The sequence below is a fragment of the Phaeodactylibacter sp. genome, assembly GCF_022763345.1.
Taxonomy (GTDB): domain Bacteria; phylum Bacteroidota; class Bacteroidia; order Chitinophagales; family Saprospiraceae; genus Phaeodactylibacter.
Genome location: NZ_JALEGS010000035.1, coordinates 57672 through 115342 on the forward strand (window position 1 = coordinate 57672; position 57671 = coordinate 115342).

Below are 57671 nucleotides of genomic sequence, written 5' to 3' on the forward strand. Positions count from 1 at the left end.
TTCCTCATCATAGATTTGCTTGGTTTTTTTAGATTAGCCATATTTCACCTCCGCTTCTTCAAGTTTTTGAATTCTGTCATATATATTTTGTATGAGCTTATCTACGACTGCGTTTATTGAATCATATTTAGTCTCATTTGCAGCCAAGCCTGTATCAGAACATTGTCCGATAGAAGTCTTTTCCATAATCATTCCTAGGAATGTATAGCCTGTTGCTTCAATATATTCCTGAGCAGCTTCCAGTTCATTTTTACTACTCCCTACTCTACTCAAACATATTCCTATTCTTTCCCTGGCTATACCTTTCTTTTTTAGTTCGTGTGCAAGTTTAACTTGCGGCTCAAGATCATCAGCGGTAACTCCGGTAGGCAAAATTATGTAATCGCAGACCTTTGCTATTTCGAGCGTTTGAATATCTGCCTGCCCTGCCCCATCAAAAATTATCAGGTCATAGCTCTCTTGATTTTTTAGTGCATCTTGAACAGAAGAAAATGGTTCAACTGAGATTTTTGGTCTAAAATTATTATCCATTCTTTTTCTGTTCCATGTGGTTGAAGTGGATTGCTTAAGATCCATGTCCGCTATCTTCACTTCCCACTTGTTTCTTGCGTATTCTACTGCCAATGCTCTGGTGAGAGTTGATTTTCCGACACCTCCCTTTTGCGAAAGAATTCCTATTTTCATTTCTTCTCCGATTAGTTCACCTTATTCTAAGGTTCAGAGAGGGGAGAAAGAAAGAAAAAACGCAACCAAGATATATGGAAAACAAGTTATCGTGCTAGACCGATGTAAATAAATCACGTTAGCAAGTTATCGTGCTATATATTTTTCTACTTAGCACGAAATAGCGATATAAAGAAAACTGGTTTTCTCTTTTTCTTGCTAAACACCAATCTTTAAATCGTTAAAAAAAGAAATCTTGCTATCTGCTTAAAAAGAGAGAAAGAAAGCACGATATATTCCCATAGTGCACTAGCTCGAAAAATCTCTCTTTTTTACTTTCAATAGCAATAGTATAATTTATTCGCGTTAGCGAATTCAATATTGTCTAGTGTTAAATAGTGTTATTTATTAAGTTAGTGTAGTGTTATGTAGCTTGTAAACCTCCTGAAATTTTGGAAATCTGTACTTTTGAGAGAAGAGGGCATTCCTGAAGTTCCGTACGTCTATTCCTAATATTCCGAACGTGTATTCCTGAAGTTCCGTACGTCTATTCCTAATATTCCGAACGTGTATTCCTGAAGTTCCGTACGTCTTTTAGTTATTAAAAAGCAGTAGTAAATAGTATTTGTATAGTAATTAGACAGCCATTTTCAGAAAGAATTCCTGAAGTTCCGAAAAAACTCCTTGCTAATAGGTTAGATAATGGCTAGGTTCATTCCTGAAGTTCCGAAGATATAGAATGACTAATAAAGTGCTACAAACTCCTGAAAACCTATCTCTACTGCCAGATAGACACCCGACTAAAGATTTTTTCATAGCGGATATATTCGATAATCTACCTTTCAAAGACGACTTAGCTTCTATGGAACATCCCTTATTCTCATTATCTAAAAAAATAGACCTAAGAAAGCTAGAGTATAAGAAGGACAATGTAAGCGTGACCATAGCTCCAAGTACATATGGGTTGCCTACAATATTCGACAAAGATGTATTGCTGTATTGTGGTTCTCTTTTGATGGATCAGATCAACCAAGGGAATATACCTCCAAAGACATTGAGGATATCTAGTCACGATTTACTGGTAGCTACTAACAGACCAACAAATGGGAAAGGGTATGAGCTGTTGAGGAATGCTCTGGATAGGCTTAGAGGAGCAAGTATCAAGACTAATATTAAGACAAACAAGAGAGAAGTTACCAGGGCTTTTGGTTTAATAGAAAGCTATGAAATTATTGAGAGTAGCAAGGTAAAGAACAGAATGATCAGGTTGGAAATCACTCTTTCTGACTGGTTCTATAATTCAATATTAGGAAAAGAAGTCCTGACAATAAACAGAGACTATTTTCGACTTGCTAAACCCTTAGAACGCAGGGTTTATGAGATTGCCAGAAAGCATTGTGGGAAAAGTGAAGAATGGAAGATAAGCTTAGATAAGCTAAAAGACAAAACTGGCTCAACTTCTTCTTTGCCAAAATTCCGATATTTCATTAAACAGATAGAAAAGACGAATCATCTGCCGGATTATACAATATTCCTTAGTAACAATGATATAGTAAACTTCTCATTGAGGCAGGATTTCGTAAACATTGAAGAGGTTCCGGCAATCAGCAGAAAGACAATAGAGCAGGGGAGGCGAATAACTGAAGTAGCTGGAACAGGATGGAGCTTTGATGAATTGCATTCTCAGTTCTCAATGCAGCTTCTGAAAGGATTTAAACCTGATAACGCCAATGGAGCTTTCATCAATTTTATTAAAAAGAAGGTTGCTGAAAGGCCTAAGTAGGTATGAGGTAATGAAAAAAGTTATTATAGTAATTACAGTTATCGCGCTTCTCTGGACATTACACCCGTTTTATCAGTCTTATCAGGCTAAACAAAATATTGAGGAGAGGAAAGAATTAGAAGCTGAACACAGAGAAAGAGGTGGCTACAAGGCTACCACGGTTGAAGAGTGTATTAATGAGGAGGCTTGCGTTTGGTATGCTTTTAAAGGGATTGCTTTGGGGGCTGAAATTTATGGAGACGGAAATAACTTGAAAAACGCCGGTGAAACTATAAAAAAACGAACAGAAGACACTGAATTTTTGATTGATGCTGATTTGACAAAGGAGCAACTAGAATATCTAAAAGATCACCTTACAAAAATAAACAATCTTACTCAATTTAAAGTATCAGCCATCTATCAAGGGAAAGGTGACTATATTATATATTCTTCACATGACCCATTTAAGGATATACATGGGTATCTTAAAAACGAATTGCACGAAATTTATGACAACGACTATCTCTACAATAAAATAATATCTACTCTAAAGGATAGGGAGGGAATATGCTTTGCAAACAGCTTTTTTAATGAGGATACAAGTGTTATTAGTGCAGGATTAATATTCTTGAATTATAATTTCTTCAAAGAATGTACTGAAGAAGAGATCACCCAATCACTGGGACTAATGAATGACATAAACGGCTTTCAATTTTCCGCATTCAATGATGGAGCAATCATCAAAATGACAAAACTAGACTGGCTTTTATTCGAGATACTATACGACGATAGAATCAAAGCTGGAATGAATATTAACGAAGTTCAAGAAATATTCCCACAAATTTATCAAGATAAACTAACCAACTATGGAGGCTTAGAAACTTAATGAAGAAAGCCATAATAGCATTAATTATAATTGGACTGGCATGGGCATTATATCCATTTTACCAGTCTTATCAGGCTAAAAAAAATCTTGAAGAGAGGAAAGTATTAGAAGCTGAACACAGAGAAAAAGGTGGCTACAAGGCTACCACGGTTGAAGAGTGCATTAATGAAGAGGCTTGCGTTTGGTATGCTTTTGAAGGGATTGCTTTTGGAACTGAATTGGAAGAGGATAAAGTCTTTCATTCTAAATTGATAAACAAAAGAGAAGAAAATTTAGAGATACTTCTAATGACAGATATTTCAGAATATCATTATAGATTAGTTAAAACCTTTCTAAATAAGATTGAGGATTTGGTGCCTTTCAAAATTCTTTTCGCAAATGAGCCTTCAAATCCTGAATTTTATTTATTCGTATCAAGCCAACCAAATAAAGATGTAAAATTTTTATTCTCTAAAGATTTGTTGTCAATTGATGAAACGGGTACGATATGGAATAAATTAGTGAACACCTTCTACAATACAAATGCACAATGTTTTGGTAAAGTCTTTTTATTTGATAAAAACCAAATCGGGTACGGTTTCATCTTCCTAAATACAAATATTTTTGAAGCTTGCCTTGAAGAAGAGTTAGTTCAATCACTAGGGCTAATGAATGACATAAATGGCTTTCAATTTTCAGCATTCAATGATGGAGCAATCATCAAAATGACAAAACTAGACTGGCTTTTATTCGAGGTACTATACGACGATAGAATCAAAGCTGGAATGAATATTAACGAAGTTCAAGAAATATTCCCACAAATTTATCAAGATAAACTAACCAACTATGGAGACTCTCAATGACCAATCAAAACATAACAGAAGAAATTAAGGCAGTTTTAGGAACAGGATATGAAAATGCTGAGAGCTTTTCACAAGAGCAAAGTTATTTAAATGCAATTCAGCAGTTTGGCATAGAAAATATAAGCATTGAGAATAAGGGTTCAGTGACTAATGACACATATGTCGTAACTCTAAGAAGCAACTGGAATGAGGCAGAATTGTGGTCAGAAATTGATCAGGCATATGTTGATGCAAGTTTTTCTTATAACTCTGAGACAGGCTTTAATGTTACAACAGTTTTTAAATTTTCAAATGATATTTCAGAAGTTCAATTCAATGCTTCTACAGGGGAATATCAGTTAGTTTCAAAAGCTAATCAAAAAGTAATCTCCGCAGGAGCTATACTAGACCAAGACGGTAATGTATCAACATCATTTAAAATTGGTGATCTATTGAGTTTTACGGGAACTACAGGGTTAAACAATGAAAACATCAAGCTTTCTGGCAAAATAGATTTAAATAAAATTGCTGGTGAGTTGAATTTTGCTCAAAATGAAGATGGCTCTTCATCAGCAGGCCTATTAGGAGTTATTGACAATAATACTGACTTAGACGGGATTGGATTTAAGATAGAAAAGGTTGCTACTAATATTGATGTTATTGGTCTTGCAGCTGAATATTTTGATGCTTTACCAGGGCAAATACCAAGTAATTTTGCCACATGGACTTACGATACCTTCACTGCTCTTAGCTCTGACCCAACGCTGAGTGATATGGTTTCTGGTCAGTATGCCATTACAATGCAGGAATATAGAACTGCTATTGAATCAGGTATGGAGGATTTTGGTTGGTCAATGGCAAGAGCTCATCAAGAGGTTATAGAAGGGTGGGATGACTTTTTAGCTGAACAGCCGAATCTTGCCCCCTCTGTTACTTCCGCTGACTATATAAATGATAGTATAGTTTTAAGACCTGCCCCGGTGGGAGCGCAATTAAATACCTATACAGAACCTACTGGAACGTCACTTCTTGAAGTGATTCAAGGAGGGATTGTTGATGAGAATGGAAATGAAATTCCGGCATCTAGTGGAACAAAGATTTTAATGCCAGATGAAAATGGGAATCTAGTTGAGCAAGTATTGGTATCGTCAGAAACTCTTGAAGCCGTTGCTGAAGATTTAGGTATTTCATCAGCAGATTTAATTAACAGAGCTGCGAATAACTATATAGCTGGCAAACAAACTGCTGTCGATGCTGGCAACGGTTTCTATATGTACACCTTCTACGATGGAGAACAATGGGATATAACGCCAGCTGATAATGACGCGACCTATTCTCTAAAGATTAACCTTGATGCTGACAACCCATCTTATGTAGCTCCTAATGCATATACAAGCTTGATGGACTTAGATATTGATATATCTGGGAGCAGTCAGACAGCAGGGGTTGCACTTTCTGAAGTTCCTTTAAAGCCTGAATATTTGCCTGAGAAGGCAACTGTTATAGATGGAGCAAACGAGCAAACCTTTTATGGTTTTGCATTAGATGAGGAAGATGCGATTGGAGAACTAAAAGGTGGCGCGCATTATTCCAGCGGGGCTGTGATAAGAGAGGGAGGTGGTTCTTTCAGCTATGTACCGGAAGGAGAAACTACTTCCATCGATGGAAATACTTACCTCATAAGCGATGTCCTTCAATCTATAACTTCGGCAGGTGAAACGGTCACTACCTTTATCAACAATCAGGTTGGTAACTATTTACAGAATACTTTTGATACGTATAACATTTTTGATTCCATGACCAATTTCTTTGAGAAATATGGTCTAGATATAGCAAATGGAAATTTAGATGCTGATGATGCATTAAAATATTTTACGATTGAAGTTGCAATTGGCGGCTTGGGTCAAACAGTTGCTGAGGGGATTTTATCTACTGAGATGAATACTCTAAATAATTTGCTACAAGACCCTAATGCTACCCAGCAGCAAATTAATGACGCTCTCCAAAATATAACTGACAATGATGATTTTGTTGGTGTGTTACAAGAGCTTGGGCTTGCGGATGATTTATCGGAAAGCATTCAGTTAGCTAATCAAATGGCTAGCGTCTTTGGTGCTATGGCTGCACAATTCGCGCTCGATTCATCAGGCTGGGATAGTACGGATTATGTGAACTCTGGTTCAAGTATTATTCTTGGAGCGGTTGTTCAAAATTTTGTTGCCAGCAACTGGGAAACTTCTCTGGGAGCTTCTGGTAGTTTAGGTGTTGCGAGTGCTCTTTCTGTGCTGGGAACCTCTCTAATAAATGATGGTTTTGACCAAGACTGGGGAGCTACAGCGACCTCTGTCGGTATGGCTTTTGGTACTGCGTACGCAACAGCTTCTATTGGTACAGCGATTGCTGCTAGTGGAGGACTTGGATTTGCTTCAAGTTCAGCATTGGCTGGAGCTGTTGGTGCGAGCTTAGGTTTTGGAGGTGGGAGTACTGTTGCAACCTCTGCAATAATTGCTGGTGGTGCTGCATTAGCAGGAATTGGAATTGTTGTGGCGTTAGCTGCTAATGAGATATTTTCATCCATCTACAGTGGCAAGAAGTTTTATGCTGGAGAGTTTGGAGATAAAGGGCAGCTGCTTAATAGCATTTACCAAGTACAAGATATAGAAGTTGATGATGGGATGGGTGGCACAACAACTGTGGAGGCTCTTGTGGCTACAAACTCTAGCGGTTCGACCATATTAATGCAAAGTAACGGCAGTCAGTTTGATTATGTAATCGGTGGCTCTGGCGCAGATATCCTAGTAGGAGATAATACAGGCGATATAATGTCTGGTGGGGATGGGAATGATTATATTGAAGGTAAGGAAGGGGATGAGCAGATTTCCGGTGATGCGGGGAATGATCATTTAATCGGCGCTGAGGGTGATGATGTTATCCAAGGCGGTGATGGTGATGACATAATCTTCGGTGATGCGGGGGAAGATACTATCCTTGGTGGAGACGGTCAGGACTTTATCCATGGTGGTTCGGGTGCGGATGCTATTTTAGGCGGTTTGGAGAGAGACACTATACTCGCATCTGGCGGGGATGATGTTGTGCAGGGTGATGCCGGTGATGATATGATTGACGGTGGATATGGTGACGATCTGCTGGATGGCGGTGATGGTGATGATCTAATTCTTGGTAATCTGGGCAATGATTCTATCACGGCTGGCGCAGGCAATGATAAGCTGTTTGGTGATTCTGGCAATGACACGATGATGGGTGATGCTGGTGACGATTATATCAACGGTGGTGAAGGTATTGACATATTGCAGGGCGGCAATGGGGCTGATCTGATTTATGGTGATAGTGGCGATGATTATTTGCAGGGTGATTTAGGTGATGATGATCTCGGCGGCGGAACAGGCAATGACGTGATCTTGGGTGGTTTGGATAATGACTATCTGTGGGGTCAGGAAGGTGACGATGATCTGGATGGTGGTGAAGGCGATGATATATTGATCGGCGGGCTCGGCACGGACACTCTGACTGGGGCTGCGGGAAGTGATGTTTACGTTTTGCAGGCGGATGATAGTGGGGTTTTAGGTAATGACACGATTACGGATGTGGAAGGTGTTAATGATAGGGTTTATATTGAAGGGTTGGACTCTACGAATGAATCAAACCTTGGCCTTACAAAGGATGGTGATAATCTGCTAATATCTTTCAATGCGGTGACTATAGCGACTATCGCGGGGCATTTTGCTACTGGGGCGGATAGTATAGAGAGGATTGAGTTTGATACGGATAAGTTTATTGATCTATCAGCGGTCACATATGATGGCGGCACGGGAGTTGGAACGTTTACTAGCAGTACGGATGCAAACCAAACAACAAAAGCTGATATAGACCTAAGAGAAACAGATATTGATGTGAATCTACAGGTGCAAGAGCAGTTCTGGAATAATGCATTCTTACGAAATCTTTCCGAAACAGCATATGAGGAGGCTCTTAGGGATGAGTTTGAAACTGAATATTATAATGGCAGTGAGATAACTGAATTTAAGCGTTCCAGAGGGAAATTTGGCGGACATTATAAGGTTTATAGGTTACAGCAAAGCGATACACTTGATCCAAGCAATCCAGATATAATTAGCTACACCCTTTTGGATGGGATTTATACTAGTACTACTGCAAGCAGTTTTGATCCTACTGAATATGATGAAATAGTAGATGGTGAGGTTGGATCTATGGATGCTCAAGTTTGGACATATTTTGGTTTAAGAAGTACTTATAACAATTTTGAGATTAAAGACTTTTTTATTGATAATCAGTTTGTTGGTGGAGTTTTAGTTGATGACTCTCAAGGTAGTAATCATGGAACTGAGGAATATTATAGCGATCCATTCATTCCTGTGAATTACGTTCAGCTCTCTGATGGAAGTACTAGCGAGCACTATATATATGCATATGATCCGTATGCCCGTAAAGCTGAAGCCACAGTAACAAATGTTCAGTTTGGCAAAGACTATATACAGCAAAGTGGCTCTGACCACCTAGTAGGCTCATGGTGGAATGAAACTATCAATGGTCAATCTGGAGATGATGCGTTGTTTGGTGGTGACGGTGACGATACTATTAATGGTGGCGCAGGTGATGATTGGCTATTTGGCGGCGGTGATAATGACATTGTTGATGGAGGCGATGATGATGACATCATCTTCGGCGGAGATGGAAATGACGAACTAATAGGAGGTTCTGGAGATGACGCTATTTTCGGTGGTGACGGTGATGACTATATAGATGGTGGTGACGGTGCGGACTGGATAGATGCTGGAGATGGGGCTGACTTAATAATCGGTGGCGCAGGTGACGATATTATCTATGCTGGTGGAGGCGATGATGATGCTTATGGCGGTGAAGGCATGGATGTTATTTACGGCCAAGGTGGTAATGACACTCTATACGGTAATGAAGGTATTGATTGGCTCTATGGTGAATCAGGCAATGACAAGCTTTATGGTGTAGAAGATGAAGATCATCTTTATGGTGGTGTAGGCGATGATGTTATTGATGGTAATGCTGGTAATGACTTCATCTATGGAGGAGCGGGCTACGATTATATCTCTGGTGGTGAGGGTGCTGATGTTATAGATGGTGGGGATGGTCTATCTGATGCCGTGCGCTATCAAGATTCAACAGCGGGTGTAAATGTTAATTTAACCACTGGGCTTGGCTTTGGTGGTGAAGCTGAAGGTGATGTTATTACTAATATTGAGCGTATATATGGTTCTGCATTTGATGATGTCCTAACCGGCGATGCTGGTGATAACAGGCTTTATGCAAATTCTGGTAATGACATATTAAACGGTGAAGCAGGGAATGATTTATTATACGGTCATTATACGGGTGCTGATATATTAAATGGCGGTGATGGTATTGATACTATGTATGGAGGGCTTGACGGTGATATACTCAATGGCGGTGATGGAGATGATAGAATCTCTTATTACTACATTTCTAGTGGTGTTAATATAGATATGGTTAATGGAACTGTTGATGGCATAACAGGAACTTGGGTACAAGATATTTTCACTAGTATTGAAAGGGTTTACGCCTCAAATGGAGGTGATATAATTACTGGAAATTCCGACAATAACAGAATTTATACATATGCTGGTGACGACCTTGTAAATACTGGTGCCGGTCATGATACCATCTATTCTCATTATGCTGGGGCTAGTATTATTAACTCAGGTGATGATGATGATTTTATCTATAGTAACTTGACAGGTAATAACATCGATGGTGGCGATGGTTTTGACAGGCTTTCTTATTGGTACTCTTCCGTTGCTGTAATTGTTAATATGGTAACAGGAGTTGCTTCAAACAATAATGGAGATCAAGACACATTCAGTAACATAGAGCAAATTTATGCGAGTAATCATGGTGATCAAATAACCGGAGATGATCAGGATAGTAGATTTTATGGTTATGATGGTGATGACATAATAAATGCCGGTGGTGGTATTGATAAATTGCATGGCCAGGATGGTAATGATTCACTTTATGGAGGTGCTGGAGATGATTTAATTTATAGTGGCAATGGAAGTGATTACATTTTCGGTGAAGATGGTGACGACCTTATCTATGGTGATTTGGGTAATGATGTTATTGATGGAGGTGCTGGTGAAGATACTGTCAGCTATTATTCATCGACAGATAATCTGACTATAGATCTATCAAATAATATTGCAAATGGCTCTTCTATAGGGTTAGATTTTATCACAAACGTTGAAAGAGTTCTAGGTGGCGAAGGAGATGATGATATTATTGGCTCAGATGGAGCAGACATCATCGATGGTTATATAGGTAATGATGAAATTGAAGGCGGCTCTGGCAATGACATCATTTACGGCGGTGCAGGAAGTAATGTTTTAAATGGTGGCTCTGGGGATGATCAGATAACTGGCGGAAGCGGCTATGATTATATTTCTGGCGGTGAGGGTGCTGATGTTATAGATGGAGGTGACGGTCTATCGGATGCTGCGCGCTATCAAGATTCAACAGCGGGTGTAAATGTTAATTTAACCACTGGTCTTGGCTTTGGTGGTGAAGCTGAAGGTGATATAATCACTAACATTGAGCGTATATATGGTTCTGCTTATGATGATGTTCTAACCGGCGATGCTGGTGATAACAGGCTTTATGCAAATTCCGGCGCTGATATATTGAATGGCGGTGCGGGGAATGACCTTCTCTACGCTCATTACGCTGGCGCTGATATATTGAATGGCGGTGCGGGGGATGACACTTTATACGGAGGGCTTGACGGTGATACGCTTAACGGTGATGACGGCGATGACAGAATCTCTTATTATTACACTTCTGGTGGTGTTAATATAGATATGGTTAATGGAACTGTTGATGGCATAGCTGGAACTTGGACTCAAGATACTTTCACTAGTATTGAAAGGGTCTATGCTTCAGATGACGGAGATATAATTACTGGAAATTCCGACAATAACAGAATTTATACCTATGCTGGTGACGATCTTGTAAATTCAGGTGCTGGCCATGATACTATTTATTCTCATTATGCTGGCTCTAATACCATCAACTCTGGTGATGATAATGATCTAATCTATAGCAACTTAACAGGTAATAACATCGATGGTGGTAATGGTATTGATAGGCTTTCTTATCATTATTCATCTGTTGCAGTAGATATAGATATGACAACTGGAATTGCTTCAAACAATAATGGAGATCAAGACGCATTCACTAATATTGAAAGCGTTTACGGGTCGGGGCATGATGATGTAATTCAAGGTGATTCCTTAAGTAATGTTATTTATGGCCTTGATGGTGATGATGAAATTAGAGGGGGCGGGGGAGATGATACAATATATGGCGCTGAGGGTAATGATATAATAAATGGTGAAGCTGGAAGAGATTACCTATTTGGAGATATTGGCAATGATATATTTGTATTTAGTGATTTAACTCATTCAACAGGTGTAGAACAAGACAGGATTGAAGACTTCGAGCAAGGAAATGATCTTATAGACCTATCAGCTTTTACATTTACCAGCATATCTGACCTGACAATTACTCAAGACACATTAAACACTTATTTTGCAGATGCAGGCTCTGACTTCATCTTCAGAGTAGATGGTCTTCATTCTTTAAATGATAACGACTTCATTTTTAGTTAGGATCAATGGTTAAGCAAACACAGAATGTTCATGAGGGAGTGCTAAACAAACTTCCTCCTGAAAAGCTAAACTTGCTTATTGGGGAAGTAACCTCATTGCTTATGCTCTCCAAAGTTCATCGTAAAATGCAAATAAGGGACATTTCAGATATAGTTCTGCCACCTGTTCATCTAAACCAATTCCGCATATATAGAAACTCTAAAGAAGAACCGATAGGCTTAGTCACATGGGGTTGGTTCAGTGATGAAATTGAGAAGAAATATCTATCGGGTGATGTTGTTCTAACCTTTGGGGAATGGAATAGTGGTAAAAACCTATTTTTTACTGACTTTATCGCCCCATTTGGTCACGCTAAGAAAATCTTCAAAGACCTAACCCACAATATCTTCCCAGACGAAACGGCAAAAACCCTCCGCTTTGACGATCATGGTAAACATAGAAAGAATGTAATTCACCTCTATGGAAAGAATGTTCGGAATTAAAGATCGATCTCAAACCCTTTATCAGGACTATCCTTACCTTTTTGAGTAGGTCGGGGAATTTGTCTGACAGTATCTCGGAGTTTACTGATAGTCTTTGATTGAGTGCGCTCCTTAGCATACTGCTCGCTCCCAGCTACTAAGCCTTGAAAGAATTCGTCCTGCTTGTCTTTGACAGCCTCGGTAAGGCTATCGGCTATTTCAGGACGGTGCTTCTGTATAATATATCCGGCGTTAAAGCCTCTTGCTAGTTCTTGTTCATTCATGGCATATTGGCTTTGTCTTCAATAAACTTCAGTAAAGAGGATTTGCTATAGAGAATGTGCTTTGAACCAATCGGCGCACTGTATTTGATGTCGTTCTGGTCTCTATACTTCTTTAGCGTTGTTTTCGAGCTGATCTTCAGAATGGACATGGCTTCCTCGGTGGTAATCCAGTCGTCCTCCTCGTTCTGGTTGGTACTGAGTTCTTCAGCCAGTGCCTTAACCAGATTCTTAAGTAAAGGATTTTCCAAACAGATTTCCAGAAGTTTTGCCGATTGTTCTGCCATTCTTTTATAAGTGTATTAAATCGCTACTAAAGATAGCAAAAAGCCTCATATGATTGAAGGCAAGTCAGGTTTTCAGAGAGCAGGCAAGAGACATTGCTAGTAAAAGAGGTGTAAAATCCTTATCTTGTACTGTGTACAAACAAAAAAGCAGCCAAGACTTAACTTGACTGCTTTTCCTTGAAATCTTTACTTAACGACTGCCAAAACGACTGCTGAAGTTTTTTTCTCTTCGTAACTCGTTGGTTAGCAGTTATTCCGTATAAGCTTTTGTAGACCCACTAGGACTCGAACCTAGAACGACAGAACCAAAATCTGCTGTGTTGCCAATTACACCATGGGTCTTTAAAAACCAGCTTGAGAAGCGTTTTTCTCATTTGCGATTGCAAAGATAAACGGCTTCAAATTGATGTGCAAGAAAAAGGATAAAATTTTTTCAGCAAATCATTCTAAGCCGCTTCACGCTGTGATCCATATAACTACGGAGGGCCAAAGGAAGTTCCCCGGGAAATGAGAAAATCGTGACAGGGTGAAACCTGCTTGGTGGTGATGCCGTATATCTGATGGATGCCGTCCAGGCTGTATCCTGCTATCCCTGACAGGGTATAATGTGCACGGAACGCCCGAATTGTCGCGAATGAGCTTCCTTAGGTGCTTTTTTTCCTGAACAGGCTTGCAAAATTTATCAATCTGGTATAGCTTAATAGAACGGTTGAAAGGCTACTTTCGCTTGTGACGCAGTTCCGGTGGACAGGCCTGAAAACCTACTTAACCTAAACAAAGCAAAACATGCACAAAATCTCCCTTACCCTTTGCTGGGCATTGCTCAGCGCGCTATTGACGTATACCTCTGTTGTTGCGCAAAACCACAACCATCCTATTGCTGATGAGGTAGCCCGCCGCGAGGCCGCATTTACGGTTGCACCGGAAAGGTCACTGCTGTTGCCAAAGGTCCCCGGCGGCCCCTGGGCAGCAAAGGTCAAAGCGCAGGTCGAAGAAGCTGCTTACTTTTCGCTCCACCGGAAAAACCTGCATCAGGTCAGACAGGACGAGCCGCAGGAGCTGAAAATCCGGCTGGAAGACCACAACGGGCAGCCCCTGTTACTTGAGTTGTATCAGGCGGAATACCTGTCTCCCGATTTCAAATTGCGGAAAGCTTCTGACCCCAACCGGGCCATTCCTTTTGATCCGGGCCTGCATTACCGGGGCATCGTCAATGGGGAAACCCACTCCCTGGCCATGCTGCTGATCTTGCCGGACGAAATCCTGGGAGTTATCGAGTTTCGGGGGCAACAGTACAACCTTGGACAGGTGGAAAATGCAGCGGACGTACACATCCTTTACCCTTCGGAGGCACTGGCAGAGCCGCCTTTAAAAGGTTGCTATGCTGAAGAATTGCCCAATTACCGTCCCGGTGGGGGACAGCCCGGGGGCACCCGTTCGCCCAATCCGAATAACTGCGTGAAGATGTACGTGGAGGTGGACAAGGATATCCACGATGGCAAGGGCGGGGTCACGCAGGCGGCGAACTACGTCGCCGGAGTCTTTAGCCAGGTGAGTACCCTGTATGCTGATGAAAGCATTAACCTCGTCGTTAATGAAATTTTTGTCTGGGATACCACAGACCCCTATACCGGTCCTGGCACCCTCGACTACCTGGTGCAGTTCCGGCAGCACCTAAATGGCGATTACAATGGCGCTGATATGGCTCACCTTGTGGGCTACAAAGGCGGGGGCGGAATTGCTTACCTTGATGTAATCTGCAGCTCCACATTCGGTGTAGCCTATAGCGACATTCACCCCACTTACAGCACCGTACCTACCTATAGCTGGACTGTCAGTGTGGTAACCCACGAGATCGGGCACAACCTGGGCTCTCCTCATACGCACGACTGTGCCTGGAATGGGGATGATACGCCTATTGATAACTGTGGACCGCAGGCAGGGTACACCCCTAATGGCTGTTTCGACAATGGGCAATCCCCCGCTAATGGGACTATAATGAGCTATTGTCACCTTACAAGTGTGGGCATCTCCTTTACAGAAAACTTTGGGGCACAGCCAGGCGACCTGATCAGAAGCGAGGTCTATAATGCTTCTTGTCTGGACCCCTGCAGCGCAGTTAGTACCACCGACGCAGGGATTGCCTCTGTGGAAACGCCCAAAGGAGTGGTTTGTGGCAATTCGGTAAGCCCGGTCGTTTCGCTTTACAATTATGGTTCTGAAACCTTAACTTCGGTATCGATCAGCTACTCGCTGGATGGTAACCCTGCCCAAAATTACAATTGGACCGGGAGCCTGAGTAGTAATCAGGCGGTAGAAGTCACCCTTCCTGCTGTAAACTTCTCCAATGGCAGCCACACCTTTACCGCGTCTACCAGCGCCCCCAACGGAGGAGCGGATGATGAGCCTGCCAATGACGAGGCTACTTCCAGTTTCTCGACGGGCGACAATACCCTTACACTTTCAATCACGCTGGATGGCTATCCGGCTGAAACCACCTGGACAGTAACGGATAACAGCAATAATGTCCTGGCATCGGGAGGCAGTTATACCGGTCAGGAAAATACCACCGTGAACGAGCAAATTTGCCTGACGGATGGATGCTTCAGCTTCAATATATTCGATTCCTATGGCGACGGTATTTGCTGCGGGCATGGTAACGGCAGCTACGTGCTCACCGACAACGCCACAAATACCGTGTTGGCCAGCGGGGGGAGCTTCGATAGCCAGGAGACTACCGCTTTTTGCCTGCCTGCCACACCGCCCTGTACAGCCCCAACCAACCTTCAGGCCACCAACCTAACCGCCAATACCGCATTGCTAAGCTGGAGCCCGGTGGCTGGCGCTAATGAATATGAGTTGCAGTACCTCCAGCAGGGTATGCCTATGAATAGCATTATAACCCTCTACATCAATAGCAACAGTGAGCTGCTGACTACACTGAGTTCAAATACTACCTACCTTTGGAGGGTGAGAGCGCTGTGTGTCAATGACAATTCTCCGTATTCATCGGTTGAAAACTTTACCACCACAGATGATGCTTGCCCGGATTCAGATAATGATGGAGTCTGCGACGGCGATGATCAGTGCCCGGGCATGGATGACGACCTTATTGGCACACCTTGTGATGATGGGGATGTTTGTACCGAGAATGATGTGTTTGGTGCGGATTGCAATTGTGCCGGTACGCTGATTGACGCCAACAATAACGACATCTGCGACTTGGATGAAGTTGACGATTGTGTAGCCCCAGCCAACCTTCAGGCGGCCAACCTTACCGCCAATACTGCATTGCTGAGCTGGAACCCGGTGGCAGGCGCTAATGAATACGAGTTGCAGTACCTGCAGCAGGGCATGCCTATGAATAACGTCGTCACCCTCTCTGTCAGTGGCAATAGCGAACAGCTGACTGCACTGAGCCCAAACACCACCTACCTGTGGAGGGTGAAGGCGCTTTGCAGCAGTGAAGATTCTCCCTATTCATCTGTAGAAAACTTTACTACCACGGATGACGCCTGCCCGGATTCGGACAACGATGGGGTCTGTGATGGCGACGATCAGTGCCCCGGAATGGATGATGCCCTCATTGGCACGCCTTGTGATGATGGGGATGATTGTACCGAAAATGATGTCTTTGGTGCGGATTGCAACTGTGCCGGTACGCTGATTGATGCTAACAACAACGACATTTGCGATCTGGACGAAGGCTGTTCTGACCCGACGGGCCTCAATGCATTTGCAAACTCCGCAACGAGCGCCACCTTCGAATGGGACCCTGTCCCTAATGCCAATACCTACCGCCTGCAATACCGGCCAATCGGATTTAACCCGATTTCCATTGATATTTCGGCGGCCACCTACACCGATAATAACCTGCCGGCTGGGAGTACAGTACAATGGCGGGTAAGAGCGCTTTGCAACAACGAAAACTCCGGCTTTACCAATGGCTCTTCCGTTACGCTTGCGGGCAGCCTTCCGATGGGCGCTCCCGGTGCCACAGTTTCCGGTTCAGCGATTCAGTTTAGCTTGTTCCCTAACCCTGCCCGGGACCAGGTGACCATTTCTCTAAATCACCCGACTGTTGCGTCCACCGTAGTCGTGCGCAATGTGGTGGGCCAAACGCTTGGTACTTATAGAATGCGCGATGCCGGTCAACTTACCCTGGATACCAATGAATGGGGCAACAATCAGGTGTTGTTGGTGACCATGTATGCGGAAGGGGAGGAACCCGTTAGTCAAAGATTAGTGATCAGCCGTTAATTACTGCGGCCCGGTCCTTGCACGTTTGTTTGGAATGCACTCGTTCTTCGTGAGCGAGTGCGTTTTCATTCTTTGTGATTGGCCAGCTGGGCATATCGGTCCTCATCGTGGAGGATTTCGTAAAGGGCCTCATGGTATTCCGGGAAGTCTGGCAGGTTATTGTGCCCACCGCCCTCAAGGGCAATGAGTTCGCTGTTGGGCGCACCTTCGTGGAGCATTTTGCCTTGCCGGAAATGGATCAGCCGGTCGCTTGTTCCGTGCAGGATGAAAATAGGGCAGGTGACCTTTTTGATGAAAAAGTCGGTTCGGATTTGATACCGCAGTACCCACTTCAGGGGCAACCAGAACCCATACTGCCGCACCTGGTACAAAAATGAATAGTAAGGCGAGTCCAGAATGAGGAGGTGAGGTTTGTTCCACGCGGCAATCCGCGCCGCAATGCCACTGCCCAGAGACCTGCCGTAGAGCACAATTTGTGTTTCCGGGTACTGCTCGGTGAGCCATTTGTAAACCGTCTGTGCATCGTTGTACAGGGTCGCTTCTGTCCGCTTGCCGGCACTCTTGCCAAACCCCCGGTAGTCAATCATGAAAAAGTCATAGCCTTTGCCCAGAAAATCTTTGGCAAACTTGCCCCAGCCTTTCAAACTCCGGGAATTTCCCTTGAGGTAAAAGACGACGCCCTTGGCATTGGGCACCCGGAAGTGCAGCCCGTTGATGTAGCCGCCATCCTCCATCTCAAAGTGCACTTCGTCAAATGGGAAGGGATACTCATACTTAAAGTTTCCGGGCAGAATCTCAGGCCGAAAAAAGAAGTAGTCCTGCATGGTGTAAAAGACAATGCAAATCAAAAAGTAAATCCCGGCACCGTAAAGCAGGTATATCAGCATACTTCCTGGGGCGATTGAGTCGTCAATACTTTAAAAGTCAAGATTCAGCGGCTTAACAGACGGATACAAAATAAGTTAGACCGTTTGAGCTTGATTCTGTCAAACAACTAAGGTTCTGCCTCGAAAGGTAAGAAATTTTGTATTTTTCCCTCTATGGACCGAAAACCACTCAAACGCCACACCGCTCTAATCCCTTTGTCCCGGCAGCACCACAAAGGGCTGATACTGGCTCAGTTGCTCAAGAGCGATGTGCCCGACTACAAGGGGCTGCCCACGGACATTTCCGGCAAGGTGGCTTTCGCCAAAAAAGAGCTGGAAGAACGATTGAGCCGGCATTTTGACTGGGAAGCCACGGTGCTGATCCCCGCCACCCGCGCCTACCACGAACAGCTGCAGGCTATGAGCGATCAGGTGCAGGCAGAACACCGGCAAATTTCAGCGCAAATCCAACAGCTCTCTGATACATCCACGCCCGATGATTTAGATGAAGTCGGCCGCCTGCTGGAGCAGCACATCCGCTTTGAGGAAAGAGTCTGGTTTGCTGCTATACAGCGGGAAGTCCCGGAGACCGTGCTATCCCAACTGCCACCGCTGGAAGCCTGATACTTTGACAGCCGATCATCGCATATCCAGGCTAGCCTGCTCTTGATATACGCAATACGAAGTGGTTTGCGACATAGGAGCAGGCCACTTCCCAGCGTAAATGCTGACATTGAGTAGGTTTGCTATGGCAAACCACTTAATCGTCAGTATAATAGCAGTTCAGCGCCAAACCCATAAAACAGCCCCAAAATAAAAAGCATGACCAGCAGGAACAACAACGGGCTAATAACCGTCCAAACCCCACGAAGCTGAAAAGTTGGAACCTGCAGCACCCAGGCGTAGCCCAGAAATACAATCATAAACAGGTAATAAAAAATCGTGTTCTCCTCAAGTGAAGGGAAAGGTACCTTCAAAAAGTTGAGCACTAAGTTCAGGAAAAGGAGTTGCCCCATATAATAGGCATTGATTACCAGGTGCTCTGCTAAATTAAACCCTGCCCGCCGGTAGATCAACCGGCTGATGAGTGATAAAATTGGTATCGAAAGCAAAATAAATATCAGAGCCAGAGGCCGCAGTTGCCTTGCCCGCTCTTCTTCTGAAAGCCCGGTGGCATCATCGTAGCTGGTAAACCCCAGCGCAAAATCCTCATGAAAATAGCGGATTTCCCCATCCGACAGCAAAAGCGTTAAGCCGTACAGGCCAGCAACAAAAAACAGGTAAGCTACCGGCTTAAGATAGCGCTTCCGAACGCCCTCAATGTAGCCCCGGCACACTCTTGCCGGTGCGTAGCACAAATGCCCTACCGTCCGCCAGATGCCGGAATCGACATTGAATACCGTTTGGCCAAGTTGTGCGAAAAATACCCAAAGGGTCAGCCTTTCCCGGACGATTTTAGCGCCGCAGTGGTGGCAAAACTGGCCGTCTTCGATGATAGGCTGCTTACAGTTCAGACAGGTGGGCATTCTTTTTGTCCGAAAAATACTAATAATTGAGCCTCTGGAAGGCGCTGCACTAATAATCCAAGTAAAAACTCAACAATCAATCGCTGTCTGCCTTTTAACCGTAAATCAAGCACCATGAAAAAGAACTGGACACTCACCGATATGCCCAACCTCAAAGGCAAAGTCGTCATCATCACCGGAGCCAACAGTGGCCTGGGGCTGGCTTCCGCCAAAGCGCTGGCTCGAAAGGGGGCTGAGGTTATTCTCGCCTGCCGGTCAGAAGAGCGGGGCGCTGCTGCCCTTAAGGAGGAGGAAGCCGTGCAAACAACCTCCGCCCGCCTTATGCTGCTGGACCTGGGCAGCCTGGAATCGGTACAGGCTTTCGCCGAGAACTTCAAAGCAAAATACGACCAGCTGGATGTCCTGATGAATAATGCCGGCATCATGGCCACACCCTACGGGACTACTCAGGATGGCTTCGAAAAGCAAATTGGTGTCAATCATCTTGGTCATTTTGCACTGACGGGCCACCTGCTTCCGGTTTTGCTGGGGACCTCCGGCAGCCGCATCGTCAATGTCTCCAGTTTGGCGGCCCGTAATGGGCAGATGGATATCTCTTCTTTCAAAGACCCCGGCAACTATCAGCCCTGGAAAGCCTACGGGCAAAGCAAGCTCGCCAACCTAATGTTCACCCTGGAGCTCAACCGCCGCCTGCCGGAAGGTCAGACCATCGCTGTGGCAGCCCACCCGGGCGGTGCTTCCACCAACTTGGGGCGTAATGTGGAGAGCAACGCCGTTTTTCAGTTCATCGCCGAAAAGGTCCTCCTGCCTCTGCTGCCCACCCCCGATCAAAATGCCCGCCCTCAACTCTACGCTGCTGTCGGAGAGGCCGTGGAGCCCGGTCATTACTACGGCCCCGGGAAGTGGGGGGAAATCGCTGGCCCGCCCAAACTCGTCGACTTTCCTCCTTCCATCGGGCAGCCGGCTGACTGGTCTGCACTGTGGGTGGCATCGGAGGAACTGACTGGGGTGTCTTTCCTTTCCAAAACGGCTTAGGTAGGGGAGAGGCTCCCCCCGATGCTTAACTGAAAAAGTGTTGAGTTAAGTTTTGAAGCGTTTTTCTTAACTTAAATCTCATTTAGTTAAGTTTAAGGGTCTTTTTCTTAACTAAAATTCTGTTGAGTTAAGTTTTTATCGTGAAAACTTAATTAAAGGGTTGGGTGTTTTAAGCTACATGAAAGATTTTCAAGCAGGGCACTATGTCAATCAGGGGTACTACAAAGCCTTCATCCCTAAGCCTATATTCACTAATTGGGAGATAGCAGATATGGAGGTGATACAGCTGCTGAGTAAAGCTGACCGCCACCTCGGCAGACTGGACATGTATTCAGCTTATGTTGATATTAACCTTTACATAAGCATGCACATTGCCAAGGAGGCCACTCAGTCTTCGCGCATAGAGGGCACGCAAACGAATATTGAGGAGGCTTTCATGAAAAAATCGGATGTTTCTCCCGGTCTTAAAGATGACTGGGAAGAAGTTCAAAATTACATAAAGGCGATGAATCTTGCGGTCGACTTACTTCAAGAGCTGCCTTTTTCCAGCCGATTAATAAGAGAGATCCACAGAACGCTTATGCAAGGCGTCAGAGGAAGTAAAAAAATGCCGGGTGCCTTTCGTACCAGTCAAAACTGGATTGGTGGGGCAACCTTGGATGATGCCACCTTCGTGCCACCTCCCCATACTTACATTCCTGAACTAATGAGTGATCTTGAAAAGTTTGCCAATGATGAACTAGCTCCGATCCCTGATCTTATAAAAATTGCACTCATTCATTATCAGTTCGAAACAATTCATCCGTTTCTCGATGGGAATGGCAGAGTTGGTCGCCTGTTGATTACGCTTTACCTTGTAAGTAAGGGGATATTACATAAACCTATCCTATATCTGTCAGACTTCTTCGAACGGCATCGCTTGTTGTACTACGATAACCTCACACGGGTCCGGACGCACAATGACATCAATCAATGGTACAAGTTTTTTCTGACCGGTGTGATCGAAACCGCCAAGCGTGGCATAAAAACCTTCGATGGCATCCTTCGGTTGCAAAGAGCAATGGACGAACGCCTCGAGAGCTTGGGAGGGCGTTCGAAGGGCGCGAAGCAGGTCCTGGAGCAGCTCTTTAAACGTCCTGTCACTGATGCGGACCAAATTGCAGAGATTATCGGCAAGTCGAAAGTAAGTGCTTATAAGCTGATGTCGGACCTGGAAGAAGCAGGTATACTTGTTCAGCTGCCGAATGGCGGACGGGCCAAAATGTACGCCTTTAAAGCATATTTGGATTTGTTCAACGAATAGAGCGTGTAGAGGTGAGCCCCAATCGCCTGGCTATTTATGCTGATTATAATCAGGGAGGTATCGGTAAGCGCTTCAAAGTAGGAGCTGAAAAAAAGACAGCACCCCAACAGGATGCTGTCTCTTATCAAGCCGATCTCTTGCCTTTTACTCTTTAATTACCTTCTGCCGACCGATTACCTCCTGTCCGCTGACCACTTCCAGGACATAAATACCTGAAGGAAGCTCTGCTATGGATAGCTGTGGTGTCAGGGGCTGTACTTTCACCAATTGCCCGACTGCAGAGTGAATCCGGATTTCATAGCCATCTCCCAGCGCCTCCAGGCCACGAATGTTGAGCTGCCCGGTGGTGGGGTTGGGGAATACCGTGAAGTCCTGTGCGGCAACATCGCTGGTGCTGGTCAGATTGGCATCCACATAAATGGAATGGGTATGTCTGGCATCACAAGTCTCGTGCACATTCATGTTGATTAGGCGAACGTTGATATCATGCCAGCCTGCTTCAGAGTAGGAAGTCACTGGCGCGTCATGAACTGCAATTTCACCATTGCCGAATTCCCAAACCCAATGAGTAACCTCAGGGGTAATACCGTGCAGCTCCACCTCTTGACCAACCGCTACTGTATCAGGTGCCGAGATTTCTGGCACGAGCTTATTGGAATAGATCGCAGTCTGTATTGTTTCGCAACCTTCAGCGTTGCAGATCGTCAAGGTTATCTGCTTGATACCATTGTGCTCAAAGGTATGCTCCGGATTGGCTGCTGTAGAGGTGTGCCCATCTCCAAAGTCCCAGCTCCAACTGTCGATATTAGAGGAGGTATTCACACCGAATGAGCGTACACCATCGCACATTTCTGCATTAGCTGTTGTAATCTGAGACCCGGCAAAATTCAATGTGCCCTGGCAGGTGTAGTCGATCTGGAAGCCGCTCTCGTTCTCGAAAAAGTCTGTATTCTCCACAATGGTAATCACCGTGCCGCTGGAGGTGATGGGCTCCGGCAGCTCATTGCCCGTGAAGTAGCTCAGCAACGGCGCATCGGTATCCGCACCATCAAAAACAGCTACCCCGTCGAACCCATTCTCATAATTGAAAGCCACAAACTCTAAAGTGATAGGGCCGACCGGACTAATGATCGTCGTTATCCCCGTATTGTTGTCCACGTAATTGCTGTCCGGCCCACCTGAATCATATAGGCTTCCGAAACAGCCTGTAATCACCTGCTGACCGTTCACCGGCATATTTTCAATCAAGCAACTGCTATCGATCGTGACACTGATGTCCTGCACGATGGTATTGCAGCCTTCTGCATTGCAGGCAGTGAGCGTTACGGTATATGTTCCGCTCTCTGGGTAGAAATAGACAGGATTTTGTTCATTTGAGACGCCGCCATCACCAAACTCCCAGAACCAGGAAGTGGGGATTTGCAGGCTTTCGTCAATAAACACGATGGGCTCATTGGCACAAACCAGCGTATCGGCTATTGAAAACTGGGGTTTAGGCCGCTGCGTTGGCACAGCGTCGCAGATAAAGGTGGCAACAAAACCACTCAAGTTTACAAAGTGATCGGTATACTCCTGCACAGTGAGTACGCCAGAGGCGGCCGTTAAAGTTTGCCCTTGCAATTCATTGCCAGTGAATGAACCCAGCAGGGTGCCTGTACCAGGATAGCCATCGTACACAAACACAAAATCTGCGTGCTCCTGGTAATTGAATTCGCTAAAGGTGATGCTTACGGAAGAGGCTCCGGGTGGCGCAATGGTAACACCAGCCAGGTTGCCTTCCTGGTAAGGCCCATTGGGTCCGCCAGAGTCGTACAGATTGCCGGAGCAGACCGTGACGGTCTCAAAGCCGTGCGGTTCTGCTGGTATGTTTTGGGAAAAGCAATCAAGTTCTACGTCAATAAAACCAACAAGCGTGACGACATCACAACCCAGCGCATTGCAGGCTTCCAGCGTGATCGTATAGGTTCCGCTTTCGATGTAAGTATGCACCGGGTTTTGTTCGGTAGAAGTCGTGCCATCACCAAAGTCCCAGGTCCAGCTCGTGGGCTGATTCGTACTGACATCCGTAAACTGCACCGGCAGCGCGCCGCAAATGAAAGATGGGGCTTCAATACCAGCAGTCACCGGAGCAATGACAAAGAGCGTCACATTGATGGGCACCAGGGGCTGAAGCGGGTCATTGGTCTCCAACTCGTACACCAGGTTGTAAACACCGGTGGCTAGGCCCGTGGCGTCCAGGTTAATCTGTAGCGCAGTGCTCTCGTTGACCGCTACGGTACCGCTTGTGGGCGAAATATCAGTGAAGTCAGCCGAAGCCGGGCTGCCAAGTGGAACCAGTTCCTGCAGTAAGCCGTCCCCAATGAAGGTACCGGAGGCTACTTCCTGCCCGGAAATCAGGTCAACCACGCTGTAATTAGGCAGTGCACCATCTCCCCAGCTATCCAGGAGCTGAAGCGTGTAGGACTCATCCGCAGATAGCCCGGACAGTTCTACGCTGTACGCAGTATTCGACTGATATACGATGCCTTCAGAATTTTGAACGGTGTTGTTTCCACTGTCCATGAGGACCCAGGAAAACTCCTCGCCCCAGTTGTCGGTGGTGAAGTTGAATACAAAACCGGTATTGCCGGACTGTGTATTGATCGTAAAATCAAGGGGCGCTTCTCCAACGTTCCCTACATCTACGGTCAAAGTGGTATCCTGCCCCTCAATCAGCTCAACAGTGAACGCAGTAGGGTTGACGGTCAGGCTGGGAGCAGCTATGCCGGTGCCGGTAAGGTTAACCAGGAGGTCATCTCCGGCATTATTGACAAGCGTCAGGGTTTCGGTTAAAGCACCCAGCTCGCCCGGCGTGAAGGAAACGCTGATGGTCTGTGCTGCAAATGGGGCCAGGGTAAGGCTGTTAGGGCTTGCTACTTCAAAGCCGGCCAGGGCAGCCTCTAACCCAATTACTTCAGTGGGGGCGGTACCCGTATTCTCTAAAGTAAAGCTCAGGGTGGCAGTAGCGCCTATCTGCACTTCCCCGAAGTCGAGGTCATTGGTGGAAATACTCAGCTCCGGCGTCCCATTTACAATCAGCGTCACCGGGATGGTCACCACTGGCTGATCCGGATCATTGCTGTTGATGATGATCGAACCGTCGTAGGTGCCGTCCACCAGTTCCGAAGCATCAAAAGTAACGGTTACGGCTTCACAGTCCCCGGCAGGAAGCGAACTGCTGCCTGCATCCGTTAAAAGCCAGGTTGGTGCCCCACCGGGACCGCTGAGGGGCAGGGGTAGGATATACAACTGGTCGATGATAAACTCAAAGAATCCGGAAAAAAGTTCCTCTCCTGTCCCTAAATCGGTAAGCGTGAAAATTTCAAAAACGGAAGTCCCTTCCGGCACGCCGGTAATCCAAAAGTAATACTCCGTATCCGGCTCCAGCCCGTTGATGATCTCTGTGTAGGTGGAGTTGGCAGCGTAGGTTTGGCTGTTCTCCGCAATGACTTCAAAGTCCTGATTGAAAACCTGCCAGTTAAAGCCCGCGCCCTGATCAGAGGTCGTGAAGTCAAAGCGGTAACCGGTTTGGTTCATCTCATCCTGACTGCTAATCGTGGCAAGCAAATCTCCCTGCCCAATATTGCACAGGTTGAGTGTTGCCGTAGTAGTGGTGCCGGCATCGAGTTCGATTGAAAAGCTATCCGGGTCAAAGGTAAGCGCCGGCGGCTCCTGAACGGTGATTTCAAGGGGAACGCTGGTGTTCGAGCCATTACAGTTCGTTACGGTCAGGACAACGCTGTAGGTGCCGGCTTCCGGGTAAACATAACTCGGGTTTTGCTCATTTGAGGAATTCCCATCCCCGAAGTCCCAGGACCATGCACCAGGGTTTTCGGTACTGCTGTCTGTAAACTGAATGGCCGTACCGAACGGTACATCCGTGGCATTAGCGGTAAAGGACGCGACAGGCGGGTTGGCGATACCATTGGCTTCCCAGATCATAGCAAAACCCGGGAAGTTGTCCTGGTGATCAGCAAAAAAGAACAGCGCAAGTGCTTGGGTCTGAAAAGTAATGGGCTGCCCGTTGTTGGGCAGATTGTCGCCTAAGTAGGTAGCCAGTGGCGTGTAGGTGCTGTTGTTCACCGCAAATAGTGATAATTGATCATTATTGGTGGCAGCAGCGCCTAAATCGAAAGCCGTAAAAGTGACCGTGATGCTCGTTGCCCCCGGAGGTGCAATCAGGAACTGCCCGTTGCTGCCCTCAGTGTAGTTGCCATCGGGGCCGCCATCGTCGTACAAAACGCCATTGCAAAGCGTAGTGGTTTCCAATCCATGAGTGGGCATATTGATGCCATTGGTGCAGGCAAAGCTTGCCGGGTCGAAGGTGATCGCCTGACTGGCAGAGAAGGTATCGCAGCCGTTTTCATTACAAACCTCCAGCTGCACATCGTAGGTGCCGGGCTCATCGTAGGTGTGGACTGGGTTTTGCTCTGTTGAAGTGTTGCCATCCCCAAAATCCCATGCCCAGCTGGTTGGGAAAAAGGTAGAGGCATCCGAAAAGGCGACGGTGCCGGTACAGCTCAGGGTAGGGAAGGCCGCTGCTGCCACAGGAGGCTCCGTAAAATCGATGCAATCGAAATTCATGGCAAACCCTGCGCCGGTAATGGTGAAATCACTGGTGAATACCAGCAGGCAGCTGGTGCCCGAAAGCAATATAGGGTTACCGTTGTTGGGTAGATTCAAACCAGTATAGGTGCCCACCAAAGGGCTGTTTATCGAAGAGCCATCGTAGATGGTAAGAAAGTCAAAGTGATCCTCCACATCAAATTGAGTAAAAGTAAGGGATAGCGCCTCACCGGAGGTTCCATTGATGTAAATGTAGGCTTCATTATCATCGGTGTAAGGCGCATCGGGCCCACCGAAGTCGTAGAGAATGCCATTGCAATCATTGATTTCCAGATCTCCGAATTCAGGAGCATTGTAGGAAGTTTGTGCGCGTAAGGCGAAGGAGGATAAAAGTACTGTAAGAAGGTAGAGGTATTTCATGCCAGGGTCTGTTGAAAGATTACTAATGTATTTTGTGCCAAATTTCAAAAGGGATGCTTAATATTAGCAAGTAGGTAACGAGCCAAAGCATTATTGGTTCTTAAAGGGGCTGGAATTACGTCTTACTGCCCAATCGTTGACAAAAACACAGGATCATGACAGACAAAATGGACTACGCTCAGTGGACTTTGGAAGCCCTGCATGCAGAGGAAAACAAGCTGAAAAGACAAAACCTCACAGGCAATATATTTATCGGCTTCTTAGCTGGTGTAATGATCTACGGACTGGTGAAGAATGGCTTTGGCTTGCTCTACACGGCTATCCCTCTGCTCATCATCGCCGTTTTGGCGAAAAGCGGGCAAAGCATTCAGGCGCGTTTGAAGGTAGTGCGGGCGGAGATGGCAGGCCGGGATGGTGCTTAGCAGCCTTGTTGGGGCTTTCTCATTTAACACATAGGCACATAGCACGCATAGGCGTACATCAAACTATGTGCCCTATGTGCTATGTGCCTATGTGTTTCCCCAAACCTAATGAAACACCACATGCAACACCACCAAAGACCCCAGCAACCCCCAGCCAATCAACCGAATGCGGCGCGAGCCGGGGTGCAGCAAGTCCCTCCAGGCGCGCCAGCCGCCCCTCCAGCTACCCAGGCTAAGCAAGGCAAAAGCAATAACGATCACCCAACCCGCCCGCACGAAGTAGTTCATCTCCGGAAAGAAGTACTGGAAGACAAGGTGGAGCGGAATCGTGCTCAAAAAGGCAATCAACGCAAACCGGTGGCTGGGCAACAGCAGGAAAACCGCTCCGCAGATGAGCACCACGATGCCACAGTTGATGTAGTAGCGCAGCTCATTCAGGGTGTGGGTGAAGGCCGCCTGTGGATTTTCAAACTTGACGTAGAGCAGCACCAGCCCCATCATTACACCGGTGAATAACGTGACAAGGATGACGCGCCGGCCGGCATTGACTACTTCCAAATCGGTCGCGTCTTTCCTGATGTAAGTCTTGTAGATATCGATCGACCAGAGCGTGGCGAGTGAATTGAACGTAGAGTCCACCGTGCTCATGAGGGAGGCAAAGAGGGCACAAAGGATGATGCCTTTTACGCCCACCGGCAGGTAAGTTTTCACCAAATAAGGGAAGGCCAGGTCAGGCTCTGCCAGGCCATTCTCCCCCAGTATGCCTACCAGGGCGATCCCCGGGATAACGATCAGTACCGCCATCAAGTACTTGGTCAGCCCGCCCACCATAAGGCCGATCTGGGCTTGCTTTAGGTTTTTGGCGGCCAGGGACCGCTGCATGACGGTTTGATTAGCGCACCAGTAGTTGATGTTGAGCAGGAAGAGGCCGAAGATGTGTGTCCAGGGCAGCTTCTCATGATTGGCAGGGAGGTGGAGGTGCATCAGCCCCGGTGTTTTGACGTAGAGCTGCCGCCAGCCGCCCAGGTGATGGATGGCCACGAAGAGCACCACAAAGCCGCCCAGCAGCAGTATGGTAAATTGAATGATGTCGGTTTTGACTACCGCGTTCAGCCCACCCAGATAAGTGTAAGTGGCGGAGAAAATGCCCAGCCCAATGACCAGTATCGCAATCCGCGTGATGCGGTCCGGATGCAGGTAACTCATGTACTCCGCAAAGACCAAATCTGCCGCGTACGCCCCCCAAAACAGCGCCGCCCCCAGCGTGATGGTGGAAAACAGCGCAATATTCGCCCCGGTATAGAACAGCGCCACCCGCTCCCCCAACCGTTTTTTGATGAACTGCGTGATGGTGACCACCCGCTCGCTCAGGTACATGGGCACAAAGATGAAGGCCGCCATGAGAATGCCCTGTATGGCGTTGATCTCCAAGCTTGCCTGCGCCAGCCCATAGAGGTAAGCCGAGCCCATCATGCCCAAAAACTGGTAGCCGTTGATGTTGGTGGCAATGGTAGAGAGGGCAACGGATGGCCAGCGCAAATTGCGGTTGCTGAGGAAGTACTCCTCCGTGGTAACATCTGCCCCGGTGCGGCCGCTGAGCGCTGCCAGGAAAATGAGAGTGAAATAGGCCAGGACGATTAGGAGGTCGGTCACGGGGGCGTAGTTGTTACTTTTATTTAGGTTCTGTTTTTTCAGATATACTCGGAACGGAGAGGTTTGGGCGTAATGCACAAACCCGACGCACGAGTATGCCGGTACGCACAGGTATGCCGACCCGCCTGCCTAAGCATGTCGGGCAGGCACGAAGTCATGGTTGGTCCCAAACTACTTCGTCGTCGGTATAACCAGCTGTGTAAAGAAAAGTGGATTTTCTTTACACAGCCCATCTCAAATGTAAAGATTTCTGTTCTTTCTTTACATAAAACGAGAAAGTCGGCACTTCTACCGCACCTTGTCTAAAGGATGTAACATATTTAGCTTCCAGACAGGATACGAGGTTCAGGTCTTCCTTGTTTATTCCACAGATTCGCTATATTTACTACATGAGCGACATCACCATATTCGACTACGAAGGCCAGGATATCAGCTTCGAGTTTGCTGATGGCAATCAAATGGTTAACGCCACGCAGATGGCAAGACCGTTTGGAAAGCCAGTCGGGAACTTCCTGCGCCTTAAAGAAACAAAGCAGTACATTCAGCTGCTGGAGGAGCGATATTCAGATGTGAATATCGGTCAAAAACGCGAAGTGTTACGGGTTGTCAAGGGCGGGGATGTTACCGAAGGGCTCCAAGGCACTTGGATGGATGAAAAGCTCGCTCTCAAATTTGCCTCTTGGCTTAGTCCCAGATTTGAGCTTTGGGTCTATGACCGCATTCAGGAATTACTGACTCGTGGTGAGACGCGGCTACAGGATATTCCCCCTTCCGGCTTCGCAGCAACGCTTAGATTACTGGCTGAGCAGTGGGAAAAACAAGAACAAATCAACGAAGAAGTGCGTGATGAGCTGGATCAAACTGCTGAGCGGCTCGATCAGTTGGAGGCGAAGATTGTCAGCGTCGATGATCATTACTACACAATAGCCGGCTATTGCAACCTGCATAAAATCCCTTGCCCGTTACATCAGGCTAAGGCTTGGGGAAAAACAGCCACGGCTGTAAGCCGCCAGAAAAACATCCCTACCGGTACTGCTCATGATGAACGCTATGGTAAAGTCAGGACCTACCATGAAGAAATTCTCAAGGCGGTGATCGATTGAGGTACCTTGCCATTTAATTACAATACTACAATAATTCGCGCAATAGCTTATTATCCAAACTCACCCCCGCGCCCCGGTGCGGCCGCTTAGCGCCGCCAGGAAAATGAGGGTGAAGTAGGTCAGGACGATTAGGAGGTCGGTCACGGGGAAAGATTGCTAGGGTCGGTAGTTTTCTAAATATTCACTCGGAGTAACAATCTTAGTTTCTCTAAAACTATCAATATAAAAGTGTTTTGTATTTCCTGTGATAATAAAGTCGGCATCTACTGTTTCCGCTAGTTCTAAAAACTTGTTGTCGTTTTTATCTTGCAAGATATTTATCTCTACGTCGGGTTGCTTGACAATAGCTAAATCCGCGATAATTGCAATTATGAAGTCTGAGTTAGCCTTGAAATCCTTAAACTTAGCAAACTTATCGCGAGACAACACCTCAACATATTCTTCCAGCACAAGATCAGAAATACAGATTTTCACTTTATGCTCAAGCACGATATCAAATAGAATCTCCCATGGCGGTCCTTTAGAAATCAATGCAGAGACAATGACGTTTGTATCAAGAATTACTTTTTGCATTTCTTACGGCGTCAATTTCTGCATTAATTTCGTCAATAGTCAAATCAGATAGTCCAGCTTTTTTCGCTAGCTCAAGACTTTTCAACATTCCTTCTTTTGCAAGCTTAGCTTTGATTTTTTGTACCAAATCTTCATAGTCTATTTGCTTTGCTTTGGGCTCTAGTCCCAAATCCACGAAATCCTGATCTTCAATATTTAAGGTTACTGTTTTCATGGCTACTGCTTTTTTATTTCTAAATAGGATGTTTATAAACAGGGTTCCGAAATCGTAATCCTTGTTGAATATATGAATAAACGTGGCGCTAGACAATCTAGTTCCAGTATTCTACCCTATAACACCATTGAATATCGATTGTCATCGTGCCGTTTTAACATCATACTCTATGTAAAAAATCAATGTAAAGCTTTTTGAGTTTTCTATGCAGATTCGAAAATCACCCCGCTGTTCGTAGCTTCCAGCCACGGTCAACTCACCCCCGCTCCCCCGCCCCCAGCGGCGTTCCTGGCATCCCCACCGGCTGCCGCCCCTGCACCACCGGCATAGAAAACGTCTTGATCCGCGGCAGTACGTAGCGACCAAAGAGATTGCACTCATCCAAATGCGGGTAGCCGGATAAGATGAAGGCGCGGATACCCATATCCATATACCGCTGAATCTTAGCCAATACCTGATCGGGGTCTCCTACAATCGCCGCCCCGCAACCGGAGCGCGCCCGGCCAATCCCCGTCCAGAGGTGGTCTTCCACAAAGCCTTCGTCATCGGCTTGCTCGCGCACGGCAGTTTGGCGGGAGACGCCGTAGGATTTGCCATCCTGGGCGCGGAGGCGGATTTCTTCGCCCCGTTGGTCGTCTACGTAAGTCATGAGGCGGCGGGCAGCAGCGCGGGCTTCGACCTCCGTTTCCCTCACAATGACGTGCACGCGTAGCCCAAAGTCGACTTCCCGGCCGTAGTTGGCTGCCTTGTCACTCATATTTTGCATGAGCTGCTGAAGCTTGTCTTCTGTTTCCGGCCACATGAGGTAGACATCGCAGTGCTCCGCGCAGAGGTCTACGCCGGGCGGAGAATAGCCGCCAAAGTAGAGCAGTGGGCCACCGTTTTGCTGGTAGGGCTTCACCGGATCGGTGGTCGGCAGCTGGATGTTGTAAAACTCACCTTTGAAGTCGATATGGCCCTGTGTCCAGCACTGCTTAAGGATTTCAATCACCTCCCGGGAACGCTGATATCGGGCGGCAGATTCTAACTCCTCCCCCGGCATATTCGAAGAAATGATATTGATGGTGAGCCGGCCGCGCAGGATGTGGTCCAGCGTAGCGATAGAGCGGGCCAGCATGGGCGGGTGCAGCTCTCCACAGCGGATAGCCGTCAGTATGTTGATCTGTTGCGTAAGCGGGGCGACCGCGCTGCCGAAAGTCCACACATCCTGCCCCACCTGATAGGAAGAGGGGCAGAGGATGTTGCGGTAGCCAAGCCGGTCGGCGGTCAACAATACGTTGGAGGTATTGCTCCAGTTGCTTTTGTAGCGGAAGTCGTGCCGGCTCAAAAACTCATCATCCCCATTGCAAAGCGGGGCGAACCAGGCGACCTCAGCGCCTTCGAGGTGGCGGGAACGGACGTTGATACTCATTGGCTTTATTTGTGAGCCATCAAATTAAGCATTTTTGTTGTTTCGCCAAGAGCGGCCTCATTAAGATGGAGATAAAAAAAGGGCTTTAGTGCTGTAGCTTCACCCGCTCCTTCGCCAGATACTTCCCTGCTTCCAGTCTGGCAATGTAAGCGACCATATCCTCCCGCAACTGGCAGTGCAAGTCCCAGGCAATTGGGGCATTTCTGGCACTGCACAAAGCCCGGATGACAATCGACTCTTTGGAGCTGTCTACCACCTGCACCTTAGGGGGCAGTGTTTCATCATAGGCGTCGGCAGCGCGCAATAGCTCGGCAAACTTATTACGCACGAGGTTGACATCAATCTCATAATCGGCATGCAGCACAATGGGTTTGAGCAAATGCGCATCGTACATGGTCCAGTTTTCAAAAGGGTGGGTGATGAAGTACCGGAGCGGGACCACCACGCGGCGCTTGTCCCAGGTGTTGATGACCAGATAGGTAAAGCGGATGTCTTCCACGGCTCCGTACTCCCCCTCAAATAATACCCAATCGCCAATACGTACGGGCTTGGTAATGGCAATCTGCAGCCCTGCAATGATGTTGCCCAGGGTGCTTTGAGCAGCAATACCTAGTATGACCGTAGCGATACCTGCGGAAGCGAACAGAGACAAGCCCAGGTTTTGCAAGGAAGGGAACTGGGAAACCACTGCTCCAATACCGAGGATGATAATGAGAAAAGTGATCACCTTCCGCACTACAGAAATGAGGGTTAGGTAACGCTTAGATTCCAGGTTTTCTTCATTGGTGATATCTCCAACTTTCCGCTCTGCTACCCGGTCCATGAGATAGTCAATAGAGCGCATCAAAAGCCAGGTGACGGAGCCGATCACAATGATCAGGAGAAGGGCGTAGAGATAAGGTGACCAGGTGCCGGAAATGGACAGGACCTGTTTCATGCCGGCATAAAATAGCAAAGCGCTGATAGCCAGAGCTACAGGCTGCCCCATCTTTTCTCCCAGCTCGTTTACCCATGGTTGTTCAGAGCGCTTCACCGCTTTGTTGATCAGGTACTGGCTCAGCCGGGCAATCAAAAGGCACAGAGTAATCAATACGACCAGGCCGATGATCTTCCACCAGGCAATACCTATTATTTCTGTTTTGGCCCAGACCGGGATGCGTTGAGCCAAAGGGCTGGGGCCATAAGCCTTGTAAAGCGGTATAATGTTTTCGACAGTATTGGCAGAGACCACCCATACCGGAGACTGCTCCTCTACCCGCACCCGCTGAATGCGCAGGGGCAGGGTCTGCCCGTTCAGGTCAAGGCTGCCGAAGTTGATACTGCGCAGAGGTTGACCGGTTATAGATTGCTGAGCAGTTATTCCCTGATTAATCTGACCGTCCGGCCGATCAGATAGTAAGTCCCAGTCGATCCGTACGCTCTTTGACAGAATGTAAAACAGCTCCCGGGCCCGGGCTTCTGCCACTTCCTGCTGCTGTGCCGCGGGCATCAGGTTGAAGTTTAATGCATGGGCCGCTTCGTGGAATGCCCCCTTCCGGCAGGCCCGGACAAAGTGCTCCAGGCAGGCTCTGGGGGTCTGTAAATTCACGCCGGGCGGCCGCTCGGGCAGACCGGGATTGAGATCGTTGAGCAGGTAAAAGGCGCTGTTGTACCCCTTAATTTGAGGTCGGGCTTTCTGGTAGTTGGTTTTGGCCTGCGTACTGTCCACAGGGATCTGGGCACTTCCTGCGAGGGAAGTGCCTGGCAGGAGTGCAAGAGTAAACAGTAGCTTTTTGAGGATCTTCATACCAGTCATTTTGGGATAGCGGTCCGCTATTTCCTGTAGAAGGTATGAAGCAGGCAGATGTTTGCCAGCTTAGCTTACATCCAGAGGCTCATCCTTGCGGAGCGCTTTATATCGGCCTTTCCCAAACTTAGTGCCGTTAAATTCTACCTTGCCTTTCAGGGCTTCCTGCTCCGCTTCGGGTAACGCTTTAAAGTCGTTGCAGGCCTTAGAACAGCAGGCATCGTACTTTTCGGCGCAGGCCGGGCACTGAATGAACAGGATATGGCAGGCGTCATTCGCACAGTTGACATGCGTATCGCAGGGCGCGCCGCACTGATGGCAGCGGGAGATCACATCATTGGTGATGCGCTCGCCCATACGCTCATCAAAGACAAAGTTTTTGCCGATGAATTTCTTAGGTAGCCCCTTCTGATCGCATTGCCGGGCGTACTCAATGATGCCGCCATCGATCATGTGTACTTTTTGGAAGCCTCTGTGCAGGTAGTAAGCACTCGCCTTCTCACAGCGGATGCCACCAGTGCAGTACATGATGATCGGCTTGTCTTTTTGGTCTTCCAGCATATCCTCCACCAGAGGCAGGGCTTCGCGGAAGGTTTCCACATCTGGCCGGATCGCGCCTTCAAAGTAGCCTACTTCGCTCTCATAATGATTGCGCATGTCCACCACCACGGTATCCGGATCGTCCATCAGCGCATTGACCTCTTCGGCGCTCAGGTGGCTGCCGCGCTTGGTGACGTCAAAGCTTTCATCGTCAAGCCCATCGGCCACGATCTTGTCGCGCACTTTAATTTTGAGCTTGTAGAAGGACTTGCCGTCATCATCTACGGCAATATTCAGTCGCACCCCATTCAGCCAGGGAATACTGTACATATCCGCTTTAAAGGCCTCAAATTTGGACTCGGGCACGGAAATCTGCCCGTTGATGCCCTCTTTCGCCACGTAGATCCGGCCAAAAACATCCAGCTTGCTCCAGCGCAGGAATAGCTCATTGCGGAACTGCTTCGGGTCCTCCAGGTTGTGGTATTGGTAAAAAGACAGGGTGACGCGCGCCTCGTCACTTTCCAGCATACGGCGTTTCAGCTCGTCGTTGTTGACGCGGTTGTGTAATATCGGCATGTTGTTTTGTTAGTACGTTAACGAATCACAAGTTGCAGGCTTGCTGGGATTGCTCCCGGCTGCTAACCATACTATTCAAAAGATCAGGCTATACCTGATTTTTCGCGGGTGCAAAGGTAATAACTTTCCTGACACCCTGCCAAACCTTATTGCTTCACGATCCGGGTGCTGTAAAGCTCTGTACCCATCCGGGCCTGTACGATATAAACGCCTTTCGGCAAATCGCGGATATCCACTTCCAATTGTGTAGTCATTGCAGGCCAGTTCACTGTTTTAATAAGGCGGCTTTGGGTATCGAACCACTGAACCGTTGCCGGAGCGGCAGGGGGCATAACGCTGGTTAGCAGCACCGTTTCCCGGGCAGGGTTGGGGGCGACTTGCAAAGTCAGTGCCGTTGTTAGCGTTTCCCTGCTGGAAGTGCTCACCGTTTCCTGTACAGCAGCCAGAATGTCCATCCGCCCATAACCGTAGACCGCATTGGGTACTTCCATACCGGATACCCCGCCGCAGTCCTGATCGCTGAGCATGGGGCGGGCTGTACTTTCCAGTAAGTCTTCAATAGCTTCCACTTGCCCGGCGAGTTCCGGGTTGGCAGAAATCAGAAGGGCAACGGCGCCGGCTACGTGCGGGCCCGCCATGCTCGTGCCTGAGAAGGTCGCAAAGCCTCCGTCCCTGATGCTGGAGCGAATACCTACGCCCGGTGCGGCGATATTGGGCTTCAGCCGGTTGCTGCTATCCACGGTGACCGTGCCCCGGCTGCTGAAATTGGCAATTGTGTCCGTTTGGCGGGTAGCACCAACGGTAAAGCTGTTCTCAAAAATAGCAGCCGGGGTGCTGACCGTATGGCATTGGCTGCCACTGTTGCCCGCAGAAACCACCACGACCACACCGGCGGCTTTGAGGTTGTCCACCGCAATTTGCATAGTCTCAAAATTGGCAGGTGTACAGCCTTCAATCTCGGGACAGCTCCAAGAGTTGGCAATGACATGCGGTGCTTTGGAAGGGTCCGGATTTTCTCCATTCAGGTCCGTTGGGGCCAGGAACCACTCGAAGCATTCAATGTAGGAAGCCGGGCTGCCATAGCCGCGTTCCATATTGCGGCAGGCTATCCATTTGGCACCTGGCGCCACGCCTATGCTTTTGCCTTCATCGCTGACCGCGCCGGTCATCGTGCCCATCGTGTGAGTACCGTGGTTGTGGTCATCGCAGGGCACAAGGCTGCTCAATCCGCAGGGGTTGGCTTCGGCAATGTAGGGCGGGCCGTTCATGGAGTCGATTTCGTGGATGGCGTCGTGCCAGTTGTAATTGTGATCGGCCTGAGAAAGCGTGTCGTCCCAGCCGCGGTAACTCTCTTTGATAGCGGGGTGGTCCCATTCGTAGCCGGTGTCCTGCCCGCCAATGACTACGCCCTGCCCGGTAAAGCCCATACTCCAAACCTGATCAGCACCGATAGCCGAAATGCCCCATTCCACGCCTTCACGTAAATCAATGGCGTGTTGCTCGCGCTCTTCGGGCAACAGGTCCACCGCTACCGTTGGGTTGGGTTGGATGGCCCTGACTTCCTTCATATGAGCAAGGGCCTTGACCAGCGCTAAGCTTCCTTTGACCTGAATAGCATTAACGATGTGGAAACTCCGGTAAGGCACCTGCTCTGCCCGGAGCAGCTCTATGGCTGATTTTTGCGCTGTAGCAGCTACGGTACGGGTACGCTCAAATACGTAAGCGCCCATTTGCATTTTGCTGCCTTGCTGACGCGCGGCGGATACATCTGCCTGCTGCTCAAACAATACAATGAAGGAGGCATAGCCATCGCGTTCCAGTTCTGTCCTCAGAGCGGGCTCCACTTTGTCCTGCCATGGAGTGGGAGGGGAGGCCGGCAGCAGCAGGAAAAGGCCTAGGGTAGGGATAAGGAGGCTTAAAATCGCTTTCATATTATCGTTTGTTGTGATACTCTGCTGAAAATCAGAAAGAAGTGAGCCGAAAATTTGAAATGCTAAAGATAATCTTTAACTTGTCTACTGTTCGTTCTTAGAGCGACAAAACTTCACTTTATGATCAACACTCTGTTTAATTGATTTGACACTGAGGCTTGCTGCTTTTCAGCTGAAGAACTATAAGCTCAGGCAGCGAAATGGCAGGCGATTGCCTCTGTTCAATCAAAGCATCCCTGAACATTCCTAACTATCTACGCTATCTACTCCTCAACGGAGCCCCAAACAGAGCACTGATTAATGGTGTAAGCCGATGGCTTGTAAACACTTCCCCAAAAACTTTCAAGCAAGACTATAATCCCTTTTTAGCGGAGCCTATTCCAATGACCCTCTTACAGGGGAATCCCTGTAGACAGGTCTGCTGCCCCGGTTGAACCAACACTCGTGATCGGTTGACAATCTATCGCCTGATCTTTGCGTTATGCATCGGTCGGCTCCAGGAAAAACAGGTTCAACAGTTATTTTTTCACTGCTTTGAGAGAGCGAAAAGACGATTTAAAATGGATTATCAGTATCAATTGTACGATGCCTTTTCAGGTATGAGCCCTATGGAGAAAAGCCAGGTGGTCCGTTTCCTTACGGAGCAGGAGGGGCACAGTGAGGGTGATAGTATCCGGGAAGCGGTAGAGTATGCTATGAAGCTCAAGCCTTCCTTTGGCGGTTTTGTACTGGTAGCCCGGCATAACCAGCAGATTGTCGGGGCCATCGTTGCAAATCGTACCGGCATGGAAGCCTATAACCCTAAAAATATCTTTGTTTTCGTAACGGTGGAATCCAGTTACCGGAAGAAGGAGGCTTTCGTAAAGCAACTGATTGACCAGGGGACCAAATATGCAGATGGCGATATAGCCATGCATGTCAAATCTGACAATCCAGCCCTTGCCATTTATCAGAAGCTCGGCTTTAAAGCACAGTACCTGGAACTCCGGCTTCCCAACCCAAAGTCTTCTCCTGCAGTCGCCTCCTGAAACCGTAACCTGTGAAGCCCTTTTTGCTCCCGCTTCCTTTTTTTAGCGAACTCTCGTATATTGGCAAAATGGACTGACAGGTGGGCAGCACGCCTGCCTTCAGCGAACCACGAGACAAGGAGCAATGAAGGAAAAGCGATTAATAGGAAGGCATACCGGTCAGGAAAAAGGGCCGCTCTTAATTTGTTTCGGCGGCATGCACGGCAATGAGCCGGCTGGTATTCAGGCGCTTAGTATTCTCTTTAAATTATTGGAACTGGAGCCGGAATCAAACCCTGACTTCCGTTTTCGGGGCCGTATCGTTGGGTTAAAAGGCAACCTGCGGGCCATTGAGAATGGGGTGCGCTTTCTTGACCGGGACCTCAACCGGCAATGGTGCCCTGAACAAGTGAAAAGGATTTTGAATACCCCCGTCCGTCAGCTCCGCCACGAAGCGCTCGAAATCCTGGAGCTGCATACCGCCGTCATGGAGGAAATTCAGGACTATCAGCCCGATGAAGTCATCGTTCTTGATCTCCATACTACCACGGCTTACGGAGGTATCTTTTCCATCGCAACTGACGACCCCAAAAGCGTGAATATTGCCGTTGAGCTACATGCTCCGGTGATCACAGGCTTGCTGGAAGGCATTCAGGGGACTACCTTGCATTATTTCAATACGGAAAATATAGGCATAGAAACCACCACAGTCTGCTTTGAGTCTGGCCAGCACGAGGAGACCCTGTCTGTCAACCGGGCTATCGCTGCCATCATCAACTGTATGCGCACGGTGGGCTGCGTCCGCTCTGAGGATGTAGAGAACCGCCACGATGCGCTGCTCATTGAGTACGCCCGTGGCCTGCCGAAAGTATCAGAGCTCATTACCACTCATTCTATAAGACCCGGAGACCAGTTTCGGATGGTTCCGGATTACAAAAATTTTCAAAAGGTAAAACAAGGAGAAATCCTAGCCTTTGATCGCAATGGCCCCATAGAAGCCATCGAGGACGGGCTAATCCTAATGCCATTATACCAGAAACAGGGCGAGGATGGTTTCTTTCTGATCCGGGCGGTATCTCAGGCTGTTTTCCAATAGCTATTCTCCTTCTGCAACCTGTAGGAACTGCATTTCGTAAAGCTTCCGGTACTTCCCATCTTCAATTTGAAGCAGTGCATCGTGAGCCCCAAACTCTTGAATCTCCCCACGGCTAAGAACCATGATATTATTGGCGTGCCGGATGGTTGACAACCGGTGCGCAATGATGATGGAGGTCCGTTTCGCGATCAACTTTTCAATGGCATACTGAATAACAGACTCCGTCTCCGGGTCAATGGAGGAGGTCGCCTCATCCAAAATGAGAATATCGGGATCAAAAACCAGCGCCCGTACAAAGGAAATCAGCTGCCGTTGCCCCATAGACAGCGTTGCGCCGCGCTCCATCACCTTGTAGTCATAACCGCCAGGCAGTTTCTCGATGAATTCATGCGCACCGATGAGCTTCGCCGCGTTGATCACCTCCTCCCTGGAGAATCGTTCATCCCTGAGTGTGATATTTTCGAGCACGGAACCGGAAAAAAGGAAAACATCCTGCAAGACAATAGCAATGCACTTTCGGTAGGCTTCCAAATCGAAATCCTGAATTGGCGTGCCATCTACTCTGATCTCCCCGCGCTGAATTTCGTAAAACCGGTTAAGGATATTGATGATTGTCGACTTGCCAGAGCCGGTACTGCCCACAATGGCCAGTGTTTCTCCGGGCTTCACCTCAAAACTGATGTCCTTTAGCACATATTCTGGCAGCTGATAAGCAAAATGGACTTTCTCAAATTCGATATGCCCCTTCAGTTTCTCAGGTTTAATCTCGCCCTGATCTTCAATCCGGTCATCCTGGTCAATGAGGTTGAAGACCCGCTCCGAGGCTACGAGCCCCATTTGCAAGTTGTTGAAGTTGTTGGCTACTGTACGGATAGGGCGGAACAGCATGTCGAGGTAAACCGGGAAAGCAATCAGTGCCCCCAAAGTGACGCCACTGGCTTTCAGGGCATCCTGAGCGCCCCACCATACCATCAGGCCCAGAGAGGCGGCTGATATGATTTCCACTACGGGGAAGAATACAGCATAATAAAGGATGCTGTCCAGGTTTGCCTGAGTATAGTCCCGGTTAATGGTTTTGAACTTATCCATCTCTTCCCGTTCCGAGTTGAAGATTTGCACGATCCGCATGCCTGAAATACGCTCCTGAAGAAAGGCATTCATGGTGGAGATATGCGAGCGGACCCGCTGATAAGACTTTTTGACTTTCTCTTTGAAAATATAGCTCGCCAGGATCAGAAACGGCATCGTCGTCAGGCAGATCAGCGTCAGTTTCCAGCTGGTGTAAAACATGACGCCAAGTACCGTTACCAGCGTCAGCAAGTCCGCGATAATGGTAATGGACCCTTGCGAAAACACAGTATTGATAGCCTCAATATCGTTAATCGTCCTCGTGGTTGAGGTCCCGATAGGCGTACGGTCAAAGTAAGTTAACCGGAGCTTGGTAATATGCCGGAACACCTTAACCCTGAGGTCACGGATGACGGACTGCCCGAGCAAATTTGTCGAATAGATAAACCAGTACCGGCAAAAGGAGTCCAGGAATAAAAGCCCCACCAGAATCATCGCCATTCTGGACAGGCCCGGTATATCGTTGGAGAAGATGTAATCATCTACCATCACCTTAATCAGGTAAGGGCGTGCTGTTGATATCGGAGCCAGGAGGACCGCCAGTGTTGCTGCTGCAATAAAGACCGTCCGGTAGGGTTTCGCCATCGCAAATACCCTGCCCAGTAATTTGTAATCTACCTTATTCTTATCGCTTGATGCCATTCCGGTGTTGTCACATTGTTCCCAAGATAGTCTTAGAAACACGGCAGTAGGCGATAAGTTGCAGCGGGTTAGAGTTTCCCTTCATCTGCAAAGCTATAGTAGCCGCGTTCCGAAACAATCAGGTGGTCCAGCACTGGGATATCGACAGCTCTTCCTGCTTTAACCAGTTTTTTGGTCAGATCGAGATCAGCCTGGCTCGGGAATAGGTTGCCTGAGGGGTGGTTGTGGCAGAGTATGATGGCACTGGCCTCCGCATGAAGGGCCTTGCGGAATAGAATTTTGGCATCCACCACCGTTCCTGCCATGCCACCGGTGCTGATGCGGCTACGGCCCATGACCCGGTTGGCCCGGTTGAGGTTGAGGATCCAGAACTCTTCATGCTGCAAATCGACCAGAATCGGGGCAATGGCATCAAAAGCGTCCCGGCTGCAGTTCACTTGCGGCTTATCAGCAATACGGGAAAGCTGCCGCCGGCGTCCTAATTCTAAAGCCGCAGCAATTGTGACGGCTTTAGCTTCGCCTATGCCTTTGAAAGTGCAAAGCTCCGCAATGCTGCGCCGCCCCAGGTCATTAAGGTTGTGACTGACCGACTTCAGTACCTTTTTGGAAAGATTGACTGCGGAGTCTTCCCGGGTACCCGAGCCGATGAGAATGGCGAGTAACTCCGCATCGGAAAGCGCTGATTTGCCCTGATGCAGCAATTTTTCGCGGGGGCGGTCTGCCTCAGCCCAGCTTTTGATCGATAAGTTTTGAGGAGGATAAGTCATATGGGGTGTTTTTTAATACCCTGCCCCAAAAAAGGGGCAGGGCACCTTGTGTTTACAGAGTTTGTTTGCGTTAGAGAGCTCGCATGCTTAGGCAGTTTCAGCTTTTTCCAGCCCGGCGTAGGCCTTCATGGTATTGGCTACGGCAGAGGCGAACTTCTCAAAGTCCTCCTCGAATACGAAGGTACGGTTGCGCTGAAACTCCCCTTCCTTGTTTTTGGAGGCTTCAGTGATGCAAAGGTAGGGCTTGCCGTTGCTGGCTTCTTTCATGTCGAAGAAATACGTACGGCCTTCTCCTTTAACCGTTTCCGTAAATAATACTTGCTTTTCCATAAGTGGTTTGGTTTAATGGGTGAAAAATGCAGCCCGTTTCAGCAGGGCTTCTACATATTTGTCGTAGAAAAGCCCAAATTCCATAACCGGCGCAAAAAAAATTTTAATAAACCCGGAAAAACCCAGTAATTACAGGCAATGAAACCGAAAAAAAAGTTTTTAAAAGCCGAGCGCCTGAAAAGCCGGAAAGCTATAGAGCGGCTGTTTTCGGGGAAGTCGCCTTCCTTCGCGCAGTATCCGATCCGCCTTGTTTTCCGCGAAAGCGAGGACAAAGGCGAAGTGCCGGTCCAGGTGACCATCAGTGTGCCCAAGCGCAAATTCCCCAAGGCCGTGCACCGCAACCGCATCCGGCGGCAGGTCCGGGAAGCCTGGCGGCTGAATAAGCACCGGCTTTATCAAAAACTGCCATCGGATACGCCTGGGTACGACTTCATCTTGCTTTATGTTGCCCGCGAGCCCTTACCCTACGCGCAGATTGAGCAGGCCATTCAAGTGATGATCCGACGCTTCCTTAAAAAACAGCGGTCAGCCAACCCAAGTGCCCAATAAATGTTCTTTTGATAAACTGAACCACTTTGATATGCGTCTACTTACCCTGATTTTTTTACTCTGCTCCGCTTACGGCCTTACCGCTCAAAAGGTTTTGCAGATTGAGAAATATGGTAGCCCGAAAACGGAAAAAATCCACATCGGTACTGTGATTGATTACCGGCTGGAAGGAGAGGACAGCTTCAGGGAAGGCTATATTGAAGACATCCGGGTGGAGGACAGCCTCATCGTTTTCGGCGACCGGTACGTAAATGTGCACGATATAGCAGAGTTGCGCTTTAAAAGGGGATGGGGAAAAGCTGTAGGCACTTCCCTAATGATATTCGGTGGTTCCTGGTCTGGCTTTGCGCTGCTTGGCTATGCCACTGATGGTAACCCGGACACGAGCTACAGCGCTACGGATGCTGCTGTAACCGTAGTCTCTGCCGGATTGGGTTATGCACTCGCCAAATTAGTGCGGTACCGGAAAGTACGGGTAGGCAGGCGCTATCGCTTGCGCTTGCTGGATTTGCGCTTCAGTATTGACCCGAAAGCTTAACATTGATTGGTGGTCTTTTTCCTGGCTTTGTATGTTAAAGTTGAACAAAAGATAGCAGAGGGTGTATAAATAATCTATTTTTATAGGAAAATTTTTAATATGTCTGACGAATAGGTCAGTCCATTGATCCAACACCAAAAAACAACACGATGAAGAATTGGCTATCCCCCCTATGCCTGTTTTTTTTCCTGAGTCTGGGCGTACACGCTCAACAGCAAACCCCTAACGGCTGGGCCTACGAAGAACTCAAACCGGGCAGCGGCCCAACGCTTACCGCTGAAAACGGTGTCCTCACCCACAATCAGCTCCTGGCTTCTAATGGGCAGGTGCTGGTCTCCACTTATCAGATCGGCGTGCCAGATTATCAGCGGATCGCTGCGCTTTCTCCTGAATTGCAACAGGCTTTTTCTGTGATGCAGGAAGGAGGCAAGTACCGCTTCCACATTCCGATAAAGGATTTTGAAAAAGCCATGCGTACCAAAAAAGCCCTCAACCTTCCCGGAGAAGAAGTGACCTGGGAGATGGAATTGCTGGAGCTGCTGCCCTCGCTGCCCGATGGTGCGCGGGTCGTGCGGGAGACCCTGCAGCAAGAAGGTGCTCAAGCTGCCATTGAGCATTTCAATGAGCTTGTAAATTCCGGTGGCGCTTACCTGGGAGAGTGGGAGGTCAATCAAATCGGATACTTTTTCCTGAGTGAAGGGCATAAAGAAGAGGCGTTGCGGGTGATGGCCTACAACGCCAAGCAGCACCCCAATTCTGCTAACGCCTTCGACAGCCTGGCAGAGGCCTATTATCAAAACGGGCAGGAAGCGAAGGCCCGGGAGTGCTATCAGCGATCCCTGGAAATCAATCCGGATAATGCCAATGCCCGGGAGATGTTGTCCAAGCTGAAGTAGTGATCCAACCTTTTTCGTTGTACCTTTCGTCTTCACTATAACAAGAATTACCTGAAGATGGAACGATTGCTAGTCCTTGCCCTTTTGGCAGCGATTTTCGCCTGTGATAACTCGGAAGACAGCGTTTTGCCAGGGCATGATGGTGCCGCTCTACGCATCACCAATAACAGTGATTTTGTAATTGCAGCGCTGGAAGTGACTCCGGGAGGTGGTGGTACTCAGATTTATGAAGATATTGCTCCCGGAGCCACTACTGCCTATCTCCCTTTTGATTTTATCTATAGCTATGCCTATCTGGAGGCGATTGTGGAAGGGGATACATTGGTTTTGCAGCCTTTTGACTACGTGGGGGCTACTGCCTATGATAGTGGCGCTTACACCTATTTGGTGCAAATCAGTGGCGATACTGCACCCGAATCGCTTTCCATTGAATTTCAGGAAGATTAAGTTGCCGGGAATACCTATTTTCCAAACAGCACAACTATTTTTGGGGCTTTAACTAAAGCTTCTATGGAAAAGATTGCTGGTTATTTGGAAGAAGGCGTTCTCCTGCTTATTGGTTACCTGCCTAGGGTCGCACTAGCGGGCCTGGTGCTTTGGATCGGCTTCAAGCTGGTCAACCGTATGACAAAAGGCCTCGCACTGGCCATGGAAAAGGCAGGCTTGAGCAAAAGCCTGATCCCGTTTTTGACTTCACTGACGAGCGTATCCCTGAAAGTCCTGATCGTGTTTTCGGCTGCGGGCCTGGTAGGGGTGGAACTGGCTTCCTTCCTTGCTGTTCTTGCGGCAGCCGGTTTTGCTGTAGGTTTGGCGCTACAGGGCAGCCTGTCCAACTTCGCCGCGGGCATTATCATCCTGCTGTTTAAGCCCTATAAAGTGGGAGACTGGATTGAAGTAGACGAGAAATTTGGGAAGGTGGAAGAAATCCAGATTTTCAACACACTCATGGTGACACCGGGCCGCAAAACGCTCATCATTCCCAATGCGCAGGTGGTAGACAATATCGTGACCAACTATTCCCGGAAGGGCTACATCCGCATTGAGCTAAGCGTGACTATGCCGTACAGCGAAAGTTTTCCAAAGGTAGAGCAGATCATCATGGGGCAATTGCAGTCCATTCCGAAAGTACTGGAAGACCCCGCGCCGGAGGTGGGCATTGAAGCGTACGACAGCCATAGTATCGTGGTGGCAGTGCGCCCGTACGTGGTTCCGGACGATTTTTGGGAAGTTAAGTTCGAAGTCTACCGCCGGATTAAAGCCGCTTTTCACAGCCACAATATCAGCGTGGCTTACTCAGAAGGGGTGGAAATGGGGCAGATTGGGTCTTAACGCCTTGGTTCGTCTTCATCAGGTAAGTCATAAATAACCGGGTCGCTTTCTTCCCGCTGTACCTTGGCATCTTCCAAACGGTCCATAAAATCCACAGAATGGTCCCAGAAATCTTCTAAAATCGGCTTGGCTTTGCCTCCGTAGTACCATACGATTTCCGGATACTCCTCCAGGTAAGTATAAGTCATGGATTCCTGCTTGGCATCCTCATTGATGAGGTGGGAACGGTCGCCAAACCAAAGCAGCACACTGTACAGCAATACCATCAGCCCGGCCATCACAACCCCTCCGATCGCCTGATTGATAAAATTGATGTTGGCGGATTCAAGCGCGCCCTCCAGAAAACTGGCAAACAGGCGGATGATGACCATCGTCAGCACAAAGGTGAGCAGAAAACCAGCCAGGAACATCAGCGCGTTGTCATTAACGGCAGACTCCAAAAACTTCGTCATATCCGGCCCGAAACGGAATGCGATCATCAGGCCAAACACAACCGAAAGGATCGTGAAGACCGTTTTGATGATACCCCGGGAAAATCCAAGGTAAAACCCCCAAAGGGCAAAGACCGCAAATATGACATCAATTACCATAGAGTACAAATAAAGGCATTATCTGGCTCCATTGCCTGTTTTTTAGACCACAAACCCGGCAAAATCGATAAAATTGGGGGGGCGCTGCTTATATGACAGACGGGCACCGGACTGATTTTAACAAGTTGAAAAGGTATTCGACCGTGATATATTGCTAACTTTACACTATGTCTCAAGGTAATCATAATTCAAAAACTTAAACGACAGGGTTCCCGTTTGACGGGGAGCCAAAAAAATTCTTACCGTATGAAATTGCTATGCTCATTTCTCCTGGTATCCACAATTTGGGTTTCTGCAGCTACGGCGCAATCTGCTGATTTGCCGCCGGTGTTCCGCTTAGGGCAGAACGAAGAGGGGTACGAAGTTGCCAAACAGGAATACCAGCAAACCCTCCTCGAAGTATCCAATTATGATACACAGGACGCTTTTAACCACTGGATGTCCATGATGCAGGAACTGGAGAAACATGCCGACAAGCTGGATATTGACCTTAAAGGGGTGAAGATCTGGCTGCACGCTTTCTGGAATGCTGACGGCAGTATCGACCATTTGGGATATTTGTTGCGCCCGGACAGCCGTAATGTCGATGAGCTTGAACTGGCCGCCGTGCTCAAAACCTTTATGAAGAAGTACAGCTTCCCGGTCACTTCCGGCAAAAAATTCAGCCACTATACCGGCGCTAACTTCCCCATTTACAGCGAAAAAGTGGACAATTAACCGACTTCGGCTGAACGGGAAGCTAAGGTGTTAGAAATCAATAGGAAAAATCAAACGACAGCATCCCCACCTTTACCGGAGGGGGTGCTGTCGTGGTTTTGTGGCCAACCCTATTGCGGGATTCGCTAGCGAATCACAGAATTTAGGAGAAAAGACTAGTTGTTTTCCGTAAAAAGACCTATTATTCGGGGTATTGTAAACCACAGCTGGTTGCATAGTGCCAACATGCTTTGTGGTTGACTTGGTTTCAATGGGGGCAATGCTTTCGCTGGCATCATTCCCTTGGCACCAATCCAAATATTCAATCACCTAAATGCCAAAGATAAATGGTAAAGATATTGGCTACGGACGGGCTTCATAAGGATGGTATAACCTTGTTGCATGAGGCGGGCTACACTGTAGATGTTGAAAAAGTGGAGGCTGACCAAATGCCCAAGGTATTGCCGGACTACGATGTCGTGATCGTTCGAAGCGCTACTGAAATCAGAAAAGCGCTCATTGATCAGTGCCCAAACCTAAAGATTATTGCCCGGGCAGGGGTCGGGTTGAGCAATATCGACGTAGAATACGCGCGCGAAAAAGGCATCACCGTTATGGATACGCCTGCTGCTTCTTCTAAGTCTGTCGCTGAGCTGGTTTTTGCGCATATGTTCTCCATTAGCCGCAACCTGCACCTGGCACACCGGCAAATGCAGCAACGCGGAAGCAGCGAATTTAAAGAAATGAAAGAGGCGTGCTCTAATGGGCTGCAACTGAACAGCCGGACTCTTGGTATTGTCGGCTTTGGCCGGATTGGCCGGGAAGTGGCACGTATTGGTGTAGGGCTGGGCATGAAAGTGATGCCGGTCGACTTGGTTGTAGATGAAGCCGATATCGGTATCAATGTCTACAATTCCGGCAACGTCCGCCTTTCTGTCCGCCTCGATACCTACGAATGGGAGGAAGTGCTGGCTAATTCAGACTACCTGACCATTCACGTGCCTTTCAAAGGCGGCAAGGCAATTATCGGTGCAGAAGAAATTGCACAGATGAAGGATGGCGCTGTGCTCATCAATACCGCACGCGGCGGTGCGATTGACGAGGACGCACTGCTCGATGCGCTCAACAGCGGCAAATTAAGCGGTGCCGGCCTTGATGTTTATGAAAATGAGCCTACGCCACGGCAGGAGTTGATGGAACATCCTAAAGTTTCCTGCTCCCCTCACATCGGCGCTTCCACCCTCGAAGCCCGAGCCAATATCGGGTTGGAGTTGGCAGATAAGATTCTGGCCTTCTTCGGGGATGATAAATAGGGAATTTAATAAGACATTAGCTCACTGAGCATGCCCTCCTTCATGGCGAATGCGGAAACGATAATTTCCTCCGTATTCGCCATTTTTAATACCTCATCTACCAGAATGAGCGCAACGCTGAGCATGGCGGCACGGGCCCGGGGCATACCCGGCAGGGCATAGCGTTCCTCCAAAGTCATACCAGTGACCTGTTCGTAAAATGGCTGAACGGCTGCCTTTGAAACCCGGCTGCTGTGGCCAGTCTCCGGGCGTTGCCCTACAAACTGTTCCAGCACATCAAAAGTACCGGAGGCCCCCACAAGAAAAGGCGTCGGCCACTCAGACAAATGAGTGCGTAGTGGCTGAAGTTGTTCTTGCAAAAAGGAGCGCAATCGCTCGCGCTCTGGAGAGCTAATCGGTTCGCTCCGGTGAAAATCGCGGTACAGAACAGCCACACCAATCGGGAAGCTTTGCGCCCACAGAACGCGGTCCTGCTCGGCAATGATGAATTCTACACTGCCTCCACCGATGTCCATGATCAAAAGGCGGTCTTCCACATCAGGCACAGCCAGCTGAACGCCTTTGTGGATCAGCCTGGCTTCCTCATCACCGCTGATGGTGGTGACGGTTATGCCGGTGGTTGCTTTTATTTTTTGAACCAGGTCTGGTCCGTTGCTGGCCGTACGCAGTGCAGCGGTACCAAAGGCTTTGACCTGCTCCACGGGTACCCGATGCTGGTCCAGTATGGCCCGAAAGTGCTGGAGCGTCTGCAGGGCCCGTTGGTAAGGGGCATCGCCAATGGTGGCAATCCCTTCTTCGGCCAGCTGTACAAACTGGCGCTCCCGGTAAACTTCCTTTATGGGAGTATCCTTACCTTGCTGCGCGATGAGCAGGTGGAAAGTGTTGGTGCCGAGGTCGATAACGGCATACTGTTCCTGGTCCATAAGCGGTTCTACTGCGCCGTCTGTGCGCTTTGGAATATTTGGGTGTAAAAGTCAATCCCGGCAGGCATAATGCGGTTGGCGTAAGCGGGCTTTCCATCCTGGAAAAAAAGGTAATAGATACAGCCCTGATTAGGATTGAAATACAGATCGGCTTCCAACCGGTTCTCACCATCTACCTGGTAGAATATCCGCCCGACTGCCTGGCAGCTGGGGTTGATTTGCGGGGTTTCGGAAGCGATGTAGGTAATCGCTGTCTGAATATCCCGCTGCTCCTTTTGGCTTACGCTGAAATTGGTGTAGTAGAACACATAATCAATGTAGTCGCACTCATTATAAAGCGCTCTGATCGTATCAGCGGGTATGCTGGGGTAGGTAGGCGCCGGGGTGGCTTTGGCGGCAGGTGGCGCAGTAGTGTTCGCTGTATCGGAATCAGTTTCATTTGCGGTATCGCTACCGCAACTGTAAAGCAGGCTCGTCAGCAGCAAACCAATAAAGAGGTACTTATTCATGAGTTTTGTTGAATTTCATGTTGCTTTCCCGGACCGGGGCATTCCTGAGCTTTGCAAGAAGCATACAAAAAGGCTGAAGTTTACGGGCGTACGATGATGAGCCGCTTTGTAACGAGTGTCTTGCCCCGGCTATCCGCAATGCTGTAAAAGTAGGTGCCTTTGCGCAATGCAGAAATATCCACTTTCTCCGTGCGCCCACCGTCTACGTAATAACGCCGGGACCATTCCTTTACGCCCAGGATGTTGAAGATGCTCACGGTGTAGTGGTCGGCAGGCAGGTTCGCAAACTCAAAACGGACATTCACAATTGCCGGATTTGGGTAAGCATACACGCCAGGTAGAGCCGTCTCAACCGGGCGAAGGCTGGAAATAGTGCCAGCCTTATAAGAAACGCTGCCAATTGTTGCCCCTTCGTTTAGCGTTTGCACTTCCGCAATAGGCTCTACGGCTTCATTGCTGTAAAAACGGTAGCTGATCGTTGTGCGGGGCTCAAGCGCTTCCAGTTGGAGTAATTCAAGTGCAATATCCGTAATGTCAAACCAGTTGAAGAAACCAATTTTGGCATCCAGGCGGATCTGCTGTTCTTCAGTCCGCTTCTCACGCAGTACATCGTAGATGCCTCCGGGGATGGTCAAAGTGCCCCAGGCATCCGCCTCTTCGGTGCGCTCGGAATTAAGGCGTATACGAATGGAATCCGGAGAAATGGGCAGTAAATCCGTTATCTGATCCGGCAAATCATCGGCAGAGAAAGCAAAGCTGATATTAGTGCCTGAAGTATTAACATCCAGGTACTGCAAAGGTGCCCGTCGTTCAATGAGGGGGGGCTCGTAGCGGAAAATGCCTTCGATGCCCAGTCCAGCGGGGTCTTCTCCGTAGAAGCCCAGTAGTTCCACTTTGCCGGCGGTGGTCCGATAGAAAAAGTTGGCATTATCTCCCACCACCGCATAGTCTGCTCCAGGAAAGCCAAAGTAGCCATCTGCCTGCTGCACCGTCACTACCGGAGTGGTATTGACAAAAGCGGATTGCAGCGTGGTGAAATCCCAGCTTTGGTTAGCCGCAGCGTCCTCCAGGTCAATGCCAGAAGGGAGGTTGTCTACAGAGACACGCAGGGAGTCTCCTACCTGTGGGAAGGTGCCGTTTTGTATGACCGGCTGTGCAGCCAGTCCAATACAACTAAAAACAGCAAGTATAGCGGATAGTACAGAATGCTTCATAAGGATGATTTCTTAGTGGTCCGGAACTGCAAAGGTAAGCATTAAAGCAATACGCCGAAAGCGGCCGCCGGCCCTGATTTTTGGCAGTCCGGTCGGAAAAGGCCGTTTATTTCATCGATGAGAGGTAGTTGTTCATAGAAGATACTAGGTCTTAAAAGGTACTTTGTATTGCATAGTACCTGTTTGTATTGTATATTTGTGGACATGAAAGCTAAAGATTTAAATAAAACCCGACAGCAGCTGGTCCGACAGATGCGGCGCGGCGTTCTGGAGCTTTGCGTGCTGGCGATCGCAGCGAAGAAGGAAGCTTATCCTTCTGACATCATCGCCGAGCTTAAAGCTTCAGAACTCATCGTCGTGGAGGGGACACTCTATCCGCTGCTCAGCCGCCTGAAAGATCAGGGGCTGCTGGAGTACAACTGGCGGGAGTCCAATATGGGCCCGCCCCGCAAATACTACTCCATTACCGAAACCGGCCGTACATTCCTTGCCGAATTACTGCAGACCTGGGGCTCCCTGGTGCAGGCGGTCGATCATTCCACGCAAAACTTCAACCACGATGAATAAGGTACAGCAAATCAATCTGGGCGGTGTACCATTTACTATTGATGAGGATGCCCTCGAACACCTTACCCGGTACCTCGATACCATACACGCCCACTTCAGGCAATCTGACGGGTACGAAGAAATCACTCAGGATATCGAAGCCCGCATGGCAGAGCTTTTTCAGGAAGGCATGGGGCAACGGCAGATTGTCACGCTGAAGGAGGTCAGGGATGCTATTGTCATCATGGGCACGCCCGAAGACTTCGGCGCAGAGCCTATCGATGAAACCCTCTCGGAGGAGGAGCCTGAGCGGGCCCATCGCCGTGCGCATGATTACCGGACCGGGCGCCGCCTGTTCCGCAATCCCGAGGATGAAGTAATCGGTGGGGTGTGTTCTGGCATCGCCGCCTACTTTGGCATCAGTGACCCGCTTTGGATCCGTTTGATCTTCATCGTTGTGACGATCTCAGGTGGCTTTGGCATACCAGCTTATATTATCCTTTGGGCCATTTTGCCGAAAGCGGAAACGGCCAGTGACCGGCTCGCCATGCGCGGAGAACCGATCAATGTTTCCAATATCGGCCGCATCATAGAGGAGGAGATTGAGCATATCTCCAGTAAGGTCTCTGAGTTTGGCAATGAGTTTGGCGGTAAAAAAAAAGGCGCAACCGGTGGTGGAACGCTAGGTGAGGTATTGCGGCAAATCGTCTCTTTCATTGGTAAAGTTGTAGCGATACTGATTAAGTTGATCAGTAACCTTTGGAAACCCTTGCTTATCCTGTTTGGGGCGCTGATTGCACTGGGTTTGCTGGCTTCCTGGATCGCCATGTTTACCGGCGGTGTCTTCTTTTGGCCATACGTGGATTACTTTGCGCCGGAGTGGCCTATGGTGACGATGCTGGGCGCCTTCAATATCCTTATGATTATCGGTGTGGTGCTCCTTAGTGCCGGGCTTTCCATACTGCGCACCTTGTACGGCACCCGTATGAGCCGGCCCTGGCAAATTGGGCTTACCGCATTTTGGGTCCTGAATATTGTTAGCTTTTTCGGAGTCATGGCCTTTATAGCACGTGATTTCAGCAGCGAAGCCCACCTGGACCGCCGCGTGGAGCTCACCGCTATCACCACCGATACGCTCAATTTCCGGATTGATGAAACAGTACCGGGCAATGATGAATTCAATATCGATGGCGAACTTTTCTTTTATAATGACGCCTTGATCACCGATAACGTGGATATTGAAATCCGGAAGGGCGAGGGTGAAGCGTTTGTGCTGGAAGAGCGGCTGGAGTCCCGGGGCACCAACCTGGCGATGGCCGAAGAACTCGCCGCTGCCATCAATTATCAGGAGCAGGCAACGGCCGATGCGCTTACCGTACCGACTTATTTCAAAATTCCGCGTGGCACCAAGTGGCGCGTACAGGGCGTGCGGGCTATCTTGGAAATACCGGTGGGCAAATTCATCCGCTTTGATGGGGAAACCCGCTTTTACATCGATGATGCCGACAAAGTAAACTATCGCCCCCGCATCTACGACAACCCCGGAAGCACCTGGCAAATGACAGAAGAAGGGCTGCAGTGCCTGGACTGCACAGAAGAATAATAAGCTAAAGTCACCCGACTGGAACCGAGTACCCATTGCCCCGTGAAGGGATGCAATGGGTATTTTTAGGTAGAACCATCTGGTCAGCGATGTGCCTTTAGGCACAAAATATCGGTAAAAAAGGTTTGAGGTCGTGCCTCGTGCCGTAGGTACGAAATGTGAAATCCGAATATGGATGACATTCCATCTCTGCCCGTTTTGGGGCTATAATTCCTGCCGGTCCAGCAGCTTCCAGGGGTTCATCCGTTGCAGGTCCAGCTGAAATCCGATGCGGGTGAAGTAATCCCCCCGCTCCTCAAGCTGATCAGCGATATTCTTAGAGCTAATGAGCGGGAAATAGACCGCCAGACGCTCATCAAACAGTTCCAGCATCAGGCCTCCGTTCCACATGAACTGGTCGGAAAAAGAAGGGTCGCCTCCAATGGAATGCTGGTCACTAAAGTAGCCGATATCCAGATAGGGCTTGAGCGGGATCCCCAGCATAGCCTGACTGGGCAGGTCTGCTTTGAAATTGGCGGCAAGAATGAAGTTATTGCTGCGGCCCAGTCCTGGATTGTGAGGCAACGGCACCTTGAACCCACCGTCTCTGCGACTAATCTGCTGTGACCAAATGCCTTCTGTCTCATTTCTGCCCAGGTAGAGGTCGTCGAAGCGGTAATCGTTCCCTCCGTTAGAGGATAGGTTGAAGGCTACCGGGCTAACCACCTGCGATTCCCGGAAGGTACTGTACAAAAAGTAGCCGGCAAACACACGGAGGTGCACCGCCTCCCGCTTACTGTAGTTGAAGTTCCAGTCGATCTCAAAAGCGGCTTTCACATAGCGGTCATCGGCTCCCAAGACATTCTCAAAGGCCTGATGCTCCAAAGCAGCGGACCACTGATAGGGATTGATTTTCCGGCGTTGCTCATAGGTGAACCGGGCCTCCTGCAGCCACTGCGTCTCATAGTCTCTTGCCAGCGGTTCGGTAGGGCTTCGGAAGTCCAGGGTCTCCGACCGCAACCAAATACCGCGTAATTGAAGGCGGGCGTAGGTATTGTCTGTGGGGTCGGGCGTAAAATCAAAGCGCAGGTAAGGCTGAAGGCGCTCGTAACCGATATGCTCCTGCTCATTGAAGCGGGAGATGATATTGGAACTGAAACGCTGCCCGGTAAGGCCTAAACGGATGCGGTGTACTACCCCCTTCTTTCGGGGATAAATATTGTAATGTAGCGCCCCCAGGCCAGTCAGGTCACGGCTGCCAAAGCCGTACATGGGCGCTGCCCGCCATTCCAGCCGCTGTTCGGGTAGGGTGTGGTTGCTCAGTATGAGGCCCGCCATGAGCTTGTCATAGTTGTTCCAGCCCAGGGCAGGGCTCCAGAGGATATTGCCACGGGTGTCATTGGTGGCTGCGGGAAGGAAGGTGAAATCCGGGCGTCGGATCCATTTCAGCGGGCCGTCCAGCCGGTAGTAGTTGTTGCGGCGGTAGAGCTCCGGGGCATGCCGCTCCGCATCAAGGACCAGCAAATCGCCGGCTGTTTTATCAATGCGCAGCGTACGCTTGCCGCTAAAGCCTTTGGACCAGGTCGTGGCGACCACCGTATCACCCTTTACGATGGACAGCGCAACCGGGCTTTCAATAGTGCCACGGTTGGCGACTTCCACCCGGTACGACTGACTTTGATTTTCAACCTTCGTAATGGCATAGTCGATGTGCCCTTTGCTGTCCATCAGCCCCCCGAAGAGCCAGTCCAGGTCTTGCTCCAGGGCCTCTTCCAAAGACTGCTGCAAATCCCCGGGCTGCGGATGCCGGAACTGCCACTTTTGGTAGTAGGCATGCATAGCGCTGTCCAGGGCTTGAGTGCCTGCGTAGCCTTCCAGCAAATCCAGAGCCAGTGGCGGCAAAATGTACGCGCTTACAAGGTAGTTGATAGGCTTGAACGCGTTGGAATGGGTTTCCGGAGGTTGATGCAGGTGTCGGCGGGCCTGGAAAAGATAGCCAAACTCCCGCTCATTCATGGGGGTGCTGCGTAACAGGTAGTCAATGGCACCGTCGCCTTCGCTGTCTGTGTAATAGGTTTGGGCATACCGCTCTTCATAATAACTGTTCAGCCCCTCATCCATCCAGGCGTGGTCGCGCTCATTGGAGGCGAGGATGCCGTAGAACCAGTTGTGCCCTATCTCATGCGTGATGACCATGTCGAGCGACTCGGCACTGCCCACCCCGCCAATATTGGTGACCATAGGGTACTCCATGCCTCCGCCTGCGCCCAGGGTGGTCTGCACGGCCGTAGCTTGCGGATAGGGGTACGCCCCGACTTTCTCAGAATAAAACTCCAGTGCCCGCTTGACGTAAAAGGCCCCTTTGTCCCAGTAGTCCTGGTCTTCGGCTGCGAAAAACGCCCAGGCCTCCACGGTTTTGCCGGAAGGCAGGGTAGCCGTATCGTGGCGCACCTGAAAGCGCTTGTCGGCAAACCAGGCGAAGTCGTGCACATTTTCAGCCGTGTACATCAGGGTTTTGAAGGCTTTAGCGGAAGGTGGAAAAGCCCCGTTTGCATCCTCAGGAAGCGGCACCCGGCTGAGTGCGAGCAGGCGTTGGCGCTCGACCTCATTTTGCAAAGTGCCGGTAGCGCCCACCTGATAGTTTTCCGGCAGGGTGATGCTGACTTCGTAGTTGCCAAATTCCGAATAAAACTCGCCCATGTCGAGGTAGGGCATGGGGTGCCAGCCTTCGTTGTCATACACGGCAGGCTTGGGATACCACTGTGTGATGGAGTAGCTTTGGTTCACATGGCCGAGGCGGGAGAAGATATAGGGCAAATCCACCCGGAATGGGGTGTTGATTTCCACCTGTGCATCCGGGGGCAGCGGCTGGGGAAGCACCAGAATGGCAATATCAATATGCTCAGGGTGGTAGCCCCAGGTTACGGCCTCGCCATCCGCGGTGAAGCTGAGGGAGTCTATGCCGCCGAGCTGATCTTCACGGGCAAAGTGGAAGTCCGTCTCGCCCATGCGCCGGGCCTGTTTCGCGTAAGCGGTTTGCTGATTGCGGTAGGCATTGGGCCACAGGTGGAAGTAGAGGGTGTCGAGGGCTTCCGGGGCATTATTGTGGTAAATGAGGTTGAGGTGCCCGTGCAGTACATGCGCCTGATCGTCGAGGCGGATATCAATGCGGTAGTCGGTCTGCTGTTGGAAGTAGGGGGACTGGGCGAAGCTGCTAAAAGTACCAACGAGCAGGATTGGGATCAGGAAGTTGAGACGCATACGTTATCTTGTGGGCATTAAATAATGAATGATGAAGATAGCGAAATCAATCAGTACTGTTTTATTGTTCCTTGCGTTTTGTCAGCCGCTTGCCGCTCAGGATACGTCAGATAGCCTTGGGCTGCCTCAGGAATGGATTGGGAAATGGGGAGGCACACTGGAAATCTACAGCCTGCAAGGCAAACAGCAGGAGTTGCCTATGGAACTGCACATCCTGCCCAGAGACTCCTTTTATACCTACAGTATCATCTACGGAGCGGATAAAGAAGAAGGGCTTCGGGATTATCTGCTTAAGCCGGTCCGCCCGGAAATGGGCTGGTATAAAATCGATGAACAGAATACCATTGAAATGGATGTTTACCTGCTCAATGGCAAAATGTACAGCCGGTTTGATGTGATGGGCAGCTTATTGCTGAGCACAGCTGAAGTCAAAGATGGGGTGATGACCTACGAAATCATCTCCGGGAAACTCGAAGCCATCCGCACTACCGGCAACCAAACCTTCGAAGGGGAGGACATCCCCGAGGTCAACTCTTTTCCTATACAGGTACGGCAGGTCGCTTACCTGCGGCGGCTCTGATTTGCGCCCGGATTTTTTCGGCGAAGGGGTGGAAATGGACCTCCAGGCTGTGCCGCCGGGCTTGTTTGAACTCCTGCTCGATTTCATCACACTCGGCTTCTGCCAGTTGTTCCAGGTTGTCTGGCAACGGCCACTTGCCTGTGATGTGCAAGGCCGCCAGTTGCGCCTGTAAGTCAGACAAGGGCCAGATGCACCCCTGCGGCTGCACCAGCCCAATGAAAAAGACATTGGGGTGCCCGGGCGCCATCATGCGCAGGTAGAGCGGAATGCGGTAGGCATCTTCAAAGTCAAACAGCCCCGGCTCGAAAAAGGGGAAGGCAATTTTGTATCCAGTTGCGGTAATGACCGTATCAAATTCCGCGCTGCTGCCATCAGAAAAGTGGACAGTTTGGTCTTCAAAGCGCTCCACACCGGCTTTGGGGCTTACCCGCCCGTGCCGGATGCGGTAAAGGAGTTCCGAGTTGAGGGTGGGGTGAGCGGCTGTGATCGGGTATTCGGGGGTCTTCAGCCCGTAGCGCTCATATTTGCCGATTTGTAATTGAAGGCTGAGCTTTTGTATGGGCGCCCGAAGGAAACCTGGAATACGCTGCAGCAAGGCGTTATAGGTATCGGTGGGCTTCCCCATCAGAAATTTAGGGATGATGTAAGTAGGGCGGCGCAGGCTGATGGCCGTGGATTCGGCGACCCGGCTGGCTTCCACGGCACAGTCGCAACCCGAGTTGCCAGCCCCGATGACCAGCACCCGCTTTCCCGCAAAGGGCCTATTAGTCTTGAAGCTGTGCGAATGCATATACTCTCCGGTAAAAGTACCCGGTATGTCGGGCCAGCGGGGTACGGAGTGGTGTCCGTTGGCGACCAGGAGGTAGTCAAAGGTGCGTTCGGTGCCATCGCTAAGGGTGAGGTGCCACTGATGATTAGGAAGCTCAACCGCTTGTTCAACAGCCGTATTGAACTGTATGTACTGTTCCAGATTGAATGCCCTTGCATAATCCTGAAAATAAGCCAGCACCTGCTTATGCGAAGGATAGTCCGGATAGTGGTCGGGCATAGGGAAGCCCTCAAAAGCAGAAAGTTCTTTTGAAGAAATGATATG

General features: G+C 48.8%; 46 protein-coding genes and 1 tRNA gene (2 of these 47 cut by a window edge). 23 read left to right on the forward strand and 24 right to left on the reverse strand.

Features of this window, described 5'->3' with window-relative positions; translation table 11 throughout:
* On the reverse strand, window positions 1-41 hold the beginning of the coding sequence (locus MRY86_RS09580; RefSeq protein ID WP_293571385.1) for a hypothetical protein. Its footprint begins 259 nt before the window's first position; the window shows 41 of its 300 coding nt (coding positions 1-41); its start codon is at window positions 39-41; its stop codon lies beyond the left edge, outside the window.
* Complete coding sequence (locus MRY86_RS09585; protein ID WP_293571387.1) at window positions 34-684, reverse strand: ParA family protein; 651 nt, start codon at window positions 682-684, stop codon at window positions 34-36. The genes MRY86_RS09580 and MRY86_RS09585 overlap by 8 nt, the downstream gene beginning before the upstream one ends.
* A 718-nt stretch (window positions 685-1402) precedes the next feature.
* Here MRY86_RS09585 and MRY86_RS09590 point away from each other — a divergent pair.
* From MRY86_RS09590 to MRY86_RS09610, 5 genes are read left to right on the forward strand one after another with little or no spacing between them, the layout of a single operon-like run.
* Window positions 1403-2446: a replication initiator protein A gene (locus MRY86_RS09590; RefSeq protein WP_293571389.1), complete on the forward strand. Its 1044-nt coding sequence runs from the start codon at window positions 1403-1405 to the stop codon at window positions 2444-2446.
* Entirely contained in the window at window positions 2394-3311 is a 918-nt protein-coding gene (locus MRY86_RS09595) for a DUF2927 domain-containing protein (protein WP_293571391.1), read from the forward strand. Before MRY86_RS09590 ends, MRY86_RS09595 begins: the two co-directional genes overlap by 53 nt.
* Entirely contained in the window at window positions 3311-4153 is an 843-nt protein-coding gene (locus MRY86_RS09600; RefSeq protein ID WP_293566845.1) for a DUF2927 domain-containing protein, read from the forward strand. Before MRY86_RS09595 ends, MRY86_RS09600 begins: the two co-directional genes overlap by 1 nt.
* On the forward strand, window positions 4150-11829 hold the full coding sequence (locus MRY86_RS09605) for a calcium-binding protein (protein ID WP_293566844.1): 7680 nt from the start codon (window positions 4150-4152) through the stop codon (window positions 11827-11829). Before MRY86_RS09600 ends, MRY86_RS09605 begins: the two co-directional genes overlap by 4 nt.
* 5 nt (window positions 11830-11834) lie before the next feature.
* Complete coding sequence (locus MRY86_RS09610) at window positions 11835-12311, forward strand: toxin-activating lysine-acyltransferase (protein WP_293566843.1); 477 nt, start codon at window positions 11835-11837, stop codon at window positions 12309-12311.
* Here the strand turns inward: MRY86_RS09610 and MRY86_RS09615 are convergent.
* From MRY86_RS09615 to MRY86_RS09625, 3 genes are all read right to left on the reverse strand, one after another.
* Complete coding sequence (locus tag MRY86_RS09615; protein ID WP_293566842.1) at window positions 12308-12574, reverse strand: hypothetical protein; 267 nt, start codon at window positions 12572-12574, stop codon at window positions 12308-12310. The genes MRY86_RS09610 and MRY86_RS09615 overlap by 4 nt on opposite strands.
* Window positions 12571-12822 carry a helix-turn-helix domain-containing protein gene (locus MRY86_RS09620; protein WP_293566841.1) on the reverse strand — a complete coding sequence of 84 codons (252 nt, stop codon included), beginning with the start codon at window positions 12820-12822 and terminating at the stop codon, window positions 12571-12573. The genes MRY86_RS09615 and MRY86_RS09620 overlap by 4 nt, the downstream gene beginning before the upstream one ends.
* Window positions 12823-13128: 306 nt before the next feature.
* Window positions 13129-13200 (reverse strand) — tRNA-Gln (locus MRY86_RS09625).
* A gap of 444 nt (window positions 13201-13644) precedes the next feature.
* Between MRY86_RS09625 and MRY86_RS09630 the strand changes: the two genes are divergently transcribed.
* Window positions 13645-17118: a fibronectin type III domain-containing protein gene (locus MRY86_RS09630; RefSeq protein ID WP_293566840.1), complete on the forward strand. Its 3474-nt coding sequence runs from the start codon at window positions 13645-13647 to the stop codon at window positions 17116-17118.
* A gap of 65 nt (window positions 17119-17183) precedes the next feature.
* On the opposite strand, the gene MRY86_RS09635 is transcribed toward MRY86_RS09630, so the two are convergent.
* Entirely contained in the window at window positions 17184-18005 is an 822-nt protein-coding gene (locus tag MRY86_RS09635; protein WP_293566839.1) for an alpha/beta fold hydrolase, read from the reverse strand.
* Window positions 18006-18158: 153 nt separating this feature from the next.
* On the opposite strand from MRY86_RS09635, the gene MRY86_RS09640 reads away from it, so the two are divergent.
* Complete coding sequence (locus tag MRY86_RS09640; protein ID WP_293566838.1) at window positions 18159-18608, forward strand: hemerythrin domain-containing protein; 450 nt, start codon at window positions 18159-18161, stop codon at window positions 18606-18608.
* Window positions 18609-18751: 143 nt separating this feature from the next.
* Here the strand turns inward: MRY86_RS09640 and MRY86_RS09645 are convergent, their stop codons facing one another.
* Window positions 18752-19510: a DUF3667 domain-containing protein gene (locus tag MRY86_RS09645; protein ID WP_293566837.1), complete on the reverse strand. Its 759-nt coding sequence runs from the start codon at window positions 19508-19510 to the stop codon at window positions 18752-18754.
* 114 nt (window positions 19511-19624) lie between these two features.
* On the opposite strand from MRY86_RS09645, the gene MRY86_RS09650 reads away from it, so the two are divergent.
* Both MRY86_RS09650 and MRY86_RS09655 read left to right on the forward strand, forming a co-directional pair.
* Complete coding sequence (locus MRY86_RS09650) at window positions 19625-20545, forward strand: oxidoreductase (protein ID WP_293566836.1); 921 nt, start codon at window positions 19625-19627, stop codon at window positions 20543-20545.
* A 178-nt stretch (window positions 20546-20723) separates the two neighbouring features.
* Window positions 20724-21848: a Fic family protein gene (locus tag MRY86_RS09655; RefSeq protein WP_293566835.1), complete on the forward strand. Its 1125-nt coding sequence runs from the start codon at window positions 20724-20726 to the stop codon at window positions 21846-21848.
* 144 nt (window positions 21849-21992) lie between these two features.
* Here MRY86_RS09655 and MRY86_RS09660 read toward each other — a convergent pair whose 3' ends face one another.
* Window positions 21993-26873, reverse strand: a complete 4881-nt coding sequence (locus tag MRY86_RS09660) for a PKD domain-containing protein (protein WP_293566834.1) — start codon at window positions 26871-26873, stop codon at window positions 21993-21995.
* Window positions 26874-27028: 155 nt separating this feature from the next.
* Between MRY86_RS09660 and MRY86_RS09665 the strand changes: the two genes are divergently transcribed.
* Window positions 27029-27295 (forward strand): hypothetical protein, encoded by a 267-nt coding sequence (locus MRY86_RS09665; RefSeq protein ID WP_293566833.1) that lies wholly within the window; start codon window positions 27029-27031, stop codon window positions 27293-27295.
* Window positions 27296-27400: 105 nt separating this feature from the next.
* Here MRY86_RS09665 and MRY86_RS09670 read toward each other — a convergent pair whose 3' ends face one another.
* Window positions 27401-28948 (reverse strand): sodium/solute symporter, encoded by a 1548-nt coding sequence (locus tag MRY86_RS09670; protein WP_293566832.1) that lies wholly within the window; start codon window positions 28946-28948, stop codon window positions 27401-27403.
* Between the two features lie 389 nt (window positions 28949-29337).
* Between MRY86_RS09670 and MRY86_RS09675 the strand changes: the two genes are divergently transcribed.
* Window positions 29338-30051, forward strand: a complete 714-nt coding sequence (locus tag MRY86_RS09675; RefSeq protein WP_293566831.1) for a KilA-N domain-containing protein — start codon at window positions 29338-29340, stop codon at window positions 30049-30051.
* Between the two features lie 156 nt (window positions 30052-30207).
* On the opposite strand, the gene MRY86_RS09680 is transcribed toward MRY86_RS09675, so the two are convergent.
* The 6 genes from MRY86_RS09680 to MRY86_RS09705 all read right to left on the reverse strand — a co-directional run bounded on the left by MRY86_RS09680 (window position 30208) and on the right by MRY86_RS09705 (window position 37082).
* Window positions 30208-30624, reverse strand: coding sequence for a putative toxin-antitoxin system toxin component, PIN family (locus MRY86_RS09680; protein ID WP_044216265.1), 417 nt, complete (start codon window positions 30622-30624; stop codon window positions 30208-30210).
* Window positions 30605-30838 carry a hypothetical protein gene (locus MRY86_RS09685; RefSeq protein WP_063978244.1) on the reverse strand — a complete coding sequence of 78 codons (234 nt, stop codon included), beginning with the start codon at window positions 30836-30838 and terminating at the stop codon, window positions 30605-30607. The genes MRY86_RS09680 and MRY86_RS09685 overlap by 20 nt, the downstream gene beginning before the upstream one ends.
* Window positions 30839-31094: 256 nt before the next feature.
* Window positions 31095-32249, reverse strand: a complete 1155-nt coding sequence (locus MRY86_RS09690; protein WP_293565774.1) for an LLM class flavin-dependent oxidoreductase — start codon at window positions 32247-32249, stop codon at window positions 31095-31097.
* 85 nt (window positions 32250-32334) lie between these two features.
* Window positions 32335-34035, reverse strand: a complete 1701-nt coding sequence (locus MRY86_RS09695; protein ID WP_293565776.1) for a mechanosensitive ion channel family protein — start codon at window positions 34033-34035, stop codon at window positions 32335-32337.
* Between the two features lie 69 nt (window positions 34036-34104).
* Window positions 34105-35151 (reverse strand): rhodanese-related sulfurtransferase, encoded by a 1047-nt coding sequence (locus MRY86_RS09700; protein WP_293565777.1) that lies wholly within the window; start codon window positions 35149-35151, stop codon window positions 34105-34107.
* 146 nt (window positions 35152-35297) lie between these two features.
* Window positions 35298-37082 (reverse strand): S8 family serine peptidase, encoded by a 1785-nt coding sequence (locus MRY86_RS09705; RefSeq protein WP_293565778.1) that lies wholly within the window; start codon window positions 37080-37082, stop codon window positions 35298-35300.
* Between the two features lie 560 nt (window positions 37083-37642).
* Between MRY86_RS09705 and MRY86_RS09710 the strand changes: the two genes are divergently transcribed.
* Both MRY86_RS09710 and MRY86_RS09715 read left to right on the forward strand, forming a co-directional pair.
* Window positions 37643-38110, forward strand: a complete 468-nt coding sequence (locus tag MRY86_RS09710) for a GNAT family N-acetyltransferase (protein ID WP_293565780.1) — start codon at window positions 37643-37645, stop codon at window positions 38108-38110.
* A 124-nt stretch (window positions 38111-38234) separates the two neighbouring features.
* A complete protein-coding gene (locus MRY86_RS09715) occupies window positions 38235-39185 on the forward strand; it encodes a succinylglutamate desuccinylase/aspartoacylase family protein (protein ID WP_293565782.1) in 951 nt (316 codons plus the stop codon).
* Here the strand turns inward: MRY86_RS09715 and MRY86_RS09720 are convergent, their stop codons facing one another.
* The 3 genes from MRY86_RS09720 to MRY86_RS09730 all read right to left on the reverse strand — a co-directional run bounded on the left by MRY86_RS09720 (window position 39186) and on the right by MRY86_RS09730 (window position 42052).
* A complete protein-coding gene (locus MRY86_RS09720; protein WP_293565784.1) occupies window positions 39186-40955 on the reverse strand; it encodes an ABC transporter ATP-binding protein in 1770 nt (589 codons plus the stop codon).
* 68 nt (window positions 40956-41023) lie between these two features.
* On the reverse strand, window positions 41024-41722 hold the full coding sequence (gene radC / locus MRY86_RS09725; RefSeq protein ID WP_293565786.1) for a DNA repair protein RadC: 699 nt from the start codon (window positions 41720-41722) through the stop codon (window positions 41024-41026).
* 87 nt (window positions 41723-41809) lie between these two features.
* A complete protein-coding gene (locus MRY86_RS09730; protein WP_293565788.1) occupies window positions 41810-42052 on the reverse strand; it encodes a DUF3276 family protein in 243 nt (80 codons plus the stop codon).
* A 138-nt stretch (window positions 42053-42190) separates the two neighbouring features.
* On the opposite strand from MRY86_RS09730, the gene MRY86_RS09735 reads away from it, so the two are divergent.
* The 5 genes from MRY86_RS09735 (at window position 42191) to MRY86_RS09755 (ending at window position 45364) form a co-directional block, all read left to right on the forward strand.
* Window positions 42191-42601, forward strand: a complete 411-nt coding sequence (locus MRY86_RS09735) for a ribonuclease P protein component (protein WP_293565790.1) — start codon at window positions 42191-42193, stop codon at window positions 42599-42601.
* 31 nt (window positions 42602-42632) lie between these two features.
* The gene (locus tag MRY86_RS09740) at window positions 42633-43139 is read left to right on the forward strand and encodes a hypothetical protein (RefSeq protein ID WP_293565792.1); all 507 of its coding nucleotides are present in this window, start codon (window positions 42633-42635) and stop codon (window positions 43137-43139) included.
* A 149-nt stretch (window positions 43140-43288) separates the two neighbouring features.
* Window positions 43289-44035 carry a tetratricopeptide repeat protein gene (locus MRY86_RS09745; RefSeq protein ID WP_293565794.1) on the forward strand — a complete coding sequence of 249 codons (747 nt, stop codon included), beginning with the start codon at window positions 43289-43291 and terminating at the stop codon, window positions 44033-44035.
* A 57-nt stretch (window positions 44036-44092) separates the two neighbouring features.
* Complete coding sequence (locus MRY86_RS09750) at window positions 44093-44482, forward strand: hypothetical protein (protein WP_293565796.1); 390 nt, start codon at window positions 44093-44095, stop codon at window positions 44480-44482.
* 63 nt (window positions 44483-44545) lie between these two features.
* Window positions 44546-45364: a mechanosensitive ion channel family protein gene (locus MRY86_RS09755; RefSeq protein WP_293565798.1), complete on the forward strand. Its 819-nt coding sequence runs from the start codon at window positions 44546-44548 to the stop codon at window positions 45362-45364.
* Here MRY86_RS09755 and MRY86_RS09760 read toward each other — a convergent pair.
* Window positions 45361-45954 (reverse strand): CvpA family protein, encoded by a 594-nt coding sequence (locus MRY86_RS09760; protein ID WP_293565800.1) that lies wholly within the window; start codon window positions 45952-45954, stop codon window positions 45361-45363. The genes MRY86_RS09755 and MRY86_RS09760 overlap by 4 nt on opposite strands.
* Before the next feature lie 246 nt (window positions 45955-46200).
* Here MRY86_RS09760 and MRY86_RS09765 point away from each other — a divergent pair, with 246 nt between their 5' ends.
* Together MRY86_RS09765 and MRY86_RS09770 are read left to right on the forward strand one after the other, a co-directional pair.
* Complete coding sequence (locus MRY86_RS09765; RefSeq protein WP_293565802.1) at window positions 46201-46671, forward strand: hypothetical protein; 471 nt, start codon at window positions 46201-46203, stop codon at window positions 46669-46671.
* A gap of 326 nt (window positions 46672-46997) precedes the next feature.
* Entirely contained in the window at window positions 46998-47963 is a 966-nt protein-coding gene (locus MRY86_RS09770; RefSeq protein ID WP_293565804.1) for a D-2-hydroxyacid dehydrogenase, read from the forward strand.
* Between the two features lie 5 nt (window positions 47964-47968).
* Here MRY86_RS09770 and MRY86_RS09775 read toward each other — a convergent pair whose 3' ends face one another.
* The 3 genes from MRY86_RS09775 to MRY86_RS09785 form a co-directional block, all read right to left on the reverse strand.
* Window positions 47969-48886, reverse strand: coding sequence for a hypothetical protein (locus tag MRY86_RS09775; RefSeq protein WP_293565806.1), 918 nt, complete (start codon window positions 48884-48886; stop codon window positions 47969-47971).
* 8 nt (window positions 48887-48894) lie between these two features.
* A complete protein-coding gene (locus tag MRY86_RS09780; protein WP_293565808.1) occupies window positions 48895-49395 on the reverse strand; it encodes a hypothetical protein in 501 nt (166 codons plus the stop codon).
* A gap of 80 nt (window positions 49396-49475) precedes the next feature.
* A complete protein-coding gene (locus MRY86_RS09785; protein ID WP_293565810.1) occupies window positions 49476-50609 on the reverse strand; it encodes a T9SS type A sorting domain-containing protein in 1134 nt (377 codons plus the stop codon).
* Between the two features lie 204 nt (window positions 50610-50813).
* On the opposite strand from MRY86_RS09785, the gene MRY86_RS09790 reads away from it, so the two are divergent.
* Window positions 50814-51176: a PadR family transcriptional regulator gene (locus tag MRY86_RS09790; RefSeq protein WP_044216239.1), complete on the forward strand. Its 363-nt coding sequence runs from the start codon at window positions 50814-50816 to the stop codon at window positions 51174-51176.
* Window positions 51169-52758, forward strand: a complete 1590-nt coding sequence (locus tag MRY86_RS09795) for a PspC domain-containing protein (protein ID WP_293565814.1) — start codon at window positions 51169-51171, stop codon at window positions 52756-52758. Before MRY86_RS09790 ends, MRY86_RS09795 begins: the two co-directional genes overlap by 8 nt.
* Before the next feature lie 204 nt (window positions 52759-52962).
* On the opposite strand, the gene MRY86_RS09800 is transcribed toward MRY86_RS09795, so the two are convergent.
* The gene (locus tag MRY86_RS09800) at window positions 52963-55998 is read right to left on the reverse strand and encodes a M1 family metallopeptidase (RefSeq protein ID WP_293565816.1); all 3036 of its coding nucleotides are present in this window, start codon (window positions 55996-55998) and stop codon (window positions 52963-52965) included.
* 31 nt (window positions 55999-56029) lie between these two features.
* On the opposite strand from MRY86_RS09800, the gene MRY86_RS09805 reads away from it, so the two are divergent.
* Complete coding sequence (locus MRY86_RS09805) at window positions 56030-56578, forward strand: hypothetical protein (protein ID WP_293571394.1); 549 nt, start codon at window positions 56030-56032, stop codon at window positions 56576-56578.
* Here MRY86_RS09805 and MRY86_RS09810 read toward each other — a convergent pair.
* Window positions 56538-57671 carry the 3' portion of an NAD(P)-binding domain-containing protein gene (locus MRY86_RS09810; RefSeq protein ID WP_293565820.1) on the reverse strand. It continues 171 nt past the right edge of the window, so 1134 of the gene's 1305 nt are visible here — the last part of the coding sequence; its start codon lies beyond the right edge, outside the window — the gene reads right to left on this strand; the stop codon is at window positions 56538-56540. The two genes, MRY86_RS09805 and MRY86_RS09810, sit on opposite strands and share 41 nt — an antisense overlap.

What these genes read in the sequence shown, in the direction of transcription:
- MRY86_RS09585 (WP_293571387.1), bottom strand. Translation starts at nt 684, where the DNA reads ATGAAAATAGGAATTCTTTCGCAAAAGGGAGGTGTCGGAAAATCAACT.
- MRY86_RS09695 (WP_293565776.1), bottom strand. Translation starts at nt 34,035, where the DNA reads ATGAAGATCCTCAAAAAGCTACTGTTTACTCTTGCACTCCTGCCAGGC.
- MRY86_RS09710 (WP_293565780.1), top strand. Translation starts at nt 37,643, where the DNA reads ATGGATTATCAGTATCAATTGTACGATGCCTTTTCAGGTATGAGCCCT.
- MRY86_RS09700 (WP_293565777.1), bottom strand. Translation starts at nt 35,151, where the DNA reads ATGCCGATATTACACAACCGCGTCAACAACGACGAGCTGAAACGCCGT.
- MRY86_RS09720 (WP_293565784.1), bottom strand. Translation starts at nt 40,955, where the DNA reads ATGGCATCAAGCGATAAGAATAAGGTAGATTACAAATTACTGGGCAGG.
- MRY86_RS09650 (WP_293566836.1), top strand. Translation starts at nt 19,625, where the DNA reads ATGAAAAAGAACTGGACACTCACCGATATGCCCAACCTCAAAGGCAAA.
- MRY86_RS09675 (WP_293566831.1), top strand. Translation starts at nt 29,338, where the DNA reads ATGAGCGACATCACCATATTCGACTACGAAGGCCAGGATATCAGCTTC.
- MRY86_RS09600 (WP_293566845.1), top strand. Translation starts at nt 3,311, where the DNA reads ATGAAGAAAGCCATAATAGCATTAATTATAATTGGACTGGCATGGGCA.
- MRY86_RS09615 (WP_293566842.1), bottom strand. Translation starts at nt 12,574, where the DNA reads ATGAATGAACAAGAACTAGCAAGAGGCTTTAACGCCGGATATATTATA.
- MRY86_RS09795 (WP_293565814.1), top strand. Translation starts at nt 51,169, where the DNA reads ATGAATAAGGTACAGCAAATCAATCTGGGCGGTGTACCATTTACTATT.
- MRY86_RS09590 (WP_293571389.1), top strand. Translation starts at nt 1,403, where the DNA reads ATGACTAATAAAGTGCTACAAACTCCTGAAAACCTATCTCTACTGCCA.
- MRY86_RS09805 (WP_293571394.1), top strand. Translation starts at nt 56,030, where the DNA reads ATGAAGATAGCGAAATCAATCAGTACTGTTTTATTGTTCCTTGCGTTT.
- MRY86_RS09765 (WP_293565802.1), top strand. Translation starts at nt 46,201, where the DNA reads ATGAAATTGCTATGCTCATTTCTCCTGGTATCCACAATTTGGGTTTCT.
- MRY86_RS09705 (WP_293565778.1), bottom strand. Translation starts at nt 37,082, where the DNA reads ATGAAAGCGATTTTAAGCCTCCTTATCCCTACCCTAGGCCTTTTCCTG.
- MRY86_RS09770 (WP_293565804.1), top strand. Translation starts at nt 46,998, where the DNA reads ATGGTAAAGATATTGGCTACGGACGGGCTTCATAAGGATGGTATAACC.
- MRY86_RS09605 (WP_293566844.1), top strand. Translation starts at nt 4,150, where the DNA reads ATGACCAATCAAAACATAACAGAAGAAATTAAGGCAGTTTTAGGAACA.
- MRY86_RS09800 (WP_293565816.1), bottom strand. Translation starts at nt 55,998, where the DNA reads ATGCGTCTCAACTTCCTGATCCCAATCCTGCTCGTTGGTACTTTTAGC.
- MRY86_RS09665 (WP_293566833.1), top strand. Translation starts at nt 27,029, where the DNA reads ATGACAGACAAAATGGACTACGCTCAGTGGACTTTGGAAGCCCTGCAT.
- MRY86_RS09645 (WP_293566837.1), bottom strand. Translation starts at nt 19,510, where the DNA reads ATGCCCACCTGTCTGAACTGTAAGCAGCCTATCATCGAAGACGGCCAG.
- MRY86_RS09640 (WP_293566838.1), top strand. Translation starts at nt 18,159, where the DNA reads ATGGACCGAAAACCACTCAAACGCCACACCGCTCTAATCCCTTTGTCC.
- MRY86_RS09730 (WP_293565788.1), bottom strand. Translation starts at nt 42,052, where the DNA reads ATGGAAAAGCAAGTATTATTTACGGAAACGGTTAAAGGAGAAGGCCGT.
- MRY86_RS09635 (WP_293566839.1), bottom strand. Translation starts at nt 18,005, where the DNA reads ATGCTGATATACCTGCTTTACGGTGCCGGGATTTACTTTTTGATTTGC.
- MRY86_RS09680 (WP_044216265.1), bottom strand. Translation starts at nt 30,624, where the DNA reads ATGCAAAAAGTAATTCTTGATACAAACGTCATTGTCTCTGCATTGATT.
- MRY86_RS09655 (WP_293566835.1), top strand. Translation starts at nt 20,724, where the DNA reads ATGAAAGATTTTCAAGCAGGGCACTATGTCAATCAGGGGTACTACAAA.
- MRY86_RS09690 (WP_293565774.1), bottom strand. Translation starts at nt 32,249, where the DNA reads ATGAGTATCAACGTCCGTTCCCGCCACCTCGAAGGCGCTGAGGTCGCC.
- MRY86_RS09745 (WP_293565794.1), top strand. Translation starts at nt 43,289, where the DNA reads ATGAAGAATTGGCTATCCCCCCTATGCCTGTTTTTTTTCCTGAGTCTG.
- MRY86_RS09760 (WP_293565800.1), bottom strand. Translation starts at nt 45,954, where the DNA reads ATGGTAATTGATGTCATATTTGCGGTCTTTGCCCTTTGGGGGTTTTAC.
- MRY86_RS09735 (WP_293565790.1), top strand. Translation starts at nt 42,191, where the DNA reads ATGAAACCGAAAAAAAAGTTTTTAAAAGCCGAGCGCCTGAAAAGCCGG.
- MRY86_RS09595 (WP_293571391.1), top strand. Translation starts at nt 2,394, where the DNA reads ATGGAGCTTTCATCAATTTTATTAAAAAGAAGGTTGCTGAAAGGCCTA.
- MRY86_RS09755 (WP_293565798.1), top strand. Translation starts at nt 44,546, where the DNA reads ATGGAAAAGATTGCTGGTTATTTGGAAGAAGGCGTTCTCCTGCTTATT.
- MRY86_RS09610 (WP_293566843.1), top strand. Translation starts at nt 11,835, where the DNA reads ATGGTTAAGCAAACACAGAATGTTCATGAGGGAGTGCTAAACAAACTT.
- MRY86_RS09775 (WP_293565806.1), bottom strand. Translation starts at nt 48,886, where the DNA reads ATGGACCAGGAACAGTATGCCGTTATCGACCTCGGCACCAACACTTTC.
- MRY86_RS09715 (WP_293565782.1), top strand. Translation starts at nt 38,235, where the DNA reads ATGAAGGAAAAGCGATTAATAGGAAGGCATACCGGTCAGGAAAAAGGG.
- MRY86_RS09740 (WP_293565792.1), top strand. Translation starts at nt 42,633, where the DNA reads ATGCGTCTACTTACCCTGATTTTTTTACTCTGCTCCGCTTACGGCCTT.
- MRY86_RS09630 (WP_293566840.1), top strand. Translation starts at nt 13,645, where the DNA reads ATGCACAAAATCTCCCTTACCCTTTGCTGGGCATTGCTCAGCGCGCTA.
- MRY86_RS09790 (WP_044216239.1), top strand. Translation starts at nt 50,814, where the DNA reads ATGAAAGCTAAAGATTTAAATAAAACCCGACAGCAGCTGGTCCGACAG.
- radC (WP_293565786.1), bottom strand. Translation starts at nt 41,722, where the DNA reads ATGACTTATCCTCCTCAAAACTTATCGATCAAAAGCTGGGCTGAGGCA.
- MRY86_RS09660 (WP_293566834.1), bottom strand. Translation starts at nt 26,873, where the DNA reads ATGAAATACCTCTACCTTCTTACAGTACTTTTATCCTCCTTCGCCTTA.
- MRY86_RS09780 (WP_293565808.1), bottom strand. Translation starts at nt 49,395, where the DNA reads ATGAATAAGTACCTCTTTATTGGTTTGCTGCTGACGAGCCTGCTTTAC.
- MRY86_RS09785 (WP_293565810.1), bottom strand. Translation starts at nt 50,609, where the DNA reads ATGAAGCATTCTGTACTATCCGCTATACTTGCTGTTTTTAGTTGTATT.
- MRY86_RS09750 (WP_293565796.1), top strand. Translation starts at nt 44,093, where the DNA reads ATGGAACGATTGCTAGTCCTTGCCCTTTTGGCAGCGATTTTCGCCTGT.
- MRY86_RS09685 (WP_063978244.1), bottom strand. Translation starts at nt 30,838, where the DNA reads ATGAAAACAGTAACCTTAAATATTGAAGATCAGGATTTCGTGGATTTG.